At 65.1% G+C, this 56,553-nt stretch carries 55 protein-coding genes (1 of these 55 only partly in view); 26 read left to right on the plus strand and 29 right to left on the minus strand.

The features are described from left to right. The 3 genes from FFS35_RS13190 to FFS35_RS13200 form a co-directional block, all read left to right on the plus strand. Window positions 1–3,186, plus strand: a 3,186-nt coding sequence (locus FFS35_RS13190) for a choice-of-anchor D domain-containing protein (RefSeq protein ID WP_137787563.1), incomplete at its 5' end; no start/stop codon positions are given. A 71-nt stretch (window positions 3,187–3,257) separates the two neighbouring features. After that, a complete protein-coding gene (locus tag FFS35_RS13195; protein WP_171007626.1) occupies window positions 3,258–3,530 on the plus strand; it encodes a hypothetical protein in 273 nt (90 codons plus the stop codon). Beyond that, entirely contained in the window at window positions 3,527–3,814 is a 288-nt protein-coding gene (locus tag FFS35_RS13200) for a hypothetical protein (RefSeq protein WP_137787565.1), read from the plus strand. Before FFS35_RS13195 ends, FFS35_RS13200 begins: the two co-directional genes overlap by 4 nt. Window positions 3,815–4,004: 190 nt before the next feature. Here the strand turns inward: FFS35_RS13200 and FFS35_RS13205 are convergent, their stop codons facing one another. The 4 genes from FFS35_RS13205 to FFS35_RS13220 form a co-directional block, all read right to left on the minus strand. Beyond that, window positions 4,005–5,963 (minus strand): NAD(P)/FAD-dependent oxidoreductase, encoded by a 1,959-nt coding sequence (locus FFS35_RS13205; RefSeq protein WP_137787566.1) that lies wholly within the window; start codon window positions 5,961–5,963, stop codon window positions 4,005–4,007. Window positions 5,964–6,130: 167 nt separating this feature from the next. Continuing rightward, window positions 6,131–7,765, minus strand: coding sequence for an AMP-binding protein (locus tag FFS35_RS13210; protein ID WP_137787567.1), 1,635 nt, complete (start codon window positions 7,763–7,765; stop codon window positions 6,131–6,133). 42 nt (window positions 7,766–7,807) lie between these two features. Further along, window positions 7,808–8,455: a TetR/AcrR family transcriptional regulator gene (locus tag FFS35_RS13215; RefSeq protein WP_137787568.1), complete on the minus strand. Its 648-nt coding sequence runs from the start codon at window positions 8,453–8,455 to the stop codon at window positions 7,808–7,810. Next, window positions 8,452–9,606 (minus strand): iron-containing alcohol dehydrogenase, encoded by a 1,155-nt coding sequence (locus tag FFS35_RS13220; protein WP_249341629.1) that lies wholly within the window; start codon window positions 9,604–9,606, stop codon window positions 8,452–8,454. Before FFS35_RS13220 ends, FFS35_RS13215 begins: the two co-directional genes overlap by 4 nt. Window positions 9,607–9,969: 363 nt before the next feature. Between FFS35_RS13220 and FFS35_RS13225 the strand changes: the two genes are divergently transcribed. Beyond that, the gene (locus tag FFS35_RS13225; RefSeq protein ID WP_137787570.1) at window positions 9,970–11,118 is read left to right on the plus strand and encodes a CaiB/BaiF CoA-transferase family protein; all 1,149 of its coding nucleotides are present in this window, start codon (window positions 9,970–9,972) and stop codon (window positions 11,116–11,118) included. Window positions 11,119–11,139: 21 nt separating this feature from the next. Here FFS35_RS13225 and FFS35_RS13230 read toward each other — a convergent pair whose 3' ends face one another. The 3 genes from FFS35_RS13230 to dcd all read right to left on the minus strand — a co-directional run bounded on the left by FFS35_RS13230 (window position 11,140) and on the right by dcd (window position 15,250). Next, complete coding sequence (locus FFS35_RS13230) at window positions 11,140–12,039, minus strand: MBL fold metallo-hydrolase (RefSeq protein ID WP_137787571.1); 900 nt, start codon at window positions 12,037–12,039, stop codon at window positions 11,140–11,142. Between the two features lie 30 nt (window positions 12,040–12,069). Continuing rightward, on the minus strand, window positions 12,070–14,346 hold the full coding sequence (locus FFS35_RS13235; RefSeq protein ID WP_137787572.1) for a TonB-dependent receptor: 2,277 nt from the start codon (window positions 14,344–14,346) through the stop codon (window positions 12,070–12,072). A 349-nt stretch (window positions 14,347–14,695) separates the two neighbouring features. After that, window positions 14,696–15,250 carry a dCTP deaminase gene (dcd, locus tag FFS35_RS13240; protein WP_137787573.1) on the minus strand — a complete coding sequence of 185 codons (555 nt, stop codon included), beginning with the start codon at window positions 15,248–15,250 and terminating at the stop codon, window positions 14,696–14,698. A gap of 117 nt (window positions 15,251–15,367) precedes the next feature. Here dcd and FFS35_RS13245 point away from each other — a divergent pair, with 117 nt between their 5' ends. Continuing rightward, entirely contained in the window at window positions 15,368–16,123 is a 756-nt protein-coding gene (locus tag FFS35_RS13245; protein WP_137787574.1) for an SDR family NAD(P)-dependent oxidoreductase, read from the plus strand. 39 nt (window positions 16,124–16,162) lie between these two features. On the opposite strand, the gene FFS35_RS13250 is transcribed toward FFS35_RS13245, so the two are convergent. The 3 genes from FFS35_RS13250 to FFS35_RS13260 form a co-directional block, all read right to left on the minus strand. Further along, a complete protein-coding gene (locus FFS35_RS13250) occupies window positions 16,163–16,594 on the minus strand; it encodes an acyl-CoA thioesterase (RefSeq protein WP_137787575.1) in 432 nt (143 codons plus the stop codon). Between the two features lie 113 nt (window positions 16,595–16,707). Further along, window positions 16,708–17,490: an SDR family NAD(P)-dependent oxidoreductase gene (locus FFS35_RS13255; protein ID WP_137787576.1), complete on the minus strand. Its 783-nt coding sequence runs from the start codon at window positions 17,488–17,490 to the stop codon at window positions 16,708–16,710. Window positions 17,491–17,522: 32 nt separating this feature from the next. Further along, window positions 17,523–18,722, minus strand: a complete 1,200-nt coding sequence (locus FFS35_RS13260) for an acetyl-CoA C-acetyltransferase (protein WP_137787577.1) — start codon at window positions 18,720–18,722, stop codon at window positions 17,523–17,525. Window positions 18,723–18,802: 80 nt separating this feature from the next. Between FFS35_RS13260 and FFS35_RS13265 the strand changes: the two genes are divergently transcribed. Next, complete coding sequence (locus FFS35_RS13265) at window positions 18,803–19,468, plus strand: nitroreductase (RefSeq protein ID WP_137787578.1); 666 nt, start codon at window positions 18,803–18,805, stop codon at window positions 19,466–19,468. Between the two features lie 107 nt (window positions 19,469–19,575). Here the strand turns inward: FFS35_RS13265 and FFS35_RS13270 are convergent, their stop codons facing one another. The 4 genes from FFS35_RS13270 to FFS35_RS13285 all read right to left on the minus strand — a co-directional run bounded on the left by FFS35_RS13270 (window position 19,576) and on the right by FFS35_RS13285 (window position 24,403). Then, entirely contained in the window at window positions 19,576–20,952 is a 1,377-nt protein-coding gene (locus tag FFS35_RS13270; RefSeq protein WP_137787579.1) for a DEAD/DEAH box helicase, read from the minus strand. Between the two features lie 243 nt (window positions 20,953–21,195). Next, window positions 21,196–22,065 (minus strand): NAD(+) diphosphatase, encoded by an 870-nt coding sequence (gene nudC / locus FFS35_RS13275; protein WP_137787580.1) that lies wholly within the window; start codon window positions 22,063–22,065, stop codon window positions 21,196–21,198. Further along, the gene (locus FFS35_RS13280; RefSeq protein WP_137787581.1) at window positions 22,062–23,411 is read right to left on the minus strand and encodes a serine hydrolase domain-containing protein; all 1,350 of its coding nucleotides are present in this window, start codon (window positions 23,409–23,411) and stop codon (window positions 22,062–22,064) included. Before FFS35_RS13280 ends, nudC begins: the two co-directional genes overlap by 4 nt. Beyond that, window positions 23,411–24,403 (minus strand): A/G-specific adenine glycosylase, encoded by a 993-nt coding sequence (locus FFS35_RS13285; protein ID WP_137787683.1) that lies wholly within the window; start codon window positions 24,401–24,403, stop codon window positions 23,411–23,413. The genes FFS35_RS13280 and FFS35_RS13285 overlap by 1 nt, the downstream gene beginning before the upstream one ends. Before the next feature lie 56 nt (window positions 24,404–24,459). On the opposite strand from FFS35_RS13285, the gene FFS35_RS13290 reads away from it, so the two are divergent. From FFS35_RS13290 to FFS35_RS13305, 4 genes are read left to right on the plus strand one after another with little or no spacing between them, the layout of a single operon-like run. Next, window positions 24,460–24,969 (plus strand): DciA family protein, encoded by a 510-nt coding sequence (locus FFS35_RS13290; RefSeq protein WP_249341630.1) that lies wholly within the window; start codon window positions 24,460–24,462, stop codon window positions 24,967–24,969. Continuing rightward, window positions 24,969–25,637 carry a thioredoxin domain-containing protein gene (locus FFS35_RS13295; RefSeq protein ID WP_171007627.1) on the plus strand — a complete coding sequence of 223 codons (669 nt, stop codon included), beginning with the start codon at window positions 24,969–24,971 and terminating at the stop codon, window positions 25,635–25,637. Before FFS35_RS13290 ends, FFS35_RS13295 begins: the two co-directional genes overlap by 1 nt. 23 nt (window positions 25,638–25,660) lie before the next feature. Beyond that, window positions 25,661–26,395: a thioredoxin domain-containing protein gene (locus FFS35_RS13300; RefSeq protein ID WP_137787584.1), complete on the plus strand. Its 735-nt coding sequence runs from the start codon at window positions 25,661–25,663 to the stop codon at window positions 26,393–26,395. Between the two features lie 33 nt (window positions 26,396–26,428). Then, a complete protein-coding gene (locus FFS35_RS13305) occupies window positions 26,429–29,824 on the plus strand; it encodes an AAA family ATPase (RefSeq protein WP_137787585.1) in 3,396 nt (1,131 codons plus the stop codon). Here FFS35_RS13305 and FFS35_RS13310 read toward each other — a convergent pair. Beyond that, window positions 29,807–30,586: a GGDEF domain-containing protein gene (locus FFS35_RS13310; RefSeq protein ID WP_137787586.1), complete on the minus strand. Its 780-nt coding sequence runs from the start codon at window positions 30,584–30,586 to the stop codon at window positions 29,807–29,809. The two genes, FFS35_RS13305 and FFS35_RS13310, sit on opposite strands and share 18 nt — an antisense overlap. Before the next feature lie 252 nt (window positions 30,587–30,838). Here FFS35_RS13310 and FFS35_RS13315 point away from each other — a divergent pair, with 252 nt between their 5' ends. After that, on the plus strand, window positions 30,839–31,477 hold the full coding sequence (locus FFS35_RS13315; protein ID WP_137787587.1) for a DedA family protein: 639 nt from the start codon (window positions 30,839–30,841) through the stop codon (window positions 31,475–31,477). Here FFS35_RS13315 and FFS35_RS13320 read toward each other — a convergent pair. The 12 genes from FFS35_RS13320 to FFS35_RS13375 all read right to left on the minus strand — a co-directional run bounded on the left by FFS35_RS13320 (window position 31,468) and on the right by FFS35_RS13375 (window position 40,355). Further along, complete coding sequence (locus FFS35_RS13320) at window positions 31,468–32,151, minus strand: DJ-1/PfpI family protein (protein WP_137787588.1); 684 nt, start codon at window positions 32,149–32,151, stop codon at window positions 31,468–31,470. The two genes, FFS35_RS13315 and FFS35_RS13320, sit on opposite strands and share 10 nt — an antisense overlap. Before the next feature lie 140 nt (window positions 32,152–32,291). Further along, window positions 32,292–32,810 carry a hypothetical protein gene (locus FFS35_RS13325; RefSeq protein ID WP_249341632.1) on the minus strand — a complete coding sequence of 173 codons (519 nt, stop codon included), beginning with the start codon at window positions 32,808–32,810 and terminating at the stop codon, window positions 32,292–32,294. A gap of 20 nt (window positions 32,811–32,830) precedes the next feature. Beyond that, on the minus strand, window positions 32,831–33,364 hold the full coding sequence (locus FFS35_RS13330; RefSeq protein ID WP_137787589.1) for a demethoxyubiquinone hydroxylase family protein: 534 nt from the start codon (window positions 33,362–33,364) through the stop codon (window positions 32,831–32,833). Continuing rightward, window positions 33,361–33,828 carry a disulfide bond formation protein B gene (locus tag FFS35_RS13335; protein ID WP_137787685.1) on the minus strand — a complete coding sequence of 156 codons (468 nt, stop codon included), beginning with the start codon at window positions 33,826–33,828 and terminating at the stop codon, window positions 33,361–33,363. Before FFS35_RS13335 ends, FFS35_RS13330 begins: the two co-directional genes overlap by 4 nt. A gap of 11 nt (window positions 33,829–33,839) precedes the next feature. Beyond that, window positions 33,840–35,207, minus strand: coding sequence for a S41 family peptidase (locus FFS35_RS13340; RefSeq protein WP_137787590.1), 1,368 nt, complete (start codon window positions 35,205–35,207; stop codon window positions 33,840–33,842). 106 nt (window positions 35,208–35,313) lie between these two features. Next, entirely contained in the window at window positions 35,314–36,468 is a 1,155-nt protein-coding gene (locus FFS35_RS13345) for a peptidoglycan DD-metalloendopeptidase family protein (protein ID WP_137787591.1), read from the minus strand. A gap of 4 nt (window positions 36,469–36,472) precedes the next feature. Continuing rightward, window positions 36,473–36,895, minus strand: coding sequence for a 23S rRNA (pseudouridine(1915)-N(3))-methyltransferase RlmH (locus FFS35_RS13350; RefSeq protein ID WP_137787686.1), 423 nt, complete (start codon window positions 36,893–36,895; stop codon window positions 36,473–36,475). 1 nt (window position 36,896) lies between these two features. Then, entirely contained in the window at window positions 36,897–37,283 is a 387-nt protein-coding gene (gene rsfS, locus FFS35_RS13355; RefSeq protein ID WP_137787592.1) for a ribosome silencing factor, read from the minus strand. 2 nt (window positions 37,284–37,285) lie between these two features. Further along, window positions 37,286–37,903, minus strand: a complete 618-nt coding sequence (locus FFS35_RS13360) for a nicotinate-nucleotide adenylyltransferase (protein WP_171007631.1) — start codon at window positions 37,901–37,903, stop codon at window positions 37,286–37,288. A 31-nt stretch (window positions 37,904–37,934) separates the two neighbouring features. Beyond that, window positions 37,935–38,669 (minus strand): aquaporin Z, encoded by a 735-nt coding sequence (gene aqpZ / locus FFS35_RS13365; protein ID WP_137787593.1) that lies wholly within the window; start codon window positions 38,667–38,669, stop codon window positions 37,935–37,937. A gap of 106 nt (window positions 38,670–38,775) precedes the next feature. Next, entirely contained in the window at window positions 38,776–40,038 is a 1,263-nt protein-coding gene (locus tag FFS35_RS13370; protein WP_137787594.1) for a glutamate-5-semialdehyde dehydrogenase, read from the minus strand. Between the two features lie 38 nt (window positions 40,039–40,076). Further along, window positions 40,077–40,355: a hypothetical protein gene (locus FFS35_RS13375; protein WP_137787595.1), complete on the minus strand. Its 279-nt coding sequence runs from the start codon at window positions 40,353–40,355 to the stop codon at window positions 40,077–40,079. A gap of 190 nt (window positions 40,356–40,545) precedes the next feature. On the opposite strand from FFS35_RS13375, the gene msrB reads away from it, so the two are divergent. From msrB to rnhA, 4 genes are all read left to right on the plus strand, one after another. Then, window positions 40,546–40,989: a peptide-methionine (R)-S-oxide reductase MsrB gene (gene msrB / locus FFS35_RS13380; protein ID WP_249341657.1), complete on the plus strand. Its 444-nt coding sequence runs from the start codon at window positions 40,546–40,548 to the stop codon at window positions 40,987–40,989. A 38-nt stretch (window positions 40,990–41,027) separates the two neighbouring features. Beyond that, on the plus strand, window positions 41,028–41,978 hold the full coding sequence (ispH, locus tag FFS35_RS13385; protein ID WP_137787596.1) for a 4-hydroxy-3-methylbut-2-enyl diphosphate reductase: 951 nt from the start codon (window positions 41,028–41,030) through the stop codon (window positions 41,976–41,978). A 90-nt stretch (window positions 41,979–42,068) separates the two neighbouring features. Then, entirely contained in the window at window positions 42,069–43,028 is a 960-nt protein-coding gene (gene thrB / locus FFS35_RS13390; protein ID WP_137787597.1) for a homoserine kinase, read from the plus strand. Next, a complete protein-coding gene (rnhA, locus tag FFS35_RS13395) occupies window positions 43,025–43,480 on the plus strand; it encodes a ribonuclease HI (protein WP_137787598.1) in 456 nt (151 codons plus the stop codon). The genes thrB and rnhA overlap by 4 nt, the downstream gene beginning before the upstream one ends. Window positions 43,481–43,585: 105 nt before the next feature. On the opposite strand, the gene FFS35_RS13400 is transcribed toward rnhA, so the two are convergent. Both FFS35_RS13400 and FFS35_RS13405 read right to left on the minus strand, forming a co-directional pair. Continuing rightward, window positions 43,586–44,671 (minus strand): FAD-binding oxidoreductase, encoded by a 1,086-nt coding sequence (locus tag FFS35_RS13400; RefSeq protein ID WP_137787599.1) that lies wholly within the window; start codon window positions 44,669–44,671, stop codon window positions 43,586–43,588. After that, window positions 44,668–45,600, minus strand: coding sequence for an alpha/beta hydrolase (locus tag FFS35_RS13405; RefSeq protein ID WP_137787600.1), 933 nt, complete (start codon window positions 45,598–45,600; stop codon window positions 44,668–44,670). The genes FFS35_RS13400 and FFS35_RS13405 overlap by 4 nt, the downstream gene beginning before the upstream one ends. A 48-nt stretch (window positions 45,601–45,648) precedes the next feature. Between FFS35_RS13405 and FFS35_RS13410 the strand changes: the two genes are divergently transcribed. The 11 genes from FFS35_RS13410 to FFS35_RS13460 form a co-directional block, all read left to right on the plus strand. Next, entirely contained in the window at window positions 45,649–46,122 is a 474-nt protein-coding gene (locus FFS35_RS13410) for a prepilin peptidase (RefSeq protein ID WP_137787601.1), read from the plus strand. 52 nt (window positions 46,123–46,174) lie between these two features. Continuing rightward, on the plus strand, window positions 46,175–47,194 hold the full coding sequence (cpaB, locus tag FFS35_RS13415; protein WP_137787602.1) for a Flp pilus assembly protein CpaB: 1,020 nt from the start codon (window positions 46,175–46,177) through the stop codon (window positions 47,192–47,194). 1 nt (window position 47,195) lies between these two features. Further along, window positions 47,196–48,845, plus strand: a complete 1,650-nt coding sequence (locus FFS35_RS13420) for a type II and III secretion system protein family protein (RefSeq protein ID WP_137787603.1) — start codon at window positions 47,196–47,198, stop codon at window positions 48,843–48,845. A gap of 23 nt (window positions 48,846–48,868) precedes the next feature. After that, window positions 48,869–49,504 (plus strand): CpaD family pilus assembly protein, encoded by a 636-nt coding sequence (locus FFS35_RS13425; RefSeq protein ID WP_137787604.1) that lies wholly within the window; start codon window positions 48,869–48,871, stop codon window positions 49,502–49,504. Window position 49,505: 1 nt separating this feature from the next. Then, window positions 49,506–50,798: a pilus assembly protein CpaE gene (locus FFS35_RS13430; RefSeq protein WP_137787605.1), complete on the plus strand. Its 1,293-nt coding sequence runs from the start codon at window positions 49,506–49,508 to the stop codon at window positions 50,796–50,798. Between the two features lie 54 nt (window positions 50,799–50,852). Continuing rightward, window positions 50,853–51,827, plus strand: a complete 975-nt coding sequence (locus FFS35_RS13435) for a type II secretion system F family protein (RefSeq protein ID WP_137787606.1) — start codon at window positions 50,853–50,855, stop codon at window positions 51,825–51,827. Between the two features lie 4 nt (window positions 51,828–51,831). Then, window positions 51,832–52,833, plus strand: a complete 1,002-nt coding sequence (locus tag FFS35_RS13440) for a type II secretion system F family protein (RefSeq protein ID WP_171007628.1) — start codon at window positions 51,832–51,834, stop codon at window positions 52,831–52,833. 60 nt (window positions 52,834–52,893) lie between these two features. Next, the gene (locus tag FFS35_RS13445; RefSeq protein WP_212742212.1) at window positions 52,894–53,244 is read left to right on the plus strand and encodes a hypothetical protein; all 351 of its coding nucleotides are present in this window, start codon (window positions 52,894–52,896) and stop codon (window positions 53,242–53,244) included. An 83-nt stretch (window positions 53,245–53,327) separates the two neighbouring features. Continuing rightward, window positions 53,328–53,570, plus strand: a complete 243-nt coding sequence (locus FFS35_RS13450) for an acyl carrier protein (protein WP_137787607.1) — start codon at window positions 53,328–53,330, stop codon at window positions 53,568–53,570. 1 nt (window position 53,571) lies between these two features. Continuing rightward, window positions 53,572–54,831 carry an aminotransferase class I/II-fold pyridoxal phosphate-dependent enzyme gene (locus FFS35_RS13455; RefSeq protein ID WP_137787608.1) on the plus strand — a complete coding sequence of 420 codons (1,260 nt, stop codon included), beginning with the start codon at window positions 53,572–53,574 and terminating at the stop codon, window positions 54,829–54,831. Window positions 54,832–54,883: 52 nt separating this feature from the next. Beyond that, window positions 54,884–56,553 carry the 5' portion of an ATP-binding protein gene (locus FFS35_RS13460; RefSeq protein WP_349290327.1) on the plus strand. Its footprint extends 283 nt past the window's final position, so only the first 1,670 of its 1,953 coding nucleotides appear in the window; the start codon lies at window positions 54,884–54,886; its stop codon lies beyond the right edge, outside the window.

Genomic DNA, 56,553 nt, shown 5'->3' on the forward strand with positions numbered 1-56,553 from the left:
GGATCGATCATCCTTGCCGCCAGCAATGCGGGCAGCGCCTATCTGTATAACTACAACGGCACGCAGATGACGATCGGCTCCGGCCAGTCGATCCGCGGCCTCGGCTATATCGGCCAGGATCAGGGCGTGATCGTCAACAACGGCACGATCACGGCCACCGCCGGCGCAGGCGGTCTGACGCTCGACGCGCAGGGCGGCAGCGGCGGGATCGGCACGGGCAATGGCGTCGGCACCAACACCAATAGCGCGTTCCTCAACAACAATCTGATCCAGGCGACCGGTGGCGGCACGCTCTATCTGAACAATGGCCTCTACGAAAACGCCGCCGGCGGCCAGATACTGGCGGTCGGCAATGGATCGCAGATCGTTCTCAACAACGACGTCCGCATCCTGGGCGGCACGCTGGGCGGCGCGGTCAGCGCGACCAGCGGCAACCAGTATCTTCAGAATGTGACGCTTGCGAACGGCACTGACCTGGCGATCAGCGGGGATGTCGTGCGGATCGATAACACGCTGACAAATAACGGAACGATCACTGTTGGCGCGGGCGCAGTATTGTTCGGCGAAACCACCACCTCGACCATCTCCGGAAACGGCGCGATCGTACTGACCGACCCTTCCTCGGCCTTCTACGACGGCAACGGTACGCAGATGACGATCGGCGCAGGCCAGTTCGTACATGGAACCGGCAGCATCGGGCTTGATCAGGGCCTCATCACCAACGCAGGCAACATACTGGCGGACGGCGCGATCACGATCGACGCGCAGGGCGGCAGCAGCGGTCTTGGTGGCGGCGGCCTGGGCACCGGCGGCAATTCGGGCTTCTACAATGCAGCCGGCGGACAAGTGCAAGCCAACAACGGCGGCGCGACGCTGACGCTCGCAGGCGGTCTTTACGAACAGGCGGCGGGCGCGTCGTTCTCGGTCGGCACCGGCAGCAACTTCGTGATGGGTAACGACAGCAACCTGGCGAACCTGCAGGCGGGCGGCGTGCTCAACAAGGGACTGTATTTCGCCTTCGCCGGCGGCACGATGAGCCTGCGCTCCAACCAGACCGGCGCGATTACGACGATCGGCACCAATACGGCGGGCACCGACACCAGCGTCACGCTCTCCGGCGCGGGATCGGTAATCTCGGTCATGCCGAGCGGGGGCGGCACGGTCACCTCGCTCGATCAGTCGCTCAACACGATCGCGGCATCCGGGGCGCTCTCTCTCTCAGATGGTCGCGCGTTCACCGCATTCAACGGCGCGTTTTCAAATGCCGGGCTGCTGCAGCTGAATAGCGGCGCCAGTTTCACCGCGCCTGCCGGCCTCGCCAACAGCGGTACAATCTCAGGCAACGGCACGATTGGCACGCCGATCACGAACTCCGGTTCGGTGATTGCCGACGGCGGCACGCTCTTTTCGAAAGCGATCACCGGCGCGACTGGGACGATCCAGAGCAACGCTGGCGGAACGCTCGATCTCTCCGGCGCCGCAAGTCCGTCGAGCGCCGGCTTCCTGACGAACAACGGGGCGCTGGCGCTCGGCAACAAAAGCATCACCGTGACCAGCGATTACACCAACGCCAATTTCGGATCGGGCAACGCCTTCAACGCGCATGCGAACGTTACCGGCAGCGGGCTGATCCTCGCCGCGAGCGCTACGCAGGATCTGTCGGGGCCGGGTCTCAACGGCTCGTTGCTCAATGTCGGCAATGTGCGCCTCGGCGGTTCAAGCTCGACCACACTGACGATCACCAACAACGGCACGCTGACCACATTGCGCGGCGCGGTGGAAAGCCCGGTGTCCAATTCGGTGAGTATCTCCAGCAACAATTTCGTGGTTGGGCCGAATGGTGGCAGCACGACCGTAACCTTGTCCTACACCGGGACAGTCGCGGGGTCGTTGGCGGGCAATACAATCACGGTCGCCAGCAATTTCGACAATGTCGCGAACCAGACGCTGTCGATTGTCGGAGCGGCGTATAACCCGGCCGCAGCCTCCCTCCTGCCGACGACGATCGATCTGGGCGCAACCCGCGTCGGCGGCACACTCGCAGGCTCGGTTACGATCGCGAATACCGCGCCGGTGGGCGCGTACAGCGAAAAGCTGGCGGTCACAGGCGCTGTGGGAGCCGGCGGCGCGAGCGGCACAGCGCCGGTCGGTCTCCTCAATCCGGGCGCAAGCGCAACATCGGCCGTATCGCTCGGCACGGCGACGTCCGGTTCGTACAGCGGGACGGTGACCTACGGGCTGGCGACCGATGGCACCGGCACGAGCGGGTTGGCGCGGGCGGCTTTGGCGAGCCAGTCAGTAACGGTAAGCGGGCGGGTCTATCAGGCGGCCAATGCCCAGCTTTCAACCACAAGCGTGGATTTCGGCACAGTTCGGCAAGGATCGGCCGCGCCGACCGCGACGGTGGCGGTCACCAACACCGCCAACGGCGCACTGACAGATCACCTGAACACCTCGATCGGCTCGCTGCCGCAAGGCGTCACCGGAACGGCGCCCGGCGCTCTTGCGGGCGGAGCTTCGGGCAATGCCTCGTTCAGCCAGAGCACGGCCATTGCCGGCCAGTATAACGGGCAGGGCACGCTCAACTTCACCTCGACCAACGCCGAGTTGACGCCCCTGGCGCTGGCATCCCAGAACATCGCGTTCACGGGGACCGTAACCGAGCTTGCGGTCGCCCAGCTTGCGAAGGGAAGCGGCGCGGGCATTTTCGCCGGCGCCGGCCAAAGCTTCACGCTCGATCTCGGCTCGATCGCGGCAGGAGCGGGTTCGCTTACGACGGGCTTTGACATCTTCAACGCCAATTCCGGCAAGTCCTACTCCGAACTGCTCAACGGCATGTTCAATCTGTCGGGCGGCACCGGCTACAGCTTCAGCGGCGGCGTCTCGGGGTTAGCCGGCGGCAATACCGACGCGAACAACTGGCTTACGTTCAACTACAGCGGCCTCGCGGCGGGCAATTACAACGATACGCTGACGTTCCTTGGTTACAGCCATTATGCAGGGCTTGCTGACTACGCACTGACGCCCATCACCGTTAACATTCATGCGACCATCATGGGTGGCGGAGGCGGTATGCCCGGCGGGGTGCCCGAGCCGACGACGTGGACGATGCTCATCCTGGGCTTCGGCGCGGTGGCAAGCGCCCTTCGCCGGCGGCGGCGGGCTGATGCGCGGGTGTCGCTCTGATGCCCGGCCTTCAAGGGGAAAAAGCGGGCACGCCGCCCACGGCCCTTGACCGTATCACAACCCTGGGCGGGGTGGCTGTACTCCTGCTCGTGATCGCCACTGTCGCGTTCGCGTCGCATAATCGCGGCCTGCAAGATACGGTCAGCGCAGGTCAGGCAACGCTCGCCAAGGCGCAGACCGCAGCCAATCTCGACAATACGCTGATCCGCATGCTTACAAGCGCGGCGGTCGAGCATGACGATGCCGATATCAAGGCGCTGCTGGCCGCCAATGGCGTCACTTATCGCCAGACAGCCGCTGCGACGGCACCGGCCGATACAAAAACGACGGAGGACGCGAAGTGAATCTGTTCGATCGCCGCATCGCGTTGCTGCTAACCCAGCTGGCGTTCGCGGTTCTGCTCGTGAACGAGCTTGTCCAGCTCTCCTCCGCCAACGACAAGCTTTCCGCCATGATCGCGCAACAGGGCAACAACGATGCCGTCGTCGCGCGCATCAATACCCAGCTTGACGGGTTGGCACGCGGCACGCAGCAACTGGCGCAGCATGGCAATCCGCAGGCCGCGAAGATCGTCGCTCAACTCGCGCAGAATGGCGTGCGGATCGATGCGAAGGCCAATGGTCGCTGAGGCTGGCGGGGGTTAGATATCTCTTGGCGAAATGTTCGGGTCAGAAAGTGCCGCGCCCAGCATTTTCAACCTCCGGCCAGCCACCGACGCCTCACGCTGGCCGACCTTGAAGAGCCAGCGTAGGCGACGTGGCTGTCAGGCGGTCGCGATCAGCATCTGCGGATTGCAATAAAGCGCGGATCAGGCCGCATCATGCCGTCCGCTCGGCTTTTTCATCGACCTGCTCACGGCCAAGCTCGAGATCGTCGCGGCTCGCCGTGCGCGTCATTCGCCAGAAGCTGTCGTTGCGCCAAGGGGTGATCGCAATCACGCGGCCGCGTGAGTTACGGTACCAGTTCTCGGTGCCCGGATGCGTCCACACAAGTTTCTCGTGTGCCGCATCAAGGCGGGCAACGTAATCATTATAGACTTCCTCGCGAACCTCGACGGAACTGGCGCCCTCCGCGATCAGCATCTCGATGATGCGCATAGCATAATGCGCCTGGCTTTCGATGTTGCGGATCATGCTGCCACCATGACCGGAGCCGACGTTGGGCCCCAGCAGGATGAAGAAGTTCGGGAAGCCCGGGACGAGTGTGCCCAAATATGCTGACGCGTTGTCGCCTTCCCAGAACTCCCGCAGCACGCGGCCCTCCCGGCCGATGACGTCGTACGAGCCAAGCACGTTGGATGCCTGAAAGCCGGTCGCGAGGATGATGACATCCGCCTCGACCTCTTCGCCCGTTCCGGCTATCAGTTTGCCGTCGCGCACTTCGGCGAGCCGATCGGGTATCAACGTGACATGCGGCTTGCGCAAGGTGCGATACCAGCCGTTGTCGAGCAGCATGCGCTTCGCGAATGGCGGATAGTCGGGCAGGACCAGCGGCAGCAGATCCTGGCGATCGCCCAGTTCTTCCTTAACGTAGCGGGTGAAATATTCGCGGTGCCCGTCATTGATCTCGTTGACCGCGCGCTTCGGCTCCGGCCATTCGGGATCGCGGAACAGCGTGCCATGAACACGATCATTGAACGTCCACGACATGCGCTGCTCGACCCAGCCGCGATAAAGCGGAAACACCTGCATCAAATAGCGGACACCTTCGGGCACCGGCTTCCTGAACTGCGGGAACGGGGCGGCCCATTGCTTGGATCGCGCGAAAATCGTCATCGCAGCCACTTCGTCGGCGATTGCGGGAACGACCTGCATCGCGGAGGCACCATTGCCGATCACGGCGACGCGCTTGCCGGCCAGCTCGATATCTTCCGGCCAGTTACTGGTATGCACAACACGGCCGGCGAAGCTGTGGATGCCCGGTATCACCGGTATCTGCGGGATATTGAGCAGCCCTACAGCGCTGATGACGATATCGGCGAGTTGCTCGCTTTTACTGCCGTCAGCCTTCGCAACCGTCACCTTCCAGAGCTTTGAGTCGACGATCCACTCAGCGCGTTCGACCTTGGCGCCAAAGGTGACATTGTCGTACAGCCCCCTCTCGCGCGCTGTATCGAGGAGATATTTTTCGATCTCCGGTTGGCCGGGGAAGTACCGCGTCCAGTCGGTGGGCCGGGAAGCAAACGTATAGGTCAGGTTCGGCGTGTCGACCCCGCATCCCGGATAGCGATTTTCCCACCAGGTGCCGCCAAAGTCGCTGTTCTTCTCGTACAGGTGATAGGCGATGCCTAGGTTGCCCAGCTCCATCGCGGCACAGATCCCCGAAATGCCGCCGCCGATGATGATCGCCCTCAATGGCTTGCCGGGTTTCGCGGGTGGTGCGGCCGGAGGATCGAGCCCGAGCGACGAGGCGACGATGTCGCCATATTCCTCGGGCACCGGCTCGCTCATGGCGACGCTCAGCATCTCGGCGAGCTGCTTGTTGGTCGGGCGCGGCAAAGCTGCGGTGCGACCGTCGATCCACGCTATTACCGCATCATAAGCCGCAACACGGATCGCGCGCTGTAAATCATCGCCAAGGCCCCCTGAATCATTATCGTCGAGGCCCCTGCCACGTCGCGGCATGAATGGGCTTTCGATCCATCGCTTGTCACCAGTCAATTGAACAAGGCACATCAAAAGCGCGGGTATGTTCGCGCGGTCGATACCATCGCGCAGCTTAGCGCGATCAACCTGATCGAGCGCGATGCCGGATGTGGTGATTTTCTGCGCCGTCATTTGCCTCCTCGCGCAGCCACGCAGCCGCTTCTTTCGAATTTGACAGGGTTAATAAACGCATGGGCCAAATAAATTCGCCCGCCCTAAAAAATATCTACCCATCGGTATTTAAAGTCAACCCATCAGTTTTCATTGGCCTGAAGGTCTCACGAAAGGCTGATGAGCAACTAGCTTGCGAAAATCTCGCGTCTCACACGTAACCCCGCTTTTTCGCGATCCCAGGTATCCGAAGTGACGGCCTCAACCCGCAAATCGGTCTTGAGCACTTTGGCGGAAGGCGTTTTGGGCAGTTCGTCCATTATACGAATGTATCGGGGAACCATGAAATAAGGCATGTTCTTCATGAGGAACGCTGCCAGTTCCTCATGAACGATCGCCCGTCCGGGAACTGGTGCTACGACGATCATCACCTCATCCTCGGAAAACTCGCTCGGCACGGCGATCGCAGCGCATTCCCGCACATCGGGATGCGCGCACACCTCTACCTCTACCTCGAACGAGGAGATGTTCTCGCCCCGCCGACGTATTGCGTCTTTCACTCGGTCTACGAAGTAGTAATAGCCGTCATCGTCACGCCGGAAGGCGTCGCCGGTGTGGAACCAGCCGTTCGCCCAGGCTTTCGCGGTCGCTTCCGGATTGCGGTTATAGCCGCTGTTCATCGCCCAGGGACGGTCGGTTCGAACCAGCATCTCGCCGATCGCGCCGACCGGCACTTCGCAGTCCTGCGCGTCCACCAGCCGCACCTCGACGCCGGGCCGAACCTTTCCGCAGGTGCCGCGCTTTGCCGGGTTCGCCTCCGACACGATCGGGGAGGAAATCTCCGTCATGTTGAAGATGGTGTAGATATCGATGCCGAAGCGCTCGGTGAACGCGGCCGCATCGTCCGTCAGCGGCACCATGAAGGCGGCGCGGACGCTGTGATTGCGATCCTCCGGCGACGGCGGGCGCTTCATCAGGAACGTCGCCATCACGCCAAGCAGGAACACCACCGTCGCCTGCGTCCGCCGCGCTATATCCCAGAACTGATCGGTGGAAAAAGATTCGATCAGCGCAACCGACGCGCCGCGCGCCAGCATGACGAACGGCGGCCCCATGCCCCCGATGTGGAAGATCGGCGCGACGCACATGTAGCGATCGTTCTCCCCCACCATCGGCCAGCTTTCCGGCCCGGCATTGGTGAACATGTGCAGATAGGAGGACAGCACGCCCTTTGACGGGCCGGTCGTGCCGGAGGTGTAAATGATCGACTGGATATCCCAGGGCTCGATCGGGCGCTCAGGCGGATCGACCGCATCGCCGGCAAGATCATCGAACCGGGTTACGGGCATGCCAAGATCCGGCACATCGGCCTGCGTGACGACAACGAGCTGCGCGATTTCCGCGCGATCGACCTCCGCCAGCCGCGGCGCCAGATCGGGGTGGACGATCATCAGGCGCGCGCCCGAATTCCTGACGACATGGGCGAGCAGATTACCGCGATAGGCGGTGTTGAACGGCACGAACACCGCGCCAAGATAATTGATCGCATAGAAGGCCAGCAGGCCATCGCGCCCGCTGGGCAGCCAGACGGCGACGAAATCACCCTGCTTCACGCCGAGCCTCTGCAGCCCGGCAGCCTTCGCGATCACGCGACGGCGAAGTTCCGCGAAGCTCCATTCCTCGCCATCCTCGAAGATGACGTGCGTCTTGTCGGGCCGCTCGACGGCCCAGCGATCGACGAGATACCGCAGCACACAGGCATTGCGGTTCGGAATGCGCGGATCGGCGAAATCGCGCGCATCGCTTGCACTGACAATCGACATTTCATCTCCCTCCCCCGTTCAGGGAAGGCCGGACGCAAGGGTTCAGAATATTCCGATCAGCCGCAGACAGGCATGTACCGCCTGATCCACCACCTCTTCGCCCGAACGCTTGCTGCCTGGCCGAAAACAATAGGTTATCCAGCTCAACAGGCCACCGATCCAGATCGACATCGCCGGCGCATCCGCGACGGAGACATAGCCGTCTCGCACGCAATCCTCGATCATCCTGCCGACGCGCAGATCGAATTCATGCCGCTGGCGCAGGATGCGTTGCGCGTCGGTCCGCTCGAGGTTCATCATCTCGCGCTGGTACACGACGAGATATTCGTGCCGCGCGACGATGATCTGCGCAGCTTCGCGCAACGAGGCGACGAGCAGATCGAGCGAATTGAGATCGGTTTCCGCGATCCGATCCAGCGCCGCCAGCGATTCCTTCACCCCCACTTCGCAGATCGCGCTCAGGATGGCGCTCTTGCCCTTGAAATAGGTGTAGAGAAACGGCTTGGTCGCGCTCAGCCGGTCGGCCAGCATCTCCAGCGTTGCCGCCTCATATCCGCGCTCGCAGAACAAGGCGCTCGCCTCTTCGAGGATGCGGGCACGTTTGAAAGCCACGACACTCGGCTTGATCTCCCGGCCGGTGGGCGGGGAAGCAGGCTGGCGCTTGGCGGCGGCGGCGGTTGAGTTGCTCATGCGGCCCTTTTCAGTATCTCCAGGATATCCGCTGGCGATCGGACGGGTCTGGGATTGGTTCTCCCCCATATATCAAGCATGGTATATTCCGCTACCTTTTGGAACTGATCCGCCTCCACGCCGACTTCCTTCAGCGAACGCGGCATGCCGAGCCCGCGAATGAAAGCGTCAAGGCTTTCCGCGGCCGTCCCGTGCGTATTGCCCAGGCAGGCGTTGATGCGGCCCTGGCGGCTGTCGTCATATTCGGCGTTCCATTCGAGCACCGACGGCGACATCACGCACGAACAATAACCATGCGGCACATTGCACGTGCCGCCCAGGATATGGCCGATCGCGTGGCTTGCCCCCATCGGCACCCCGCCGATGATCGAGATCATCGATTGCCACGCACCCACCTGGCACTTGAGCCGCCCCTCCATGTCATGCGGATCAGCCTTCGAGCGTGACAGCCCCTCCACGAGCAGCCGGAGCGCGCTATCCGCGAGGCCGTTGGCAAAATCGTTCGATTTGTCGGATGCCATCGTCTCCACGGCGTGATCGACGGAGCGAACGCCGGTCGACAACCACAGCCATTCCGGGGTGTGGACCGTCAGCGCCGGATCGAGCACGACCATCACCGGCGCCATCATGCGATGCTCGTAACCCTGCTTGTGCATGGTCACTTCGTCGGTGGACCCCGACAGAGCGTTGAATTCGCCGCCGGACAATGTGGTCGGGACGCAGATCACCCGCACATCGGGACCGACCGTGATCGGATTGATGACCTGCCCGTCCTCCGTGACATAGGTGCGAAGCGGCTCGAAATCCTCGATCGTCCGCACATCATGCCTGAGCAGCAACGCGATGATCTTGCCCGCGTCCGTTACCGAGCCGCCGCCGATCGTGACGATCAGATCGGCGCCGGCTGCGCGCGCGGCGTCGGTTGCGGCCAGCACATCCGTGCGCGGGGCGTGCGACTGGATGCCGCTGTGCGTGCCGCCATGACGCGCGCCGAGCGCCGCCTCGATCTTGGTGATCTCGCCGGTGTTGGTGCGCAGCGTTTCCGACACGAGCAGAAAGACCCGGTGCGCGCCCAGCGACTCCGCCTGCTCCACGATCGCTTCATGCGCCGGGCGGCCCATCGTCACCCGCTCGGTCGTGGTAAAAGTCATCTGACTTGCCGTCACGCTGCCCATGACATCTCCTCCATCCCATCGCCACCTTTTCGCCGGTGCCGATCCGCACTGCCACAGCGCTGATCTACCGTCCAGTATAATTGGTAACTTTTGACACGCCGCCCCGGATGCCGGCTTGACCGCCATGCTACCCGTTGGTAGGCCTGGCTGGTGTTCTTGTATGTAGCGGGAAACGAACGGGAACCGGCGATCCGCGACATGACGGGACGAGGGAATGTAACGGCGGCGGCCCCGGGCCCGTGCCGGGGGAGCGGGGACAATGAGCCGTCAAGCAAACCGACTGCGCGCGATGGCGCCTGCCCGCCTGCTGTCTCACGCCTATTCCGCCGGGGCGCCCGCATGAGCGGTCCGCTGGCCGGGGTCCGTATCGTCGAGTTCGCCGGCCTCGGCCCCACGCCCTTCGCCTGCATGATGCTGGCCGACATGGGCGCCGAGGTCCTGCGGATCGACCGGCTGGGCGTCGACAATTTCGGTGGCGGCGACGAGCGCCACAATTATCTCAACCGCAGCCGGGCGTCGATCGCGCTCGATCTGAAGGATCCGGCCGATGTGGCGCTGGTCCGCTATCTGACCGAGCGCGCGGACGTGCTGATCGAAGGCTTTCGCCCCGGCGCGATGGAGCGGCTGGGCCTGGGGCCGGACCTGCTGATGAAGGCCAGCCCGCGGCTGATCTACGCGCGGATGACCGGCTGGGGGCAGACCGGGCCGCAGGCGCACAAGGCGGGGCACGACATCAACTATCTGTCAATGACCGGCGCGCTTTACCTGATGGGGCCGTTCGACGGGCCGCCCGTTCCGCCGATCAATCTCGTCGCCAATTTCGGCGGTGGCGGGATGCTGATGGTGACGGGCGTGCTCGCCGCCCTGGTCGAACGACAGACCAGCGGGCGCGGGCAGCTGGTGGACGCAGCCATGATCGACGGCGCATCGCAACTGATTACCCAGATCTATTCATGGGAGCGGATGGAGCGGTGGCGGCCCGGACGCGGCGACAACCTGCTCGATGGAAGCGCCTATTTCTACCGCTGTTACGAATGCAGCGACGGCGAGTTCATCGCGGTCGGCGCGCTGGAGCCGCAGTTCCACGCCAATTTCCTGACCGGCCTCGGGCTGGATCCGGCCGATTTCGGCGACCATCTCGATCCGTCGAACTGGGTGGAACGGGCGGATATCGTCGCCGCCATCGTGCGCCGCCGCAGCCGCGCCGAATGGCTCGATACCTATGCCGCGCTCGATGCCTGCGTCACGCCGGTGCTGAGCCCGGCGGAGGCGACACGCGACGCGGCCAATATCGCGCGGCACGTGCATGTCGCGGTCGAGGGCGCGATACAACCCGCCCCCGCCCCGCGCTTCAGCCGCACGCCATCAGCGATAGCGTCCGCGCCGCCGCTGCCCGGCGAGCGTGGCGGCGAGCGCTTGCGCGACTGGGGCTTCGACACGGCGCTGATCGACCGGCTGCTTGACCAGAACAAGCTTCGCACCGGCTGAGCGCGTGCGCCCGCTCGCGGTTTAGAATGCCGGGGAGAGGATCGGGCGGAAGCCGCCGTCGTCGCGCACGACGCGCACGACATGATCCCCGCCGAAATGCGCCGGAATCAGCAGCGCCCCGCTGTCGGCGGCTTCATTCAGCACGCGGCGACGGGTTTCGCGTGCCTGGGTCGGATCCTCGCAGAAGATGCTGTTCCAATCCGGCTCATAGATCTGCGCCGGATGATGAACGATATCGCCGCAAAACATCGCGCGCGCCTCGCCGGACGAAACGCGCATGACCATCGACCCGGGCGTGTGGCCGGGATGCGCGCCGAGCGTGATATGCGGCGCGATTTCGAAGCCGTCCCCCGCCCATTCGGCGCGACCGGCCTGCAGAATGGGACGGACGCTATCCTCGAACATGCCGGCATTGACGATCGTGCCGATCTCGCCCGGCCCGGAACCGGCGATCAGCGGATCCCAATAATCGCGATCGCCAACGGGAAGGATATAGCGCGCATTGCGGAACGTCGGCTCCCACCGGCCATCGACCAGCCGGGTGTTCCAGCCGACGTGATCGACATGGATATGCGAACAGACGACGACATCGATATCTTCCGGCTGGAACCCGGCGCGCGCGAGATTGCCGAGAAAATCGGTCTGTAGGCCGCCGAAGATCGGCAGGTTCGGCCGGTCCTTGTCGTTTCCGGCCCCGGTATCGAACAGGATGCGCTGGGAGCCCGTGTCGAGCACCCAGCTCTGCAGAAACGCGAACAGCTTGCCTTCGTCGGGGTTGTAGAAGCCGGGCGTGAATTCCGCTTCATGCGGATCCCAGCCTTCACGGAAGAACCCGGTAAAAAGCTCCCCTGGAGGCGAAAATGTCCCGCGCCATTCCTCGATCCGGTGCACGCGGATCCGGCCGATGTTGAAGCGGTCCATCCTGCCTCCAGGCTAAATCGTCACGCGCCTTCAGAAATTGAAGCCGATCGTGGCGCCATAGGTGCGCGGCGGCATCAGCGAGCCGACGCGCGGATATGCATAGGTGGCAGCCGCGACGATGTTGTTCGCGATCACGAACTTGTCAGTGAGGTTCTTCACCCACGCGCCCACCGTGAGGCGATCGTTCGGCGCGTGCCAGGTGATGCCCGCATTCGCCATCAGATAGGCGTCCTGCTCCGCATCGCGGTTGTTGAACTCACTGAAATAGACCTTCGTCTGCCATTTGGCGTCGCCGTTGATCGTGACCTTGCTTTCACCGAACGGAATATCCCAGGCGAAGCCGCCGCCGATGGTGAACTTCGGCGCATTCGGCAGGCTCTTGCCGCTCAGATCAACGAGGCCGGGATCGGTCGGGCACGGCGCATAGGAAATCCCCGGCCGCGCCGGAAAGGCCGCGCCGTAATATGCGTTACAGAATTTGGTGAACTTCGCGTTCAGATAGGAGGCGTTGGCATTGATCGTGAAGGTTGACGTGACCTTCCCTTCAAGCTCCAGCTCGCCACCATAGTTGCGCGCCGACGCGGCGTTGATCGTCTGCACGATGCTGTTCGCGTTGACGAAGCTGACCTGCAGATCCTTGTAATCGTAATAAAATATCGCGCCGCTGAAGAGGATGCGGTTGTCGAACAGCTTCTGTTTGAATCCGCCCTCGTAGCTCCACACGGTTTCGGGGTTGATCGCCGCATCGGCACTGCCGACGTTGATGACGCCGGACTTGAAGCCCTTGGTGATGCTTGCGTAAAGCATCGTCGTGCTGGTCGGGCGATATTCGAGCAACGCCTTGGGCGTTACCGAGGACCAGCCCTTCGCCTCGTCGGTCGGAATATTGATCCCGATCGCATCGAAGCGGAAATAACCGACACCCTTGCGATGCTCGTAATTGTAGCGCGCGCCGGCGGTGAACTTGAGCACCGGGCTCACGTCGACCGTGCCTTGCAGATAGGCGCCGACGGCATCGATCTTGACCGTGCCGTCCTGACGATAGGCGCCACCGTCGAACGTATCGGCGGGCAGGCCGAACAGCACGCCGAGGTTGGTGGTCGGCACGTCCACCGTGCCATCCAGCTTCTCGTGGAAATACATCGCGCCACCGAGCAGGGTGAAGCCGTTGCCCTGATAGTTGACGGTCACTTCCTGGCTGAAAGAGCGGCTTTTCTCGGTGTAGTTGTTCTGGCCGGCAAGATTGACCTGCGACGAATCGAGATCGTCACGCTGGAAGCGATCGAACGAGCGATAGGCCGTGATCGTCTTTACCGACGCATCGCCGAGATCGAAATCGAGCGTACCCGTTGCGCCATAGCCCTTGCGGCGATTGATCGCTTCCTGATCCGAATAGATGTTGCGAAGATTGGGCTTCTGCCCGAGCGCCTGATAATATTGGATGATCGTCTCGCCGCCGATCAGCGTGTGCGGCATTGCCGTTTCCGGCACGACCGACGGGCCGAAATAGTGAAAAGCGTAATTGTTGTCATTCTCACGGAAGTGATCGACGACCACCGTCGCCTTCACGTTATCGCTTATCTTGCCGATGATCGTACCACGAAGCGAATAGGCATCACGATCATCCACATCCTTTCCGGTGAAAAGGTTCTTCCCATAGCCATCGCGCTTTTCATATTTTCCCGCGATACGCACCAGCAGCCTGTCATCGCCGGTAAGGCTTCCGCCGACTGCGCCTTCGAGAATCTTCGCGTTGTAATTGCCGTAGGTGAAACGCGCATAGCCTTGCAGTTCCTCGCGCGGGCGCGCCGTCACCATGTTGATCGCGCCGGCAGTCGCGCCGCGACCATAGAGGATCGACTGCGGCCCGCGCAGCACCTCGATCTGTTCGAGATCGAAAAAGCCGCTCAGTTGCTGTGCGGGACGCGGCAACAATGCCCCGTTCTGCAGGAATGCGACGGCGCCCTCGCCGCCGATATCGAAATTGTTGAGGCCGACGCCGCGAATGAAGGTCCGGTTGACGCCGAACTGATCGCCGATCGACACGTTGGGCACGACGACCTGGAGATCGCCGATATTCTGGATGCCGCCCGGGCCGATATCGTCCGCGCGGATCGCGGTGACGGCGGCCGCGACGCGGCTGAGCGCGGTATTCTCGCGCGTCGCGGTGACGATGACGTCGGAGGGATCGGCGGTTTCGGTGGATGCCTGAACCGCGCCGGCCGCAGCCTGCGCGTGGGCGGCGGCGGGCGCGAGAAGCAATGCGGCGAGCGAAGCGTGGCAAAGCGTCTGGACACGGATTTTCATCGGCACTCCCCCTTTATACGTACAACCGCTTCTTACCGCGGCTCTCTCTTACATACCCGCTGGTATATCCGAGCCTTGTGTAATTCAAGCTCTATATCGCGATCGCGCGTCCATATCTGGAATCGCGGGCCGGTTTTCGACGTGGAGGCGACAGGCGGCGGGCCAGATCGCGGCCTGCAAATCGTTGCGCCGGAGAATCTCGGCAATGGCGGCCGAAACCGTCATGGCGTTGACGGAACAGAACTTTTAAATACCCGCAAGTAAATAAGCCGGCGCGATCGCGATCAATACGGTGTTCGGCTCACCCGTTCGCGCCCGCCCCGGTGCAGCGGGACGCATCTGCCGCGAGCTACAATCGCGGCAGCGTGACCCCGCGCTGACCCATATATTTGCCTGCGCGATCCGCGTAGCTGATCTCGCACGGCTCGTTCCCTTGCAGGAACAGGAACTGGCAGGCGCCCTCGTTGGCGTAGATCTTCGCCGGCAGCGGCGTTGTGTTAGAGAATTCGAGCGTCACATGCCCTTCCCAGCCCGGCTCCAGCGGGGTGACGTTCACGATGATACCGCAGCGCGCGTAGGTGGACTTTCCAAGACAGATCACCAGCACATCGCGTGGGACGCGGAAATATTCGACCGTCCGCGCCAGCGCGAAGCTGTTCGGAGGAATAATGCACACATCGGTCTTGCGATCGACGAAGCTGTTCGACGCGAAATCCTTGGGATCGACCAGGGCATTGTCGACGTTGGTGAAAATCTTGAACTCGTCAGCCACCCGCGCGTCATAACCGTAAGATGACAGGCCGTAGCTGATGCAGCCGTCGCGCCGCTGCGCCTCGACGAACGGCTCGATCATCGCATCGGCGAGTGCGCGCTCGCGAATCCAGCGGTCGGACAGGACGGACATCGCATGCTTCCCCTTCGCTCCCGCTTTCGCCGCCCGGCGCGCCGGTGGCAAGTGGGTTGACGGGTTGACGGCGCTCGCCGCGCCCCGCAACGCATCGGGCAAAACAGGAGATGGGACATGTCGTTCAGGCTTGACGGGCGGGTTGCGCTGATAACGGGCGCATCATCGGGCTTCGGGGCGCATTTCGCCCGGCTATACGCGAAGGCCGGCGCCAAAGTGGTGCTCGGGGCCCGCCGCGTCGATCGGATCGAGGCGCTGGCGGCGGAGATCGGCGCGGATGCGCTGGCGGTGACACTCGATGTCGGCGATGAAGCATCGACCATCGCGGCTTACGACGCCGCCGAAGCGCGCTTCGGCACCGTCGATACGATCGTGGCCAATGCCGGCATCAGCCACGCGGGCCGCGCCACCGATGTGACGGTCGAAGGATTACGGCAGCTGCTCGACGCGAACTTTCTGGGAGCCTATCTCACCGTGCGCGAGGGCGCAAAGCGGCTGATCGCGGCCGGATCACGGGAAAAAGGCAACGGCCGCGCGATCGTGATCGGCTCGATCACCGCGCATCTCACCGGGCAGGGCGACAGCGCTTATGCCGCGTCGAAAGCCGGGGTCGCGCATCTCGGCCGCAATCTGGCGCGCGAATGGGTGCGCCAGGGCATCAACGTGAACGTGATCCAGCCAGGCTATGTCCAGACCGAGATCGCCGGAGACTGGTTTCAGACCGACGGTGGCGCGCACCAGATCGCCAGTTTCCACCGCAAACGGATGATGACGATCGAGGCGCTCGATCCGATGATGCTTTATTTCGCGTCGGATGCTTCCGCGGCGGTGACGGGCGCGGTGATCGATGTCGATGACGGCCAATCGCTTTAGCAGAAGCCCGAAATACCGCGGTGAACGCGCGGACGGTTGCTACTTCGGGGACGCCCGCAATGCTTCCAGCCGTTCACGCACCGGTGCCGGGATCGGCTCGCCAACCGGCGTGGTCATGACGATCACGGTGTCGCAGGTGGCGATCGGCAGGCCGTTCTGGAACATCGCCGCGAGCATTTCCCAGCTCCGGTTGCCGATCTTGCCGATACCCGTGGCTATCTCGACAGCATCGGGGAAGCGGCCTTCGGCGAGGTAGTTTATCTCATTACGGGCGACGACCGCGCCGAATGCGGGCGACGCCTCGCGGCCGCCGAGCGACTGATTGATGAGAACCCGCGCGGTTTCAAACAATGCGGCGAAGGCCACGTTGTTGAGATGCCCGTTGGGATCGAGATCCTGATAGCGCGTCTGGACCGCCTCGCGGATCGGATAGGCATCAGGCGACAGGCGCCATGCGTCGGGGCGAGGCATTCAGGCTGGCTTTCGCAAGAAAAATAAGGCGCCGGCGCGGGAGAGCGCCGCTCCCGCGCCGGCAGATCACGTGCGGGGGGCAGCCAGATCACCGGCGCCCCTCGCGAAGCCGATCAACGCGGCGCCATGCGGATCGCGCCGTCGAGCCGCACGTCCTCGCCGTTGAAATAGCCGTTCTCGATCATCAGCGTGGCGAGAGCGGCATATTCCGCCGGATCGCCAAGCCGCTTCGGGAACGGCACGGAAGCGGCGAGCGCGTCCTTCACGTTCTGCGGCGCGGCGGCGAGCAGCGGGGTATTGAAAATGCCGGGCAGGATCGTGTTCACCCGGATCCCCTCACCCATCAGATCACGCGCGATCGGAAGCGTCATGCCGACAACGCCGCCCTTCGACGCGGAATAGGCCGCCTGCCCCATCTGACCGTCTTCCGCCGCGACCGACGCGGTGTTGACGATCGCGCCGCGCTCGCCATCTTCCTGCGGCTCCAGCGTCAACATCCCCGCGGCCGACTTGGCAATGCAGCGGAAGGTGCCGACAAGGTTGATCTGGATGATCCAGTTGAACGCATCGAGCGGGAAATGCTTGATCGAGCCATCTTCCTTGCTGCGGCTCGCCGTCTTGATCGCATTGCCGGTGCCGGCGCAATTGACCAGGATGCGCTCCTGACCGATCGCGGCACGCGCCTTGGCGAACCCTTCGTCCACCGACGCTTCGTCAGTGACGTTGACCTTGCAGAATACCCCGCCCAGTTCGGCGGCGAGCGCTTCGCCCTTTTCTTCCTGCAAATCGAACAGCGCTACCTTCACGCCCTTGGACGCAAGCAACCGCGCGGTAGCCGCGCCAAGGCCGGAGGCGCCGCCGGTGATGACGGCGGAAACAGTATTGTCGAGCTTCATTCTACCCTCTTCTCGTAGCAGTGCGTTGTGGCTCAGGCCGCGGCCTTCGCGCCCTCGTCCCAGTCGCAATTCTCGATGATCGTGACGTTGGCGACGCCGCCGCCCTCGCACATCGTCTGCAGGCCATAGCGGCCACCGCGACGGCGCAGTTCATGCACCAGCGTGGCCATCAGCTTCGTGCCGGACGCGCCAAGCGGGTGGCCGAGCGCGATCGCGCCGCCATTGACGTTGAGCTTGTCGGCGTTGGCGCCGGTGTGGTGCAGCCATGCCATCGGCACGCTCGCGAACGCTTCGTTGACCTCGTAAAGATCGATGTCGTCGATCGACAGGCCGGCCTTCTTCAACGCCTTGTCGGTGGCGAACAGCGGCTCTTCGAGCATCACGACCGGATCGCCGGCGGTAACGGTGAGGTTCACGATCTTGGCCAGCGGCTTGAGATTATACTTTTTCAGCGCCTCGCCACTGACGATGAGCACAGCGCTGGCACCATCGCAGATCTGGCTGGAAGACGCGGCAGTCAGGACGCCGGTTTCCGACAGCTTCTTGACGGAGGCCATGCCCTCTGCCGACGCATCGTAGCGGATACCCTCGTCGGATCCGTGCTGTTCCTTGCCCTCGGGCGTCTCAACCTCGAGCGGAACGATCTCGTCCTTGAATTTGCCCGCCTGCGTCGCTGCGACCGCCTTGCGATGGCTGCCGAGCGAGAATTCGTCGAGCGCCTCCCGGGTGAAGCCGTACTTCTTGGCGATCATCTCCGCGCCGGCAAACTGGTTGAAGACGATGCCGGGATATTTTTCTTCGAGGCCCGGTGACTTGTTCTTGCCCAGCCCGGCATCGTGAAACAGTTTGTAGGTGGAGCCCATCGGCACCCGCGTCATGCTCTCCACACCCGCGGCGATCACCACGTCCTGCGTGCCGGACATCACCGCCTGCGCAGCGAACTGCATCGCCTGCTGCGACGAACCGCACTGGCGATCGATCGTAACCGCCGGAACGCTCTGCGGCAGCTTCGAGGCGAGCACCGCATTGCGGCCGACCTGCCCGGCCTGCTCGCCGCCCTGGCTGACGCAGCCCATGATGACGTCCTCCACGGCCTCGCCGGGAATACCCGATCGCTCGACCACCGCGTCCAGCACCTTGGCCGCCAGATCCACCGGGTGCCAGCCGGCGAGCTTGCCACCGCGCCGTCCCCCCGCCGTCCGCACCGCTTCGACGATATACGCCTCAGGCATCTTCCGACTCTCCATAACAGATGTTATCCCGCTGCTGCATGTGGCGCGGATTGACGCGAACGGCAAGAGCGGAGAGGCGAATGAACGTTAGTGAAGCGGTGTTGGCGCGGCGATCAGTGCGCGGTTTCCTCGACAAGCCGGTCGATCCGGCGCTGCTGAAGGAACTGGCGCTGCGCTCCGCCAGAGCGGCGACCGGGGGCAATATACAGCCGTGGCACATCGATATCGTCCACGGCGAATCGATCGCACGCCTGAAGGAGATCATGCAGGGAAAGATCGAGCGACGCGAAACCGAGACGCCCGGTTACGATATCTATCCGCGCGAAATGCCGCCGCAAACGAAGGAGCGCACGTTCCAGATCGGCGAAATGCTGTATGGCCATCTCGGCATCCCGCGAGAGGACAAGAAGGCGCGCGCGATCTGGTTTGCCCGGAATTTCCAGTTTTTTGGAGCGCCCGCCGCCTATTTCGTGACGGTGGATCGCCGCATGGGGCCGCCGCAATGGGCGGATCTTGGCATGTATCTGCAAAACCTGATGCTGCTCGCGGTGGAAGCGGGGCTCGCAACATGCGCGCAGGAATGCTGGGCGGTCTATCCCCAGACAGTTGAGGGTTTTCTGGGGACGCCATCCGAACGCATGTTGTTCTGCGGAATGGCGATCGGATACGAGGATGCGGACGAACCTGCCAATCGTGCGCGCAGCCCGCGCGCACCGGCGGCCGAGTGGCTTACGGAGCTGGCGTAACGCTTCACGCGATACGGGTTACGATCGGCGACACGATAGCCGCCGCCGATCGTTACCAGGGGCCGACGTGTCGCCGTCGGCCCATCATTCAATCGCCTTTCAGGGATTCAGGCGCCAGCCGCCGCGCCGGGGCCACGACCCCGGCCACGGTTCCGACCGCCGCCGCCGCCGCCGCCGCCGCCACGACCGCCAGTGCCCCTGCGACTGGCGTTCGAATAATCACGCGTGGCGACCGGATGATGCGAGGCCTTGGGCCGGGCCGGGCCGCGTTGCGCGCGCGGGCGATCTTCGCGCGGAGCCGGATCGGGACCGGCAACGCGCACGCGCGCCGCCTTCAGCGCCTCCGCGCGCTTCAGGAAATCCGCCGGCAAGGCGCGCATGGGCACACGCTGACGCGTGACCTTTTCGATATCGCGCAGATAGGGCCGCTCGTCATCGGCGCAGAAGGAGATGGCGATGCCGCTCGCCCCGGCGCGCGCAGTGCGGCCGATGCGGTGGACATATTGCTCCGGCACATTGGGCAGCTCAAAATTGAAAACGTGGCTGACACCCGAAATGTCGATGCCGCGCGCGGCGATATCCGTCGCGACGAGGATCGGCACCTCGCCCGACTTGAACGCGACGAGCGCGCGCTCGCGCTGCGGCTGGCTCTTGTTGCCATGGATCGCATTGGCCGCGATGCCATTGCCCGCGAGCAGCCGCACGACGCGATCGGCGCCGTGCTTGGTGCGCGTGAAGACGAGCGCGCGGTCGATATTCTCCTCCGTCAGCAGGATGGTGAGCAGCGCCTGCTTTTCCTGCTGGTTGACGAGAGTGACGTACTGATCGACGCGCTCGGCCGTTGTCGCCGCCGGCACGACCGAAACCGTCTCCGGATCATGCAGGAACTGGCCCGCCAGTTCGCGGATCGACGACGGCATGGTGGCCGAAAAGAACAACGTCTGGCGGCGGCGCGGCACCATCCGCACGATCTTGCGCAGCGCGTGGATGAAGCCCAGGTCAAGCATCTGGTCCGCTTCATCCAGGACGAGGATTTCGAGCATCGAAAGGTTGCAATAACCCTGCTCGACCAGATCGATCAGCCGGCCCGGCGTGGCGACCAGAATGTCGACCCCGCGCATCAGGTCATGCTTGTTCTTGTTGATGCTGGTGCCGCCGAACACCGTCGCGACGGAAAGATTCGAGTTGCGCGCATAGCCGCGCGCATTGTCGGCGATCTGGCTGGCAAGCTCACGCGTCGGCGCGAGAACCAGCATTCGGCAATGCGTGGGCAGCACCTTCTTCGGAACCTCGGCGAGGCGCTGGATCGACGGCAGCACGAACGCCGCGGTCTTGCCGGTGCCGGTCTGCGCGATGCCCAGAAGGTCGCGGCCGGTGAGCACGATCGGGATCGCGTCGCGCTGGATCGGCGTGGGAGTCTCATAGCCCTTGGTATCGAGCGCGCGGACGAGCGCGTCGGTCAGGCCGAGTGCGGAAAAGCTCATGAAGTGAAATACCTGCAAATAGATGCCGGGCCGCGCACCGGCATGGCGCGCAGTCAGGCGGGGAAGATTGACACCCCGCGTGACTAGGGAAGCCCGAACGAAGACCGAGGCGGAGCCGGGGCTCAAAAAAGCCCGATCACGCTGCGTTTTAAACGCCTCGATCAGAGCGGCAAATGGGGGAAAGTGCGCCGAAAGTCAAGCCGCTCCCGGCGTCCGGCGTGCGGCCGTGCCCGCATGATCCGTTCAGCCGCGTGCCCATTCGGTCAGCAACGTATGCGCGATCGCATAGGACGGCGGCGCCAGGAACGGTGCCTCCTCACCCGCCAGCGACGCGCGGACCTGGTCACGTGTGAACCAGCCCGCGGTCTCCAGCTCGTTCGTATCGATCGTCAACGCATCATGCTCCGCGTGGCCGACACAGGCGATCATGAGTTGCGAGGGGAATGGCCACGGCTGGCTCGCGATGTAATGTACCGCGCCGACACGCACGCCGGCCTCCTCGGCAATCTCGCGGCGCACCGCCTCCTCGATCGATTCGCCCGGTTCCAGAAAGCCGGCAAGCGCGGAATAGCGCCCCGCCGGCCAGCCCGGCTGCCGGCCCAGCAGCGCCCGCCCGGCATGCTCGGCGATCATGATGACGACCGGATCGACGCGGGGGAAATGCTCACTCTTGCACGCATCGCACCGCCGACCCCAGCCGGCGCGAAACATCACGGTGGAGGCGCCGCAATTGGCGCAGAAACGGTGCCGCGCATGCCAGTCCAGCACCGAGCGCGCCGCCGCGAAGGTCGCCGCCTCCCCTTCCCGAAGCTGATCCAGCATCCCGAACAGCGCGGGCGAGCGGAAGCCCGGTGCTGGCCCTGCGGCCGGATCGAACGCGGCGAAGCGGGGGCGTCCGTCGTCCAGCCCGAGCAGGACGAATTCGGCGTCCTCGGAGGCTTCGGTGAGCATCCCCCAGCCGAGCCGGCCGTCGTCGCCGATCTCCGGCTCCCAAGCGTTGAGCTTTAGCAGCCGTGCCTGCCAGTTGCCGATCGCTGCCGCGAACGCAGCCTCGTCATGGCGCATATGATCGGCGCGATCCAGCAATCCGCCCGTGAAACCGGGCGCAATCACTGACGAAACCTCGCTACATCCTTGCTCAGCGCGCCGACCACATCCTGGCGCAGCGGCCATTTCTCGGACGGGAAATATTGCACCATCACCGTGCCCCGCACCTTCTTGGCAGGATCGACCCAGGCGATCGTACCGGCGGCACCGCCCCAGCCATACGTGCCTTTCGACGGCACACCGCCAGGCCCGTCCGCAAGATAAACCGAGCCGCCCGCGCCAAAGCCCATTTTGGCGGACATATTGCCGCCGGTGCCATCGCCAAGCCCGGCGAAATAGACGCCCTCCGGCATCAGGTTCGACATCGCAAGCGCCGCCGTCTCGGCCTTCATCACGCGCACGCCATCGAGGATGCCACCATCCTGAAGCATGTGGAGGAAGCGATCATAATCACGCGCCGACGAAACAAGCCCCGCGCCGCCATAAGGGAAGCTCGGCGGGCTGAGGTAAACCGATCCGGCGGCCGGATCGAGCGGCGTACGCTTGTCGCCCACGAACAGATAGTTGGTCGAAAGCCGCCCGACGTCGCTGGCCGGCACATTCCAGTAGGTGGAATTCATTCGCAGCGGATCGAGCAGCCTGGTCTGCACGAAGCGGTCGAACGACATGCCGCTCGCCTTCTCGATCACGGCGCCCATCACATCGAGGCCGATCGAATAGCTCCATTTCGTTCCCGGCTCCGCGATCAGCGGCGCCTGCGCCACACGCTCCGCGAACTCGGCAAGCGTCTTTGGACGAGCCTTGCGCGCCTGCACCTCGATCTGCGCGTTGACCTGGCCGGGAAGGATGCCGAGCCGCTCATATTCGCGCAGCAGCGGGCCCTTGGCGGAAATGTTGTAGCTCAGCCCGGCGGTATGCGTCAGCAGTTCGCGGATCGTGATCTGGCTCTTCGCGGGCACGCTGTCGAGCGACGTGTCCGGGCTGGTCAGCACGCGCATCTTGGCGAAACCGGGGAAATATTTCGCCACCGGATCGTCGAGCTTGAGCTTGCCCTCCTCCACCAGGATCATCGCCGCCATGCCCGTGATCGGCTTGGTCATCGAATAGATACGCCACAGACTGTCAGGCCCTGCCTGCGCTGCGACAGGCTCGTCGCTGATGCGCCCGGCCGACACAAACAGGGTTGGCCGGTCGCCAAAGCCGAACGCGCCGACGATGCCCGGCATCTTGTCATCAGCGACATAGCCGTCGAACAACGCCTGCATATTGGGCAGCAGGGAATTGGCGCGTGCCGCCACGGTCGGCACCGGCGACACGGCACCGGGTGCCGGTTGCGCCTGCCGAGCGAGGCTCGCCCCGGTCGCGATCATCGCCAGCGCGCCGCCGGCGCCGATCAGGTGGATCAGCCGCATCATTCTCCCCTTATCGCCCGTGCGGCCTTGGCAAAGACGCTCGGCAATCCCGCCGAATCGATCTGAGCTATCGGCCACCATTCTCCCGATTCCAGCGATGTGTGCGCGTCCGAACGCGCCTCCGCAAGAGACAGTTCGAGCATGAAATGCGTGAAAACGTGGGAGACGGTGACGTTGCGTAACCGCCATTCGGCCGATACCGGCGCGCCTTCCAGCCCGGGGCGAACTTCGTCCCACGGCCCGGTCGGCAGCGCGCGCATGCCTCCCAGCAGTCCGCGTCCCGGGCGGCGGACGAGCAACACCTCGTCACCTCTTTCAAGCCAGAATATAGTGCCATAGCGTTGCGGGCGCGGCTTCTTGGCGGCCTTCACCGGATAGTTTTCCTGCACGCCATTTTTCAGCCCGTCACAGGCGATCGCGAGCGGGCAGAGCATGCAGCGCGGATTGCGCGGGGCACAGATCGCCGACCCGAGGTCCATCATCGCCTGGGCGAAATCACCCGCCCGTTCGTCCGGCGTGATACTCTCGGCAGCGGCGCGGACCGCCGGTTTCCCGGCCGCCATGAACAACCGCGCCACCACACGTTCGACATTGGCGTCGATCACCACCGCGCGCCGCCCGAAGGCGATCGCGGCAATCGCGGCGGCGGTGTAATCGCCAAGCCCCGGCAACGCACGCAAGGCGGACTCGCGATCAGGCAGCCGCCCGTCGTGTTCGCGCGCCAGCACCCGCGCTGCCTTCACCAGATTTCGCGCGCGGGCATAATATCCCAGCCCCGCCCAGGCGGCCATCACATCCGCCTCGTCAGCGGCGGCCAGACTGGCGATATCCGGCCAGCGCGCCACCCATGCAGCGAAGCGCGGGCCTACGGTCGCCACCGTCGTCTGCTGCAGCATCACCTCGGAAAGCCAGACGCGATAAGGGTCCGCCCGTTCGCCCGGCGCGGCGCGCCACGGCAGATCGCGGCGATGCACGTCATACCAGGTAAGCAGTCGTTCGCTGATCGAGCGCTTGGCGTCCACGCCCCGGCTATGGCATGAGCACCGGAATGAGCAAGCGCCCGCGCACCCCCCAACCAGAACCGGCGCGCCAGAACCGATCAAGACAGGTCGCCGAACTGTTGCCCGCCGTGGGCGGCGCGGCGTTCCGCAAGTTCGGCTTCGTCCAGTCCGCCGTCGTCACGCGCTGGCCGGAGATCGTCGGTGAGAAGCTCGCGCGCGTCAGCAGCCCCGAATCGATCCGCTTCCCGCAGGGGAAGAAGCAGGATGGCGTGCTGACGCTCACGGTCCGCGGCGCCCATGCCGCGATGATGAGCCATATCACGCCGGAGATCATCGAGCGGGTGAACCGCTTCTTCGGCTACGCCGCCGTCGCGCGCGTGGCGATCCGCCAGGGGGATATCGCGCCGCGAGCGCTGCCCCGTCCGCCCGTCGCGCCGCGCCCCGTTCCTGCCGAACTTGGCCAGAGCCTGCGCACGATCGGCGATCCCGAACTCAAGGCGGTGCTGGAGGCGCTCGCCGCCGGCGTCGCGGCACCAAGGCTGCCCACGATCCGATGATGAGAAGACTGTTCCCGATACTGGCGCTCGCGCTCTCCGCCCCGATCGTCGCCGCGCCGCGAGCCTGGACCAGCGTTGCCGCCCCGGCCGCGCAAGGCAGCTACGTCATCGGCAATCCGGCGGCGAGGGTGAAGCTGATCGAATATGCCAGCTACACCTGCCCGCATTGCGCGCATTTCACGCGCGATTCCGCCGCGATACTCAAGGGGAAGATGATTGCGTCCGGCTCGCTTAGCCTGGAGATCCGCAGTTCGATCCATGATCGCTATGATCTCGTCGCGGCGATGCTGGCGCGCTGTTCCGGCACCACGGTTTTTCCACGGCTGCACGAGGCGCTGTTCGCGCGGCAGGATGACTGGCTCAAGAACGCGATGGAATTCGATTCCGCCAACGGCCAGCGACTGGGGCTTTACAGCCCGGCGGCGCAATATCGCGCGATGGCGCAGGGTGCTGGGCTGGATGCGATCGCGCGCGATGCCGGGATGACGCAGGCCGCGATCGACCAGTGCCTCGCCGATCCGGCCGTGGCGCAAGCCGCGATCGAGCGGGCCACTAAATACGGCGAGAAGATCCGCGGCACCCCCGCGTTCGAGCTGAACGGCAAGTTGATCGAAGGCACCGATTGGGCGAAGCTTGAGCCAATGCTTCGCGCCGCCGGCGCCAAGTGAGTATCTTTCGGAGTGAGTAATCCATGACGTTTCGTTTCGCCGTTTCCGTCGCCGCGATCGCGCTGCTCTCCGCCTGTGGCAGCACGGGTGGCGATTCCTCCACGCCGGCCGCGCCGGTTGCCGCCGTCGCCGCGCCGGCCGGCCAGGATTGGACGCAGGTCGTCTCCAAGACACCCGACGGCGGCTATGTGATGGGCAACCCGAATGCGGCGATCAAGCTGGTCGAATATGGCTCACGCACCTGCCCAACCTGTGGCGCGTTCGGCCAGACCGGGATGAAGCCGCTCGAGGAAAAATACGTGAAGACCGGCAAGGTATCGTATGAATTCCGCGATTTCCTCGTCCACGCGCCGGATCTTGGCGTCGCTGCGCTGGGCGAATGCGTGGGCGAGGCGCCGTTCTTCCCGATCCTCGAGCAGATGTATCTCGAACAGCCCGGTTTCCTGGAGAAGCTGGAGAAGATACCGGCCGATTTCCAGGCGAAGCTCCAGGCGATGACCCCGTCACAGCAGGCCACCGCCTGGGTTGACTACCTCGGCTATGTCGATTTCGTGAAGCAGCGCGGCGTGACCGAGCAACAGGCGCGCGCCTGCCTCGCCGACGGCAAGAAGCTGGAGGCGATCGCGAAGATCACCGAAACGGCGACGCAGCAGCACAATGTGACCGGCACGCCCACCTTCATCCTCAATGGCAAGACGCTCGAGGGATCGGTCACGTGGCCGCAGATCGAGTCCGCGCTCAAGAACGCCGGGGCCTGACGGCGGCGGCATCGGCGTCGGGGGGCGCCCACGATGCAGATAAAGCGGCTGAGGCTTACCGGCTTCAAGAGCTTCGTCGACCCGGCCGATCTGCGGATCGAGCCGGGCCTGACCGGCGTCGTCGGCCCGAACGGCTGCGGGAAATCCAACCTGCTCGAGGCGCTGCGCTGGACGATGGGCGAAAACTCACCCAAATCGATGCGCGGCGCCGGCATGGAGGACGTGATCTTCGCGGGCACCGCGACGCGGCCCGCGCGCGACTTCGCCGAAGTATCGATCCTCGCCGAGCTTGATGGCGAGGAGAAGGAAGTCGTCCGCCGGATCGAGCGCGGCGCCGGCTCCGCCTATCGCATCGATGGACGCGACGTGCGCGCGAAGGACGTGGCGCTGCTATTCGCCGACGCCGCCACCGGCGCGCATTCGCCGGCACTCGTGAGCCAGGGCCGGATCAGCGCGGTGATCGCCGCCAAACCGGCCGAGCGACGTGCGATGCTTGAGGAGGCGGCGGGGATCGCCGGCCTTCACGTGCGGCGCAAGGATGCCGAGCAGAAGCTGCGCGCGACCGAAGCGAACCTCCAGCGGCTGGATGAGGTGATCGCCGATCAGGAAGCGCGCGCCGCCGCGCTTCGGCGCCAGGCACGGCAGGCGGAACGCTATCGCGCGCTGTCGGAACAAATTCGCGTTGCCGAGGCGCGGCTGATCTTCAGCCGCTGGCGCGAAGCTGCCGCCGCTGCGGATGCGGCCAAGGCCGAGGCGGCCGCGGCCGAAACGCGCGTCGCGGAAGCGGGCGAGGCGCAGCAGGCCGCAGCCGCGTACCAGGTGCAGGCGACGGATATGCTGGCCGCGGCGCGCACCGCCTCCCTCGCCGCGCGCGACCGGATGACCGAGGCGGCGCACCGACTTGCGACGCTCAACACCGAAAAGGCCGGTATCGAACGCCGCCTCGCCGAGCTTGTGGAGGCGGCGCAGCGCATCCTCGCCGATCGTGAACGCGAAGGACAACTCGCGCACGATGCCGCCGATGCCCTCGCCCGGCTGGCCCGCGAAGGCAAGGCGCTGGATGCGGAGATCGCGGCGGTCGCGGCTGACCTTCCGCTGCTGGACCAGGCGCAGGCGGAGGCGGAACGTGCGGCGCGTGATGTTGAGGTGGCGCTGGCGCAGGCGCTGGCGCAACAGGCGAGCGAGGCCGCCGAGGCGCGCGTCGTCCATGCCGCCGTCGCCGCTGCACGAGCGCGGGCCGATCGCGCCGGACGCGAGGCGCGTGCGGCAGCCGATGCGCTTTCCGCATTGGCCGATACAGCGCCGCTTGAGGCCGGACGGATCGAGGCCGAACAGGCGCTCGCCGCCGCCGCCGCCGATACGACAAGCGCGCGGACCGCTCTGGCGAGCGCGGACGATGAGGAGAATGCAGCGCTCGCCGCGCGCGACGATGCCCAGGCTCGCCGCGCCACCGCCCGCGCGGAACTGGCCGCGCTCGAAAGCGAAGCCGCGACGCTTGTCCGCGCAACGCAGCGTTCCGGGCGCGACCGGTTGCTCGATCACGTCCGCGCGGCTCCCGGCTACGAGCGCGCGCTGGCCGCCGCGCTCGGCGATGACCTGGAGATCGGACTGGATATTGCGGCGGAGGCGCATTGGTCTGGCGCCGCTTCGCTGCCCAGCGATCCCGCGGCGGGCGAGAACACTCTGGCCACCCACATCACCGCGCCTCCGCAGCTTGCACGACGGCTCACGCAGATCATCGCGCTGACCGAAGATGACGGCCGCCCGCTGGCGGTGGGGCAGCGGCTGGTGACGATTGCTGGGCGGCTGCGTCGCTGGGATGGCTTCGTGGCGCGAAGCGGCGGGGCGGCGGCGGCAGAACGGCTGGAGCGCCTGAACCGGCTCGCGACCATCGAGGCAGCGTTGCCGGAAGCGCGTCTTGCAGTTGAGCGCGCCGATTCGGTGCTCGCCATGACCGACGCGCGGATCACCGCTGCGAGGGCAGCAGCGGGCGCGGCGCGTGCCACGCTCACGCGTGCCGACGCCGCCGCGCGCGATGCCCAGCAACGCATCGATCGCGCGACCACGCAGATCGAGCGGCTTGCCGGGCAGCGCACCGACCTTAGCGCCCGCGCCACGCAGACCGCTACCGAGCGGGATGCGGCGGCGGCCGAAGTCTCCCAGGCCGAACGCGCGATCGCCAGCCTGCCCGATACCAGCGTGACGGCGAGTAAGGTCGCGGCGCTCCAGCACGACGCGGAGGGGCGCCGCGCCGCGGTCGCCTATGCCCGCGCCGAACGCTCCGCCCGCGAGCGCGCCGGGGCCACCGCGCAGGAACGGCTTGCAGCATCGCAGATGGAAGCGAAAAGCTGGAAAAGCCGCGCCGGCGACGCTGCGCGCCGCATCGCGGATATGGCGAAGCGCGAAGACGAACTGGGGCGGGACCGCGAAATTCTCGCCCCACGGCCTGCCGCGCTGATGATCGAGATCGCCGACCTTACGGCCCGACACGACGCGGCCCGTAAATCCGCCGATGCGCTGGCTTTTTCCGAACGCGAGGCGGAAGCCGCGCTCCGCCGATGCGAGGAAGCCGCGCGCGTCACGGGCGAGGCGCTCGCAACCGCACGCGAAATGCGCGCCGGGGCGCTTGCACGTGCCGAAAATCAGGAACTGCGCAGAATCGAGTTGGGCCGCCTCGCAGGAGAGCGCTTCGAATGCCCGGCGCCGGTGCTTCCGGCCAAGGTAGGCTTCGACAGCGCGACGGTCCGCTCACCGCGGGAGGAATCGAGCGCGCATGAGAAACTGACGCTTGATCGCGAGCGGATCGGGCCGGTCAATCTCGTGGCCGAGCAGGAACTGGCCGACCTGGAGGCAGGCGCGATCGGCAATGCGACCGAGCGAGACGAGCTTGGTCAGGCGGTCAATCAGCTACGCGGCTCGATCGGCACGCTCAATCGCGAGGGGCGGCAGCGCCTGCTCGCCGCATTCGAGGCGGTGGACGGTCACTTTCGGCGGCTGTTCACCACATTGTTCAATGGCGGGCAGGCCCATCTGGAACTGATCGATTCGGATGATCCGCTGGAGGCGGGGCTGGAGATCATGGCGCAACCGCCGGGCAAGCGGCTGCAATCGCTGACGCTGCTTTCCGGTGGCGAGCAGGCATTGACGGCAGTTGCGCTCATCTTCGGATTGTTTCTCACCAATCCCGCGCCGATCTGCGTCCTCGACGAGGTGGACGCGCCGCTCGACGATGCGAATATCGAACGATTCTGTGATCTGCTCGATCGGATGACGCGCGAGACACGGACGCGATATCTGATCGTCACCCACAATGCCGTCACCATGAGCCGGATGCACCGCCTGTTCGGCGTTACGATGATCGAACGCGGCGTCAGCCGGCTGGTATCGGTCGATCTTCAGGCGGCGGAGACGCTACTCGCCGCAGAATGATCGCGGGCTCGGCGTTTCGATCACGGTTGCGATGATCTCGGGCTCGAGCGTCGCCGCAGTCAGGCTGATGCGGTTACGGCCTTCCTGCTTCGCGCCGTACATCGCGAAATCCGCCTGTCGCAGGCAATCGCGGACAGCCACGGCGCGCTTCGCCTCGGCAAGCCCGATGCTTACCGTCAGCAAGATGCCCTGTGCCGCGAATTCTGCCGCCTTTTCGATGTTGCGTCTTACGCGCTCGGCGATCTGCATCGCCTTTTCGGAACTTGCGCCGGGAAGATAGATGCCGAACTCCTCCCCACCGAGCCGCCCGATGATGTCGTCGGCCCGAAGCGATCCACGCAGAACGCTTGCGACGTGCTGGAGCGCCCGATCGCCCACTTCATGGCCGAACCGATCATTGATCGCCTTGAAGTGATCGATATCGAGCAACAACATCCACCCCTCGGCATGGGCATGGTGCGCCTCGGCGTGCTCAAGGAAGGCGAAGCGATTGAGCACAGCAGTGAGCTGATCGGATTCGGCAGCATATTTCAGCAGAACCTGCGCCTCGCGCAGCTCCTTGTTAATATGGCGCAGCCGCTCACTTTGCGTTGTCAGTCGGAGAACGACGAGGAAGGACACTCCGCCCGACGTTACAATCGCGACGAACCAATTCAGCAACGGAACATTGAGCCCCTGCCAAGCGCACAGGCCGACCAGCGGGACCATCGTCACCGCGAGCGATACAGCCGCCCAGAACAGCGCTTTACGAACAGCCCCCATGATCCCCGCTTTAACTGAGTTGGGTTTGACGCGCGCTAAAAACGATCCAATCCGGATTTGGTCGCACGCCCGCGGCGATTAAAATTCCCAAATTCGCCGGCGACGATCAGCGTGTCGCCAGCATGAGGCTTCAAATCCGATTTATAATATTGATAAATGGTGTTTTTTACTTAACGGAGGATTGTAACAGTTCGTGTCGGGCGGCGCGCGACAATTGACCGCCGTCTGCCCATCGCCCATGCGCGGATCATCATGATTGAAAAGCTGTTGGCCGCGCTCGCGACCTTTGCCGTCACCGTCATCTCCGCCAGCGGCTATTGGGGAATCGCCCTGCTGATGGCCATCGAGAGCGCGTGCATTCCGCTGCCGTCAGAAATCATCATGCCGTTCGCGGGATATCTCGTTTCGACCGGACGGTTCGATCTGTACCTTGCGGCGACCGCGGGGGCGATCGGCTGCAACCTTGGCTCGATCGTCGCTTACGAAATCGGCAAGCGCGGCGGCCGCCCGCTCGCCGAGCGCTGGGGGAAATATGTGCTGATCGGGCCGGGCGAGCTCGACATGGCGGACCGCTTCTTTCAACGCTGGGGGCCGATTGCGATCCTGATCGGCCGGATGCTGCCGATCATCCGCACCTTCATCGCCTTTCCCGCCGGGGTGGCGCGGATGAAGCTGATCCCGTTCCATATCTACACGTTCATCGGCTCCTGGCCGTTCTGCTTCCTGCTGGCGTGGGTCGGCATGAAACTCGGCACCGCATGGAACAGCGACCCGCGCCTGAAGGCATTTTTCCACCAGGCGGATCTGGCGATCGGGCTGGTGATCGTCGCGGTTGGCGGCCTCTATCTCTGGCACCGCCTGCGCGGCCTCAAGAAGCGCCATCAGGGATAATTGCGCAGCGCGGCCAGCCGACGAAGTTCATCATCGCGGCCGGGCGCCAGCTTCGCCACACGTCGCTGATAGGCATCGACCAGCGCAATATCGGCATGCTCCGGCGAACCCGAATCGAACGGCGGATCCGGATCATATTCCAGGCTGAGCTGCACCATGCGCGCGTGCGCCTCGCCCCGGATCAGCGCCATCAGCCGAAATGCAAAATCGATCCCTGCCGTGACGCCGCCGCCTGTCACGCGATTGCGATCGATCACGACGCGCTCGGAAACCGGCGTGGCGCCGAACAATGGCAGCATGTGGCGCTGCCCCCAGTGACACGTCGCGCGATATCCTTCGAGCAGCCCCGCCGCCCCGAGGATCAGCGATCCCGTGCACACGCTCGTTACCCATTCCGCGTTCAGCCCAAGCTGGCGCACCCAGTCGATCGTCCGGTCGTCAGCGATCGCGGCATTCGTGCCAAACCCGCCGGGCACGCACAGTATGTCGGCCTTGGGAACATCCGCGAAGGTCGCTGTCGGCAGTATCGCGAATCCAGCATCGGTTGAGACGGGATCGCGCGTCGCTGCGACCAGATCGAGCCGCGTCCCGTCTCCCATGCGCGATAACACCTGAGCGGGGCCGGTGAGATCGAGTTGCGTCACCTGGGGGAAAAGCAGGAAGGCAATGTGCATCGGGCGCTCCTTTCGTCCTGCGACGATCGCTCAGGCGCGCGGCAGGATGATCTGTCGCGCCGCCTGGTGATGATTCACCTGTGCGCCGGCCACGCGACATCGCGCAAGTCGTGGCACAATCCGCCGGGCCGCCAGAGCGCTCAGTTCGGAAGATCGGGATTCGCTTCCTTCGCACGCGCTTTCGATTCGGCCTTGGCCTGTCGCGCGCTTTGCACGAAGCATCCGGTCGCACCGCCGACGCCAACCGCCGAGCAGCTCCCGATCCCGGCCGCGCCGACATCGGCATTGCCTTTCTCGCGCACTGCCCAGGAGGCGTTTTCCGGCGTTACCTCGAAATTCCGCAATTCCTTCGGGATGCGGAACTGCTCCTCGGCCGACCGTCGGACGCAGACGACGACCTCCGCGCCCTCCTTGTTCGTCGGGCAACGCTCATTGCCATAGAGCGTCAGCACCCCATTTATCGGCGCGTTGCGCGATACTTCGCTGGACACGGTCTGGCGGCTGGCGTGGGGAGCACCGGGCATCGCCACCTCTTTAGACGGCGGCGGAATGATGAGCGGTGGCGGCGCTTCACGGCCGGTGCTGGCCGGCGGGGCCGCCGTCTGGGCGGAAAGCGCGGCGGGGAACAGCGCCAGCGCCACGGTAACAAATCTACGCACAAGCATCCTTCTCTCCCGCGTCAGATGCGTTTCGCTGTCGCAATCGCGACGCGGCAACCCAGCCGGATCACGGCGGACAACAACGGATAGGCCGGCGCATCCTCCGCGCCGCTGGCGAGCGCGGTCTGCTTATGCTCGACCTCCTCCGCCTGGAATTCGCGGATCGCAGCCGCCAGTTCCGGCTCGTCACCGCCGAGCGTCGCCAGTTGCTCGTCATAATGTTTGTCGATCTCGGTCTCCACCGCTGCGGTGCAGGCCATCGCGGCTTCGGGTCCGATCGCCGCCGTCACCGCGCCCAGCGCGAACCCGGCGACATTCCAGAACGGCTGAAACAACGTGGGCCGAACGCCGCGTTCCGCAATCAGCCGATCGAAATAGGCGCGGTGCCGCTCTTCCTGCATCGCCATGCCGCTGATTTTCCGCGCGGCGGCGGAGCGATGGCCCATGATCGCGAGTTGCCCGGCATAGATGCGCGTGGCGCCATATTCGCCCGCCTGATCGACACGGATCATCGACTTCACGAGCTCGCGCCGATCGCCCGGTTTCCAGCTCATCGCCGCCCCCGGATCAGTGCTGCGATCACCATCGCACCGCCAAGCGAGAAGATCGCGTTGAACCCCGCGAGCGAGATGCCGAACAGCCGCCATTGCGCCGCATCGCACCGCACCACCGGCGCAGCGAGGATGCGGCGGAGCATCTCATCAGTGCTGATCCCCACGCCGCTCACGCTGGTCGAGCAGGCGGTTACCCCCTGCCACCAGTGATATTCGACCCCCGCGTGAAAAACGCCGATCATCCCAGACACGGCTATCAGCGCCGCCGCGCCCACGACGAGCGTCAGCCTGATCGAGCGCCCCGGCACGACAAACGCCAGCGCCGCCGCGACGACCGCGGCGTAATGCGGCCACCGCTGCCAATGGCACATCTCGCACGGCTGGAGGCCGCCGATCAGTTGCGAGCCCCATGCGCCTGCGAGCAACGCCAGCGGCAGCAACAGGGCGATCGCCCGCGCACGCATCTGCGAACTGTTCACTTGGCGGGTACTTCCTTGATATCCTTCACGTCTTTCTTCAAAGCGGCCGTGACGGCGGCAACCTGCGCCGGGCCGCCGAGCCGCGCCACTGCCTTGAGCGCATACCAGAGCTGGAAGTCGCCGATGCCCTCTTTCTTGAGTTGATCGGGGGTCATCGAGAAGCGCGGATCCTCCTTCGTGTCCTCCTCCAGCACCTTGTTGTCCGACTTTACCTCGTTGATGAGATGACGGCGCAGATCGGCCTCGCGGAACACCGGGCGTGCCTTGTAATCGGGATCGGAGAGCTGCGGCACGGCGATATCCGGCTCGATCCCCCCCTCCTGCACCGAACGGCCCGAGGGCGTGAAATAACGCGCGGTGGTGAGGCGGAGGGCGGTGGTCGGGCCGAGTGGTAACAGCGTCTGCACCGATCCCTTGCCGAAGGTCCGCTCGCCCATCACCAGCGCGCGATGATGATCCTGGAGCGCGCCCGCGACGATCTCGCTGGCGCTCGCCGTGCCGGAATCGGTGAGGATGATGACAGGCAGGCCATGCGCGTCATCGCCGGGCTTTGCGAAGTAACGCTGGTTCTCGCGCGGGTCGCGGCCGCGCTGCGAGACGATCTCGCCATGATCCAGGAACGCATCGGAAACCTCGATCGCCTGCGTCAGCAATCCACCGCCGTTGGAGCGCAGATCGACGACATAACCGAGCGGGCGATGCCCCAGCGCCTTGTCGATCGCCATCAGCGCCGCACGCGTATCGGCGCCTGTCGTTTCGGAGAACGTGTTGATGTCGATATAGCCGACATCACCCTTGATCTGCCATTTGACCGGTCGCTGGACGATCACCTCGCGCGCCAGCGTGACATCGAACGGCTTGTCGCGGCCGGGGCGGACGATCGTGAGCGTGATCTTCGTTCCGGGCTTGCCACGCATCTGCGCCACCGCCTCGTCCAGCGTGCCGCCGTAAAGCAGCTTGCCATCGATATGGGTGATGTAGTCGTCCGGCTTGATCCCGGCCTTGCCCGCCGGCGTATCCTCCTGCGGCGCGATCACCTTCACCGCGCCGTCCTCCATCGTGACAGACAGGCCGAGGCCGCCGTAATTGCCCTCCGTCTGGATCTTGAGATTGTCGAAATCGCGCCCGTCCACGTATGAAGAATGCGGATCGAGCGAAGCGAGCATCCCGTCGATCGCGCCGCGGATCAGCTGCTCGTCGGTCACCTTGTCGACGTAATCCGCCTTCACCCGGTTATAGACGTCGAGGAACTTGTCCATCTGCCTGTACGTGTCGGTATCGACCGCCGCCATCGCGCCGGTCGCGACCGGAACGAGCGCGATCGTGGCAACAAGAGCAGTGGCCTGGAGCAGCTTGAACTTCATCTGGACGTCCTGACGAGAAAGGCCTCGCGATCCTAGCCCCATATCGTTCACCGAGCAAAGCGCCAGCACGTCTTAACGACGGCTGAGCGACACGGCGCGATTGCGATCAGCCGATCAGTGCGGTGATATCGACCGGCTGATCGCGCCGGCGCAGCTCCACCGTCACGCGCGGCTCCTCGCCCGTGCCTGCGCGGCCGATCGACTGGCCGGCGGCGATCGCCTGCCCCCGCTTCACCGCGATCGCGCCCAGCCCGGTGACGAGCGTGCTCCAGCCGGCGCCATGATCGATGATAACGGTGCCGCCGTAAGCGCGAAACGGCCGCGCATAGATAACATGGCCGGCTGCGGGCGCAGCGAGCGTCGCGCCCGGCGCCACTGCCAGCGTCAGCCCGCGTGCGCGCACGCCATTGTCCGAAATCTCGCCAAGCCCGGTCACCAGACGGCCGATGACCGGCAACCGATAGGGCGGCGGCGCGCCAGCGGGCGCCGGATCGGTCGCCGGCGGCCCCGGCAGACGCGCGAGTTCGGCGCGCGTCTTGTTCTCATCGCCGATCGCCGCCATCCGATCGACCAGATCGCGTGCTTCCTCCCCCATCGCGATCGCGCGATCGGATGCGGCGCGCGCGCCACGATCGAATTGGGCCGCCGCGCTGTCATGGCGGTCGCGCAGCGCGGCCAGCCGCCCACGTTCGGCTACCAGATTCGCCCTGCCTTCGCGCAATTCCCGCGCCGCCGCCGCCGCAGCCGCCTCGAGCCGGCGCGATTCGGCGAGCGAGGCGCGAAGATCGGCGGTGCGCGCATCGATCACCGGCAGCGTCGTTGCGAGCGCCGCGCGCAGATGCACCATGTCCGCAATCGATCCCGGCTGCGCGACCGCGACGATCGCCGGGCGTCCCGCCAACGAAGCAAGCCCGGCGAGCAGCCGCGCGACCGGCTCCTGCCGCTGAGCCAGTTCGTCGCGCTGCTGCTGCTGGAGGCGCGCAACGATCGCTACCCGCGCCTGCGCCGCGGAGAAATCAGCCTCTGCGCGGCGGATGCGGGCGACGACGGCCTGCTCCTCCATCCGATAGCGCGCCGAAGCGTCACGCTCCGCCCCGGCCCGCCGATCGAGATCGGCGGCGTTGCCAGCGGCGACATCCGCGGCGGCACGCGCCTGTTTCAGACGTGCACGAGCGGCGGCAAGCGAATCCACCTCCGCCGGTGCCGGACCGGCGAGCAGCATTGCCGCCAGCGCGATCAGCATTGCCCCCCTGCCCCTCATCGCCTCAACCTTCGCGGTGATAGGGGTGATTTGCAAGGATCGCGGTGGCGCGAAACAATTGTTCGGCCAGCATCGCGCGCGCCAGCATGTGCGGCCAGGTGGCGCGGCCGAACGAAAGGAGCAGATCGGCGTCCGCGCGCGCGGCTTCATCGAACCCGTCCGCGGCGCCGATCATGAAACGCGCCTCGCGCACACCATCATCGCGCCAGCGCCCGATCAGTGTCGCGAAGGCGAGCGACCCCATCACCTCGCCACGCTCGTCCAGCAACACGCGGCGCGTTTGCGGCGCCGCATCCGGTATGCGCCCGCCGCTGTCGGGCAGCTCGGTCACCTTCGTCGGCCACGCGATCCGCTTGAGATAGCGATCGACCAGCTCGGACTCGGGCGAGCGGCCGATCCGGCCGCGCGCGACGATATGCAGCAGCAGCTCAGGCGTTCCCGGGCGGCGGCGCATCCCCGAACGACCACATGCGCTCCAGATTGTAGAAGGTGCGCACCTCCGGGCGGAACAGGTGGACGATCACGTCGCCCGCGTCGATCAGCACCCAGTCAGCGGTCGGCAATCCCTCGATCCGGGGCGACTGGCCGGTCTTGCCCTTGATCTTCTCGGCGAGCTTCGACGCCATCGACGCGACCTGACGGGTCGAGCGACCGGACGCGATGACCATATGATCGGCGATGGAGGATTTCCCGGCGAGCGGGATGGAGACCATATCGACCGCCTGATCGTCATCAAGGCTGTCGAGCACGAGCTTATGGAGCACCGCAACACTGTCTGCGTCGGGCGATCGATAGGCGTTGGCGGATGCGGGCAAGTTTACTCCTGGGCAAAAGGTTTGGCGCGGGCGTCTGCGAATCGACGATGCCAGGACGGGTCGGCAGCACGAAGCTGCGTCGCGGAAGTCGGGTCGGGACGGAAACGCAACAGCACCAGGGCCGGTACACTCCACTCGCTCCAGTTCCTCGCCTGGCTCACGGGCCTCTGGAAGCGCCGTAGCCAGCCCATCGCGGGAGCCGCATGGGCAGGGCCATCATACCCCGGCCGCGCGATTACCGCAATCGGAACCGTGCGCGCGATCCGCCGCCAGTCGCGCCAGCGGTGGAACTGGGCGAGATTGTCGGCCCCCATAACCCAGATGAAGCGCCGTTGCGGATAGCGCCGCACCAGCGCCGCGAGCGTATCGACGGTGTAGCGAGTGCCCAGCCGAGCCTCGATATCGGTCGGCCTGACCGGCGCGTGGCGCGCCATTTTGCGGGCGGAGGCGAGGCGTGCCGCGAGCGGCGCCATCCCCTCCGCCGGCTTCAGCGGATTGCCTGGCGAAACCAGCCACCACATCTCGTCCAGCCCCAGCGCTCGGATCGCCGCGAGGCTGATGCCGCGATGACCCTTGTGTGCCGGGTTGAACGACCCGCCGAGAAGACCGGTGCGGATCAAACGCCGCACCGCAGCCGGTCAACCCGCATCCTCAGAGCGGCTCGCCGACGATCGGCGGCGCGGGCGGCGGATCACCGGCCAGCACGCGATAGCTCAGTCCCGCCAGCACCGCGCCGGCGATCGGCGCGACCCAGAACAGCCAGAGCTGCTGCAACGCCAGCCCGCCGACGAACAGGGCGGGGCCGGTGCTGCGCGCAGGATTGACCGACGTGTTCGTCACCGGAATGCTGATGAGGTGGATCAGCGTGAGCCCCAGGCCGATCGCGATCGGCGCGAAGCCGGATGGTGCGCGCGTATCCGTCGCGCCCATGATGATCGTGAGGAAGCCGAACGTCATCACCACTTCCATGATGAGGCCGGAGTGGAGGCCATAGCCGCCGGGCGATTGATCGCCATAGCCGTTCACCGCAAGCCCGTTGGGCGCCAGCGTATAGCCGGCCTTGCCGCTGGCGATGCACCACAGCAGCGCCGCCGCCACGATCGCGCCGACAAGCTGCGCGATGATATAGGGAAGGATATCACGCGCCGGAAAACGCTTGCCGACCCATAACCCGACCGTAACCGCGGGATTGAGGTGACAACCGGAGATATGCCCGATCGAATAAGCCATCGTCAGAACGGTAAGCCCGAACGCGAGTGATACGCCTGCCAGCCCGATGCCGACGGCAGGGAACGCGGCGGCGAGCACAGCGCTGCCGCAGCCCCCGAACACCAGCCAGAAGGTTCCGAATGTTTCGGCAACGCAACGCTTGTGTAGTGGCACCATATCCCGTCCCCTTCTGGCGATAGCAAGTCCCGCGTTCTTTTATGGCTCGTATCGCATGATAGTGCCGGAACGGCCCTGCTGACAAGCGCGCTATCTACGCCGGGGCTTATCCCCGCACCTGTCCGTTGCCAAAGCCGATCCATTTGTAGGTGGTAAGCCCCTCCAGCGCGACGGGACCGCGCGCGTGCAGTCGCCCGGTGGCGATGCCGATCTCCGCGCCCAAGCCGAACTCGCCACCATCCGCGAATTGCGTGGAAGCGTTCCACAGCACGATCGCCGAATCGACCTCATTCAGAAAGCGGCGGCCGACGCTTTCGTCGGTCGCGACTATCGCATCGGTGTGATGCGATCCGTGCCGGGCGATATGCGCGAGCGCGCCATCGAGCCCATCGACCACCGCGACCGAGGCGATCGCATCGAGATATTCGGTATCCCAATCCTCGTCGTGCGCCGCCACGACGCCCGGCGCGATCGCTACCGCGCGAGCATCGCCGCGCACCTCGCAGCCCGTCGCCACCAGCGCCGCAATCAGTGCCGCCGAGCCAGGGTAACTCGCATCGATCAGGAGCGTTTCCATCGCGCCGCACACCCCGGTGCGCCGCATCTTCGCGTCCAGCACGATCCGCTCGGCCATCGCGGGATCGGCCGAGGCATGGACGAATACGTGATTGATACCGTCAAGATGCGCGAGCACCGGCACGCGAGCTTCGGCCTGCACGCGCGCGACGAGGCTCTTCCCCCCGCGCGGCACGATCAGATCGATCAGCCCGTCCGCCGCCAGCATCGCGCCGACCAGCGCGCGATCGGTTGTCTCGATGCGCTGGACGGCACCGGTCGGCACGCCAGCCGCCGCAAGGCCCGCCAGGAAAGCACGGTGGATCGCCGCGTTACTCTCCACCGCTTCCGATCCGCCACGCAGCAGCACCGCATTCCCTGACATCACGCACAGCGCCGCCGCGTCCGCCGTCACGTTCGGACGGCTTTCGTAGATGATACCGATCACACCGATCGGCACGCGGATCCGGCGCAGCACGAGACCATTGGGACGCACCGTTTCGTCGATCGCCGCGCCGACCGGATCAGCCAGCGTGGCCACCGTCGCGACACCATCAGCCATCGCGGATATGCGCGCTTCATCCAGCCGCAACCGATCGAGCAACGCGGCCGTCAATCCGTTGGCAGCGCCACGTTCGATGTCGATCGCGTTTGCCGCGAGAATATCCGAGGCGGCATCCCGCAAGGCACCGGCAGCCGCACGAAGTCCGGCACGGCGAGCGTCCGTATCAAGCTGGGCGAGGATGGCCGACGCTGCACGCGCCTCGGTAGCCATCGTGGCGATCAACGTGGCGGGCGAAGAACTGTCCTGCATGGCAGGCACGCCTAACACGCGGAAACACCGCTGCCGAGTCAGTTCGGTTTTTCGCCGGCTTCCGCCTGCCCCACGCTATTGTTTCCCGAACAGTCCCCAGCACGCCCCACGGCGGGTGGCCGCGCCCTGCCCATCGTCCAGTTGCCCTGCATGCGAACCTGCGGGTTGGGTGCGCACCAGATTTCTCCGGTGTCGTTGATGGCGGTGACCCAGATGAGGTTATGCTCCTGCCCGTAATCGATGACTGCGATGGCAAAACCAGCGCCCTTATCGATCACATGCAGCGGGATCGGCGGATCGAGTTGCTGGAACGTCATGGCGCTGAAACCCTTCCGCGCGACACTCCGTTCCGGTCAATCGCCCTATCCTCGATCAAGCGCCGCGCGGCGGGGCGATGAAATCGTCCGCAACAAGCGTTATATCCTATCTGCCGGGAACAGTGGAGATGCCCCAATGATGACGCCCGATCGACGTGAGGCGATGTTCGGTCTGTTTGCCATTGGCGCCATGGGCTCGATCGTCGCGGCGTGTCGCGCGACGTCGGCCGATGCCGCGCCGGAACGGTTCGAGGTGAATCTCACCGACGCGCAGTGGAAAGCGCGCCTCTCCCCGGCCGCCTATCAGGTGCTTCGGCGGGAAGGCACCGAGCGACCCTTCACCAGTCCGCTCAATAACGAGCATCGCCCGGGCCAATTCCTGTGCGCCGGCTGCGCGCTGCCCGCTTTCGACGCGCGGACGAAATTTGACAGCGGCACGGGGTGGCCAAGCTTCTGGGCGCCGATCGCAAATGCGGTGCGGACGCGCAACGATACCACGCTTGGCATGAGCCGGACCGAAGTTCATTGCCGGCGCTGTGGCGGGCATCTCGGCCACGTGTTCGACGACGGTCCGAAACCGACCGGCAAGCGCTATTGCATGAACGGCGTCGCACTCACCTTCCGCCCCGCTTGAGGTTGCCGATCGGCGCTCGCCCCCGTAAAGGCCGCCGCATGTCCGAAAAGCCCGTGCTCGACCTGGTGATCGCTGCCCCGCGTGGTTTCTGCGCCGGGGTGGACCGCGCGATCCGCATCGTGGAACTGGCGATCGAGAAGCACGGCGCGCCGGTCTACGTCCGGCATGAGATCGTCCATAACAAGTTCGTCGTCGACAGCCTGAAGCAGCGCGGCGCGGTCTTCGTCGAGGAGCTGACCGAGGTGCCGGACGGCGCACCCGTGGTCTTTTCCGCGCATGGCGTGCCGAAATCGGTGCCCGCCAATGCCGAGGCGCGCGGCCTGGCATATCTGGACGCCACCTGCCCGCTGGTGAGCAAGGTGCATCGTCAGGCCGAGCGGCTGGTGGAGGCCGGGCGGCACATCGTCTTCGTGGGGCACGCCGGCCATCCCGAGGTAATCGGCACGTTCGGCCAGGTGCCCGAGGGGGCGATGACGCTGGTGGAGGACGTCAAGGACGCCGAGGCGCTGTCTCCCGCCGATCCCGATAACCTGGCGTTCCTTACCCAGACGACGCTCTCGGTGGACGATACGGCGGAGATCGTCAGCACGCTCCAGCGTCGTTTCCCGTCGATACAAGGGCCGCGCGGCGAGGATATCTGCTACGCCACCTCCAACCGGCAGGCCGCCGTGAAGGCGATCGCCGCAAAATGCGATGCGATGCTGGTGATCGGCGCGCCAAATTCGTCCAATTCGATGCGGCTCGTGGAAGTGGCGCAGCGCGAAGGTGTGCGCGCCGCGCTGATCCAGCGCGCCGCCGATCTCGACTGGGCGTTTCTGGATGGCATCCGGACGCTCGGGCTGACCGCCGGCGCCTCGGCACCCGAGCTTCTCGTGCGCGAACTGGTCGATCTTCTCGCCACCCGTTTCACCGTCAACGAAAGTGAGGTGGAAACGACGCAGGAATCGATCTCGTTCAAGCTGCCGCGCGGGCTGGAAACGGCGGCCTGAGGCTGGCATTGCCGCGCTGCAGGCGTTGCGAACGAGGGGGAAGAATGACGCGCGTTTTCCACAACGGTCAGCAACGGCGCGCGCGCTGATATGGCGGTGTACACCCAGGTATCCGCCGAAGCGCTGACCGAGTTCCTCAAGCGCTATGACGTAGGCGAACTGGTTTCGGCCAAGGGGATCGCCGAGGGCGTGGAAAATTCCAATTTCCTCGTCGAAACGACCCGCGACCGATTCATCCTGACACTCTACGAAAAGCGCGTCGCGGCACACGATCTGCCGTTCTTCATCGCACTGCTCGATCACCTCGACGCCAAGGGCCTGCCCGTGCCGCCCGCGATCAAGGATCGCGCGGGGGTCGAGATCCAGGAACTGGCGGGGCGCCCGGCTTGCCTGATCCGCTTCATGCCCGGTGTCTCGCTTTCTCATCCCACCCCCGCGCAGGCGCTCGCTGCTGGCAACGCAATGGGCGAGATGCACCGTGCGGTGGCGGACTTCCCGCAAACACGGGAGAATTCGATGGGGGTGGATAGCTGGCGGCCGCTCTTCGAGCGTTGCGGGCGAAGCCTGGATCAGATCGCGCCCGGCATGCACGACGATCTCGCCGCTGCGCTGGACAAGGTGGAAGCGAGATGGCCGCGCGACGGGTTCGATCGGATCGCGATTCACGCCGATCTGTTCCCCGATAACGTGCTGATGCTGGGCGATACCGTTACCAGCCTGATCGACTTCTATTTCGCCTGCACCGACATTCGTGCCTACGATCTTGCCGTGATGCACAGCGCCTGGTGCTTCGATGCGCACGGCCGGAATTACGACGACAAGGTGGGCGATGCGCTGATCGCGGGTTACGGGCGGCACTTTCCGCTGAGCGACGTGGAACGCGCGCAGTTTCCGACGCTCGCGTCGGGCGCATGTGTCCGCTTCGCACTGTCACGCGCGTGGGACTGGCTGAACACCCCGCCCGACGCGCTGGTGATGCGCAAGGATCCGCTCGCTTACATGCGCCGCCTGCACCATTATGATCCCGCGCTGGCGGCACGCGTCGGATGAACGAGATGCCGCAGGTCGAGGCGTTCACCGATGGCGCATGCAAGGGCAATCCCGGCCCCGGCGGATGGGGCGTTGTGCTGCGCATGGGGCCGCGGGAGAAGGAATTGTCGGGCGGCGATCCGGCCACCACCAACAATCGGATGGAACTGACCGCCGCGATCGAGGCGCTCAACGCGCTCACCAAGCCCTGCCATGTCCGCCTCTTCACCGACAGCCGGTACGTCATGGACGGTCTGACCAAATGGATTCACGGCTGGCAGCGCAACGGCTGGCGCACCGCAGACAAGAAGCCGGTCAAGAATGCCGAACTGTGGCAGGCTCTGCTTGCCGCCGCCAAACGCCACCGGATCGACTGGGAATGGGTCAAGGGTCACGCCGGCCATCCCGAAAACGAGCGCGCCGACAAGCTTGCCAGTGATGCGGCGATCGCGGCGGGACGGGGCAGCCGCTAGAGCTTACCCATCCGTCACGCGACTATTCCTCTTCGTCCGTGATGCCAGGCGCGTCGTGGCTGATCGTGCGCCTGTGCCCTGTTTACACCCGTCACAGTCCAATGATCAGGCAAATCTATTCATGAACCGCGCGGGCGAATAGCGGGAGATGTCGATCCCCGCAGGCGGCGCGTCTCCCAGCAACAGCGCCGCGCCGATCTCCGCAGCGGCGGGCGCGGTCTGGATACCGAAACCGCCCTGCCCCGCGAACCAGAAGAAGCCGGGTGCATCGCTAGCGGCCCCATAGAGCGGCAACCGGTCAGGCGCGAAACTGCGCAGACCCGCCCATTTGCGCTCGACCTGAACGACGCGCCAGTCGACCGCCTGCTCCAGCCGGTCGATTGCGATCGCCACGTCCAGTTCCTCCGGCTGGACGTCGCTGGCCGGGACCGGCGTTTCATCGTGCGGGGACAGCCATAGCCGACCGCCCGCCTCCGGCTTGAAATAGAAGTCGCCACCTAGATGCGCGACATGCGGCAGGCGCATCGGCACCGGCGGATCGGTGAGAAGCTGCACGAGGGTGCGGCGATAGGGCTGGATGCCGAGCGGCGCGACGCCGGCGATCCGCGCGACATCATCCGCCCACGCCCCCGCCGCGTTCACCAACACATCGGCTTCAAAGGCGCCGCCGGCGGTTGAGATCTTCCACCGGCCCCCCTCACGGGTGGCGGCATGCAAGGCGCTGTTCAGCGCAAGTATCGTTCCCGCCTTCCGCGCGCGCGCCAGCATGTCGGCGTGCAGCCCGGCCACGTCGATATAGGCGCAGGTCGGCTCCAGCACGCCGATCGTCCAGCCCTTCCGAAGGCCCGGAATATGCGCCGCCGGATCGACCCTTACGAGTTCGACACCGGAATTATCGAAGTCTGCGATAAAGGCATCCGCGCTGGCCGCGTCCCGCGCCTGTCCGATATGCAGCGAGCCGAGCGGCTCCAGAAATCCTCCCGCCGCGAGCGCGGCACCGGACAGCGTCGTCAGCGGCTGGATGCCGGGGCCGCCATAGGTTTCCGACCAGAAGGCAGCCGATCGCCCGGTGGCATGATAGCCCGCCACCGCTTCCGCCTCCAGAATCAGAACCCGCGCGCGATCCCCGATCGCCGCGGCAAGGGAGGCACCGGCGATCCCGGCCCCGACGATCGCGATATCGTATTTCATTGCGCGTGCGAATCGAGGAAACGGTCAATCGCCGCAAGCGCCCGATCGCGGATCGGATCGGCCTCGCGCAGGATCTCGTGCGCGGATTCGGCGCCGAAGCGCATCACCTCGGCAACCGGCAGTTTCGTGGCGATACGCAACGCGGCGCGCGCATCGACCAGCGCATCGGCCTCAGCGACCAGCACCATCGTCGGCGTGGTCATGCGCGGGAGGCGCGGATCGGCCTCCAGCGCGCGCGTGCCCGCAAAGGCCTCGGCCAGCCATGCCCAGCTCGGCGGGCCAAGCTGAATCTCGGGCTTCTGCGCATACCAGAACGCCTCGTCGTCATAACGGGAGGGATCGTGGGTCAACAGTTTCTGCCGGTCGAGCCGCGCGCCGGGCCGCTCATGCCCCTTCCACGCCGCGCGCGCCGGGTTCCCGAGCCGACACATCAGCCGCGCCACCTTTTCGCCAAGCCACGGCCCGACCGGCGCGCTCAGCCCAAGCATCGGCGCGACCAGCACCGCTGCCGCCGGGCTCACCGCCCGCTCCACCAGCGCGCGAAGCACGAGATAGCCGCCCATCGAATGGCCCATGATGACACGCGGGCCGGGCACATTCCAATCTCGCCAGACGGCGGCAAGATCAGCGATCCACGGCGCGAAATCGGTCGCATGGCCGACGCGCGGATCGGGCGAAAGCCTTCCGGAGCCACCCTGCCCGCGCCAGTCGAACGACGCGACCGTCCAGCCTGCCTGGTGCCAGTGCGCGAAGGTTTCCAGATACTTCTCGAACACATCGCCGCGCCCGCCCTGAAACAGGATCGCACCGCGCGGGGCGCCATCCGCCGGCCAGTCGAACCGGCGGATCAGCCACCCATCGCCGGCAGCCCATTGCGTAATCGAGGCGCCGGCCGGAATCTCGCGGCGGATGGGCGATGCGATGGTCATCGGGCATGGTTACGGTTTGGAAAGCCATTCCGTCTAGTGCGTGTCGGCATGGTATCGACCGTTCTTCACTGGGCGCTCCCCGCGCTGCTCCTGATCCTGCTGCTTTCAGCCGGCATCCAGGACGCGCGCACGCGCGAGATCGCCAACTGGAAGAACGCGACGATCGCGTTGCTCGCGCCCTTGTGGTGGATCGCAATCGGGATCCCCGTGTGGCCGGGCATGGCGATCCAGCTGGCCATGGCGCTCGCGGTGTTCGCGCTGTTCTGCGTGGCGTTTTACTTCGGCCAGATGGGCGGCGGCGACGTAAAGCTGATCGGCGCGCTTGCGCTGTGGCTGCCGCTGACGCCGCTGTTGCAGATGCTGCTCGTGATGTCGCTCGCCGGTGGCGCGCTCACGATCATCATGCTGATCGATCACAAGATACGGAAAAGCGGAAAGATTCTTGAGGTCCCGTACGGCGTGGCGATCGTCGTCGGCGCCCTCGTGGTTCTTCGCGAACCCCTTCTTAACCAGTTTGCGTAATCATAGCCGGATAACACCCGGCCTGGCGGACGCTTGAAAGGCACGTTGAATCATGGACACTCGGAAGGTTGTATTGTTGGTGGGCGCGCTGCTCGTCGCCGCCATCACCGCATTCTTCGCGCGCACCCTGATCGCGGGAAGCTCCGCGCCTCAGGCGGCCGCTATGAACGCGCCCGCGCATATTGACGGGCCGAAAGTGCTCGTCGCGGTGCGTGCGCTGCCCATCGGCACGATCATCGATCCTGCCGCGGTAAAATTCCAGCCATGGCCGAAGGAACTGGTCGAAGGCGCCTATTTCCAGGAAGGCGCGGGCTTCGACATGAAGAGCGTCGTCGGCACCGTGGTGCGCAACGCGATCACTGCCGGTCAGCCGATCACGCAGGGCGCGCTGGTGAAGCCTGGCGATCGCGGATTTCTGGCCGCGGCGCTCGGGCCGGGTATGCGCGCAGTGACGGTGCCCGTCTCGACGCAGACGTCGGTTGCCGGCTTCATCTTTCCCGGCGACCGCATCGACCTGTTGCTGACGCAGACCGTGACCGGTGGCGGCGACGGCCCGCCGCTCAGGACATCCGAAACCATCATGCGCAACCTGCGCGTGCTGGCGACCGATCAGCGCACGACCGACGAGAAGGACGAGAAGGGCAACACCATCGTGCATACCTTCTCCACCGTCACGATCGAAGCGACACCGAAAATCGCGGAAGAGATTGCGGTCGCCCAGACGGTCGGCTCGCTATCGCTGTCGCTGCGCTCGATCGCGGACAACCAGGCCCAGCTCGACTCAGCAATCGCATCCGGCGCGGTGAAGGTGCCCGCCAATGGCGATCCGAAGGCGGAAAAGACATTTCTGGTGAAGCTCGCCAGCCAGCCGCAGAGCGGCGATGCGAGCTTCTCCGTCGGCGCGGACGTGTCGCGGTTTCAGCGTCGCACCGTGCCGGGCAAGGCAGCCGAAACCGCACCACAGGGCGCGGCTCCGGCCAATTTTCCGGGAGGGGCGCCGTCAACCGGTCCGATGGTGCGGATCGCGCGCGGCAACACTGTGACCGAAGTACCGGTCGGGGGGAAGAACTGAGATGCGTATTCGCTCCATGCCAATCGGCGCGCCGCTGGCGATCGCCCTGGCAGCCGCGGCAGTCACTGCGACCCCGGTTGCCACGCTGGCACAGTCGGCGCCGTCGACCGGCTCGTCCGTCGTGCAGCTTGCCACAAACCGCGGCCGGCTGGTGACGCTGGCACGACCGATGAGCGATCTGTTCGTGGCCAATTCGGAAATCGCCGACGTCCAGGTTCGCTCGCCGACCCAGCTCTATATCTTCGGCAAGAAGGCCGGTGAAACGACCGTTTCGGCGACCTCGAAGGGCGGCGGTGTCGTCTATTCAGCCACGATCCGTGTCGGCAACAACTATGATTCGCTCGGCCAGATGCTCAAGCTCGCGATGCCGGAGGCCGCGATCACCGCGACGACGATGAATGGTGTCGTCCTGCTGACGGGCACGGTCGCCCAGCCGGACGACAGCGCCGAGGCCGAGCGCCTCGTCACGGCCTTCGTCGGCGAAGGCACGAAGGTTGTCAGCCGCCTGCGCACCGCCACGCCCTTGCAGGTGAACCTGCAGGTGAAATTCGCCGAGGTTAGCCGCAGCTTCATCAAGAATATCGGCTCGAACATCCTGACGCGCGATACGACGTCGGGCTTCGGCTTCGGCGTTCTGTCGGGCCGTTCGCCGGGCACGATCTCGAACTTCAACACCACCGGCCTGCCGATGATCGACGCCTCGTCGAAATTCGGGTTGCCGGCGGGTACGCTGTCGTTGCCGTTCGATCCGCGCACCGGCAATTTCGTCTATCCAAATTCCGGCAGCCAATATTCGTTCACGCAGGGAACGGAGCGCACGACGCTTGGCTTTGCGGGCAAGCTGTTCGGGCTTGACGTGCTTCAGGCGCTCGATCTGGGCGAACGGATCGGGCAGGTATCGACACTCGCCAATCCCAACCTGACGGCGCTCTCTGGCGAAACCGGCACCTTCCTGGCGGGCGGCGAGATTCCGATCCCGATCGCACAGGGCCTCGGCGCCGTTTCGATCGAATACAAGCAATATGGCGTCAGCATCGCCTATACGCCGACGGTGCTCGCCGACGGTCGCATCAGCCTGCGCGTGCGCCCAGAAGTGTCGCAGCTGTCCTCGGACACGGCGATCACCTTCAACGGCACCACGATCCCCGGCATCACGACACGCCGCGCGGAAACGACCGTGGAGCTTGGCTCCGGCCAGAGCTTCATGATCGCCGGCCTGCTCCAGAATTCGCACAACAACTCGATCGACAAGACTCCGGGCATCGGCGACCTGCCGGTGCTGGGCGCGCTGTTCCGCTCGAACGGGTTCCAGCGCAACGAAACCGAGCTCGTGATCGTCATCACGCCCTATCTCGTGAAGCCGGTCAACGCGAACGACATCGTTCTGCCGACCGACGGCTACAAGGCTCCGACCGATCTGGATCGCGTGCTGTTCGGCCAGCTTGGTGGCGGCACTAACGGCGGCCAGCGGCCCAAGCCGACGATGGAGGCCGGCCCGCCCGCGCAGCCATCCGTGGGCGTCGCCGCCCCGGTATCCCCGGTGCCTGCGCCCGAGCCCCGCCGCGACGAGGCTGATCGCAAGGCCGCGACGAAGCCGAAAGACAAGGCCGCACCGGCCGCCACGCCGGCCCCCGGCTTCTCGTTCAATTGACCCGCCAATCCGAGGACACGATCATGGTCAAGCGCACCCTGCTCCTCGCCGTTGTTCCCGCCCTCATGCTCGGCGGATGCAGCGGCACCAAGAACCGCGGGCTCGAATCCGTTCATCAGCCCGTCGTCAGTCGTACGGACTACAGCTTCGATGTCGGCGCCGGCGCCTATGGCCTCGCGCCGGGCGAGGAACAGCGCCTCGCCGGGTGGATGACGTCGCTCCGTCTCGGCTATGGCGATGAGGTTTCCATCGACGATCCGGCCGGTACGGGCCCTGCGGCGCGATCCGCAGTGGCGCGCGCCGCCGCCAGGTTCGGCCTGCTGGTGACCGATGGCGCGCCAGTCACCGGTGCGCCGATCGCGCCTGGCACGATACGCATAGTGGTCAGCCGGGCGCGGGCGCGCGTGCCCAACTGCCCCGATTTCTCGCGTACGCGCCAGCCGGAATTCGAGAGCAACACGTCGTCCAACCAGGGCTGCTCGATCAACTCGAACCTCGCCGCGATGGTTGCCAATCCCACCGATCTGGTGCGCGGCGAACCGGGCACGCAGGTCTATGACGCCGCGACCGGCACGCGCGCGATCACCGAATACCGCAAGGCCGCGCCAACCGGGAACGGCGGCACGACGCTGAAGACCGAAAAAACGGGGAACAAGTAAGATGAACGCTCCGTGGAAACCCGCCGGCGTCGCCCATCGCGAACCGTTCGTCGCCTACGTCTGCGACGACACGACCGCCGAGGCGATTCGCCCGATCGCCACCGAAATGGGCTGGGCGGCAGACAAGGTGAACAAGGGCGGCCTGCGAAATGCGGTCCAGTCCCTTTCCGTGTCCGCCAGTCCGCAGATCCTGTTCGTCGACCTCGCCGAATCGGGTGACCCGCTCAGCGATATCAATTCGCTGGCCGAGGTTTGCGAGCCGGGAACGATCGTGATCGCGTCGGGCCAGGTCAACGACGTGCGGCTGTATCGCGATCTGGTGGCGAGCGGGATTCAGGATTACCTGCTGAAGCCGCTCAGCCCCGATGCGCTGCGGGACGCCTTCACCCACGCGCAGACAATACTCAACGCGCCCAAGGCAACCGATGGCGCGGCCGATCGGCCGCATTACGCGGTTGCCGTGATCGGCACGCGCGGCGGTACTGGCGCATCCACCGTGGCGACATCGCTCGCGTGGCTGATGAGCGAGAAGGAACAGCGGACGACCGCGATGCTCGATCTCGACGTCCATTTCGGCACCGGGGCGCTCGCGCTCGATCTGGAGCCGGGCCGCGGGCTGACCGACGCAATCGAAAATCCGAGCCGCATCGACGGTCTGTTCATCGAGCGCGCCATGGTTCGCGCCTCCGACAAACTGTCCGTGCTGTCCGCAGAGGCGCCGATCAATTCGCCGATCGTCACCGATGGAAGCGCTTTCTATCAGCTGCAGGAAGAGATGCGCGCGGCGTTCGAATGCACGGTGGTCGATCTGCCGCGCAATATGCTGGTCGCGCACCCCCATCTGGTCAGCGATATGCAATGCGCGGTTATCGTCGCCGAACTGACGCTCGCGGCCGCGCGCGATACGATCCGCATCCTTTCCTGGTTGAAATCAAACGCGCCGCACATGAGCACGCTGGTGATCGCAAACCGCGTCCATGCCGGGCAGCAGCTTGAAATCTCGCGCAAGGATTTCGAAGGCTCGATCGAGCGCAAGATCGATTTTGTCGTGCCGTTCGATCAGAAGCTCGCCGCGCAGGCAGCAAAGCTCGGCAAGCCGATCGCGGAGGCGGGCAAGAGCTCCAAGACGATCGCGCCGCTCGTGGAACTCGCCCGCCAGCTTTGCCTGACCGGAGATGCCGGCGCGGCGGAGCCCGTCACCGGCAAGAAGCCCAAGGGCGGATCGCTGATCGGGCGGTTCACCGATTTTAAATCGCTTCTGCCCAAGAAACCGGCCGCAGCGAAAGCGAAGTGAGCGCGGCCGTGCGCAATCCCGCGCGGCACCTGAACACGAACGGATGAAGCCACGATGCCGTTGATGCCGATTGCCATGCTTGCGCTGGGCGCGCTGATCGTGATCGGCATGATCGCGTTCGCCTTCGCCGGGCCATCCGCAGCACGGGCCAGCGGCCGTCGGCTGTCCGCATTGCGCGAACGGCACTCCACCTCGCCGCTGATGGCGGTGGAAGCGCAGATGCGTCGCATCACCGGCAAGAATACGACCAAGGCGGATCAGGCGGCGATGCGCTTCCTGCCCAAGCCCGCCGAACTGAAAAAGCGTCTGCAGCGAACCGGCAAGTCCTGGACGGTCGGCCAATATGGCATGGCGACGCTCGGTATCTTCGCAGTCATCGTCATGCTGCTCACGTTGAAAGGGCTGCCACTGCTGCTTGCGCTGATGGTGGGCATCGGCGTGGGCGCGGGAATTCCACATCTGGTGGTGGGCTTCTTCATCAAACGCCGGCTCAACAAGTTCAATATCAAATTCCCGGATGCCATCGAGCTGCTCGTGCGCGGTCTGCGCTCCGGCCTCCCCATCACGGAGACAATGTCCGTCGTCGCGGCCGAGGTGCCGGGGCCGGTGGGCGAGGAATTCCGCATCGTTTCCGACAAGATGAAAATCGGACGCTCAATGGACGTTGCGCTTCAGGAAACCGCCGATCGAATCGGCACGCCGGAATTCCAGTTCTTCTGCATCACGATCGCGATCCAGCGCGAAACCGGCGGCAATCTGGCGGAAACGCTACAGAACCTCGCCACCGTTTTGCGCCAGCGCGGCCAGATGAAACTGAAGATCAAGGCGATGTCTTCGGAATCGAAGGCTTCCGCCTACATCATCGGTTCCCTCCCCTTCATCGTCTTCGGCCTGATCTGGATGGTAAACCAGTCTTACATGGCGAATTTCTTCATCGACCAACGGCTGATGATCGCCGGTGGCGGCGCCATGGTCTGGATGAGCATCGGCGCATTCATCATGGCCAAGATGATAAATTTCGAGATCTGACGCGATGGAACCTTCAACCAATCCGACGCTGATGGGGGTGGACGTCTATTGGGCGGCAACGATCCTGTCTGGCATCGCCGCGTTTGCGGTGCTGATCGCGATCTACGCCGCGCTCAGCGTGCGCGATCCGATGGCGCGCCGCGTCAAGGCGCTGAACGACCGTCGCGAGCAGTTGAAGGCAGGCATCACGGCCTCCACCGGGAAGCGCCGCGCGCAGCTTGTGAGGCGCAGCGACGGCGCAGATCGCATCCGATCGCTCCTGTCGACGCTGAAGGTGTTGCAGGACAGCCAGCTCAAGGACGCGCAGAGCAAGCTATTGCAGGCAGGCATCCGATCGAAGGAATGGGCGGTCGGCGTGATTTTCGGCCGGATGGTGCTGCCGATCGTGCTCGGCGGGATCATGGTATTCGTGGTCTACGGCACGAACAGTTTCGCCGAATGGTCCTCGCTAAAGCGCTACGGCCTGGTCGCGATCACCTTCATCGTGAGCTACAAGGCCCCCGATATCTTCCTCAAGAACCAGATCAGCAAGCGCTCGGCCGCGATCCGCAAGGGATTGCCCGACGCGCTCGATCTGCTCGTGATCTGCGCCGAGGCGGGGCTTACCGTGGACGCCGCCTTCCATCGCGTCGCAAAGGAATTGGGCAAGGCCTATCCCGAGCTTGGCGACGAATGCGCGCTCACGGCGATCGAACTTGGCTTCCTCACCGATCGCCGCCAGGCATTTGATAACTTCGCGAATCGGATCGCGCTCGAAGAAGTGAAGGGCATCGTCACGACGATGATCCAGACCGAAAAATACGGCACCCCCCTCGCCTCCGCGCTGCGCGTGCTTTCCGCCGAGTTCCGCAACGAGCGCATGATGCGCGCGGAGGAAAAAGCCGCGCGGCTGCCGGCGATCATGACGGTGCCGCTGATCCTGTTCATCCTGCCCGTGCTGTTCGTGGTGATCCTCGGGCCAGCGGCCTGCTCGATCAAGGACGCGTTCATCAACGGCAGGGTCTGATCCGGCGGAGCGACTTTCCGGCCGCATCGCCGCGCCGGAACGTCATTGCGGAATGATTCGTTGGGCTCTCGCAACGAAGAGGTTCCCGCCATGCTGTTCACCACGCCGACGCAATATCTCGCTCTCGCGGTCGCGCTGATCGCCGGTTGGCTGTTCGGGCTCGCCAGCCACCCCGGCGGCCGCAGGTGGCGCGACCGCTACGCCACCGAGCGCGATGCCCATGCGGCCACGCGCACCGATGCCGATCGAAAACTATCTGAAGCAAACGCCCGGATATCGGAACTGGAGCGGGAGAACCGCCGCCTCGAAAGCGTTGCTCCGCCCGCTGCGTCCACGATCGCGCCTAGCCCGCATGATGAAAATCAGCTCGGGTTGCGCCGGGATATCGACCGGATCGGTCCGAACGGCTGAACCTCGCCCCGCGGCTCCCTTTGGGTCAAGCTTCCGCCGCAATCGCTTGGCAAGGTTGATGCCAAGCGATTAAGGGCCGGGACATGAGCGACCGCGATACCATCCTCACCGCCATCAAGGCGCAGATCGAACCTTTCAACAAGAAGGGCGTCGTGGTGACCGACGCGACAACATTTCAGGGCGACCTGGAGTGGGACAGTCTCACGGTCATGGATTTTGTCGCCGCGATCGAGGACGAGTTCGACATCATCATCACGATGAACATGCAGGCCGAGATCGAAACAGTCGGCCAGCTCGCCGACACCGTTGCCAAACTGAAGGCGTAAGATGAGCGAGAGCGGCCTGCAGCCCGACGCGCCCGCGCCCGTTTCCGCGGCGCCCGCCGAACGCGATCTGTTCGACAAGTTCGCGCCGCTGATCGCTGAGCGGGAGGCACTGCTGTCCAGCGGCATGCGCGATCCTTTCGGCATCGTGATGGAGGAGGTGAAATCCCCCACCGTTGCGGTCATCAAGGGCCGCGAGACGATCCTGCTCGGCACCTACAATTATATGGGGATGACGTTCGATCCAGACGTGATCGCCGCGGGCAAGGCCGCTTTCGACAAGTTCGGCACCGGCACTAACGGCAGCCGCGCGCTGAACGGCACTTTCCACGATCATATGGAGGTGGAGCAGGCGCTGCGCGAATTCTACGGCACCACCGGAGCGATCGTTTTCTCGACCGGCTATCAGGCGAATCTCGGCGTCATCTCGGCGATCGCAGGTAAAGGCGAATACATCATCCTCGACGCGGACAGCCATGCGTCGATCTACGATGGCTGCGCGATGGGCAATGCGGATATCGTCCGCTTCCGCCATAATTCGGTCGAGGATCTCGACAAGCGCCTTGGCCGCCTGCCGAGGGAACCGGGCAAGCTTGTCGTGCTCGAGGGCGTCTATTCGATGCTCGGCGACGTCGCGCCGCTCCGCGAGATGGTTGCCGTCGCCAAGAAGCACGGCGCGATGGTGCTGGTGGACGAGGCGCATTCGATGGGCTTCTTCGGCCCCAACGGGCGCGGCGTCTATGAGGAACAGGGGCTGGAAGACCAGGTCGATTTCGTGATCGGCACCTTTTCCAAATCGGTCGGCACGGTCGGCGGCTTCTGCGTCTCGAACCATCCGAAGTTCGACATCCTGCGCTTCGTGTGCCGCCCCTATATCTTCACCGCCAGCCTGCCGCCGGCCGTGATGGCGAGCGCTGCCGTTTCGATCCGCAAGCTGATGCACGCGCACGACAAACGCGCCCGCCTGTGGGACAATACGCGCGCGCTGCACGGGGGATTGCAGCGTCTTGGTTTTCGCCTGCCGACAGACGAGCCGCAATCCGCCGTCGTCGCCGTCCTGCTGGACGATCAGGATCAGGCCGTCGCGATGTGGCACGCGCTGCTGGAAGCTGGCCTCTATGTGAACGTTGCGCGCCCGCCCGCAACGCCTGCCGGCACATATCTTCTGCGATGCTCGGTCTGCGCCGAGCATACCAGCGAGCAGATCTCGCGAGTGATCGCCATGTTCGAGGCCGCCGGCCGCGCGACGGCCGCAATCGGCTGACCATCGCGGGCGCGCTTTTCGCGCGCGTCCGGGTCTGATACCAATCCTGGTTGTGAGCGGGTTACTCGGGGGCACGATACCGGAAACCGTGGTATCGAAACTGCGCATCGTCATGCTGGCCGTGATGGGGGTGCTTGGCGTCGCCGTGCTCCTGGGGCTGATCGTGACGCTCGGCGAGGCGAATCGCCAGCGCGATCGCGCAATCCGGCTACAGTCACACAGTTACGACATCATGGTGCTGGCGCGATCGCTTGGCGGGACGATCGCGGAATCCGAGGCGTCGCTCGGCCGATTCGTCATCTCCGGCGACAAGCAGCTGGGCCGCCTTTACTACGACGAGTGGCAACTCGCCGGAAAGCAGATTGACCGGCTGACCGAACTGTCGCGTCAAAGCGATGGTCAGATTTCGCGCCTTGCGCGGCTGCGCGGCGCATATCAGCAACGCGGCAAGGAATTGTCGCTGATCGCGCTCAGCACCAATTACGGCAAGAACAACCAGGCGCTGTCGCTCTACTACGAGGCGCGGGAGTCGCCCTCGCTGGTATCCATCGACCGGCTGGTGGACGAGGTGACGCGCAGTGAGCGCGACCTGCTTGATCTGCGCACCCGAGAGACGCGCGACGCGATCGAGCGATCGACAAGGCTGGCGCGTATCCTCTCCGCGTTTGGCATCCTTATACTCATCGGCGCGATCGCACTCGGCACGCTCACGGTGCGCGTGCTGACCGAACGCGGCATCGCGCGGGCCGATGCTGACGCGGAGCGTGAACGCGCAGACAAGTTCGCCGCCGCCGTGACGGTCGCCACCGCCGAACTTCGGCAACAGGAAGCGCGATTGCGCCAGGTGCAGAAGATGGAGGCGGTGGGCCAGTTGACTGGTGGAATCGCGCACGATTTCAATAATATGCTGGCAGTCGTCATGGGCGGACTGGAGCTCGCCCAGCGCGGCCTTTCCGGCAAAGGCGCGCGCGCGGAAGTCGGTCGCCATATCGACAGCGCCATGGAGGGGGCAAGGCGCGCCGCCGCGCTGACCGGCCAGCTCCTGACCTTCGCGCGCGAAACCGCGATCAATCCGGAAGTCATCGGCGCAAGTGAATTGCTGCTCAGCATGTCCGACCTTCTCGATCGCACGCTGGGTGACGCGATCACGATCGCGATTCGGGATGAGAGCGACGGCTGGAAACTGCGGGCCGATCGTGTCCAGCTCGAGAACAGCCTCCTCAATCTCGCTGTGAACGCCCGCGACGCGATGGGTGGTCGCGGTACACTGACGATCGCGGCCGGCACCGTTTCTTTGGGCGACGGCGAGCGGGAATGCCCGGCGGGCGAGTATCTGACGATCGCCGTCAGCGATACGGGCTGCGGCATGACGCCGGAAGTCGCCGAGCGCGTGTTCGAACCGTTCTTCACGACCAAGCCGGTCGGCAAAGGCACCGGGCTCGGGCTCAGCCAGATCTTCGCGTTCGTCCGGCAGCAGCGCGGCGCGATCGCGCTCGATACCGCGCTCGGCGAAGGGACGACGATCACGCTCTACCTGCCACGCGAGGCAGCCGGCGAGGTGGCGCCGGCAACGGCGAACAAGCCGGTGGCGGACGTACTGCCCGCCTCCTCCTCGCTCGACGTGCTGGTGGTCGAAGATGATCCACGCGTACTCGCCGCCACGGTAAGCGCATTGAACGAATTGGGGCATCGGCCGATCGCGTGCGATGATCCGCTCGCGGC

Source organism: Sphingomonas sp. 3P27F8, from assembly GCF_005502745.1.
GTDB lineage: Bacteria > Pseudomonadota > Alphaproteobacteria > Sphingomonadales > Sphingomonadaceae > Sphingomonas.

What these genes read in the sequence shown, in the direction of transcription:
- FFS35_RS13245 (WP_137787574.1), top strand. Translation starts at nt 15,368, where the DNA reads ATGTCGTTCAGGCTTGACGGGCGGGTTGCGCTGATAACGGGCGCATCA.
- FFS35_RS13345 (WP_137787591.1), bottom strand. Translation starts at nt 36,468, where the DNA reads ATGAGGGGCAGGGGGGCAATGCTGATCGCGCTGGCGGCAATGCTGCTC.
- thrB (WP_137787597.1), top strand. Translation starts at nt 42,069, where the DNA reads ATGGCGGTGTACACCCAGGTATCCGCCGAAGCGCTGACCGAGTTCCTC.
- FFS35_RS13335 (WP_137787685.1), bottom strand. Translation starts at nt 33,828, where the DNA reads ATGCGTGCGCGGGCGATCGCCCTGTTGCTGCCGCTGGCGTTGCTCGCA.
- FFS35_RS13425 (WP_137787604.1), top strand. Translation starts at nt 48,869, where the DNA reads ATGGTCAAGCGCACCCTGCTCCTCGCCGTTGTTCCCGCCCTCATGCTC.
- FFS35_RS13400 (WP_137787599.1), bottom strand. Translation starts at nt 44,671, where the DNA reads ATGAAATACGATATCGCGATCGTCGGGGCCGGGATCGCCGGTGCCTCC.
- FFS35_RS13305 (WP_137787585.1), top strand. Translation starts at nt 26,429, where the DNA reads ATGCAGATAAAGCGGCTGAGGCTTACCGGCTTCAAGAGCTTCGTCGAC.
- FFS35_RS13235 (WP_137787572.1), bottom strand. Translation starts at nt 14,346, where the DNA reads ATGAAAATCCGTGTCCAGACGCTTTGCCACGCTTCGCTCGCCGCATTG.
- FFS35_RS13265 (WP_137787578.1), top strand. Translation starts at nt 18,803, where the DNA reads ATGAACGTTAGTGAAGCGGTGTTGGCGCGGCGATCAGTGCGCGGTTTC.
- FFS35_RS13435 (WP_137787606.1), top strand. Translation starts at nt 50,853, where the DNA reads ATGCCGTTGATGCCGATTGCCATGCTTGCGCTGGGCGCGCTGATCGTG.
- FFS35_RS13340 (WP_137787590.1), bottom strand. Translation starts at nt 35,207, where the DNA reads ATGAAGTTCAAGCTGCTCCAGGCCACTGCTCTTGTTGCCACGATCGCG.
- dcd (WP_137787573.1), bottom strand. Translation starts at nt 15,250, where the DNA reads ATGTCCGTCCTGTCCGACCGCTGGATTCGCGAGCGCGCACTCGCCGAT.
- FFS35_RS13370 (WP_137787594.1), bottom strand. Translation starts at nt 40,038, where the DNA reads ATGCAGGACAGTTCTTCGCCCGCCACGTTGATCGCCACGATGGCTACC.
- FFS35_RS13430 (WP_137787605.1), top strand. Translation starts at nt 49,506, where the DNA reads ATGAACGCTCCGTGGAAACCCGCCGGCGTCGCCCATCGCGAACCGTTC.
- FFS35_RS13220 (WP_249341629.1), bottom strand. Translation starts at nt 9,606, where the DNA reads ATGACTTTTACCACGACCGAGCGGGTGACGATGGGCCGCCCGGCGCAT.
- FFS35_RS13420 (WP_137787603.1), top strand. Translation starts at nt 47,196, where the DNA reads ATGCGTATTCGCTCCATGCCAATCGGCGCGCCGCTGGCGATCGCCCTG.
- FFS35_RS13280 (WP_137787581.1), bottom strand. Translation starts at nt 23,411, where the DNA reads ATGCGGCTGATCCACCTGATCGGCGCCGGCGGCGCGCTGGCGATGATC.
- FFS35_RS13205 (WP_137787566.1), bottom strand. Translation starts at nt 5,963, where the DNA reads ATGACGGCGCAGAAAATCACCACATCCGGCATCGCGCTCGATCAGGTT.
- FFS35_RS13330 (WP_137787589.1), bottom strand. Translation starts at nt 33,364, where the DNA reads ATGAGCTGGAAACCGGGCGATCGGCGCGAGCTCGTGAAGTCGATGATC.
- FFS35_RS13405 (WP_137787600.1), bottom strand. Translation starts at nt 45,600, where the DNA reads ATGACCATCGCATCGCCCATCCGCCGCGAGATTCCGGCCGGCGCCTCG.
- FFS35_RS13410 (WP_137787601.1), top strand. Translation starts at nt 45,649, where the DNA reads ATGGTATCGACCGTTCTTCACTGGGCGCTCCCCGCGCTGCTCCTGATC.
- FFS35_RS13230 (WP_137787571.1), bottom strand. Translation starts at nt 12,039, where the DNA reads ATGGACCGCTTCAACATCGGCCGGATCCGCGTGCACCGGATCGAGGAA.
- FFS35_RS13210 (WP_137787567.1), bottom strand. Translation starts at nt 7,765, where the DNA reads ATGTCGATTGTCAGTGCAAGCGATGCGCGCGATTTCGCCGATCCGCGC.
- FFS35_RS13450 (WP_137787607.1), top strand. Translation starts at nt 53,328, where the DNA reads ATGAGCGACCGCGATACCATCCTCACCGCCATCAAGGCGCAGATCGAA.
- FFS35_RS13250 (WP_137787575.1), bottom strand. Translation starts at nt 16,594, where the DNA reads ATGCCTCGCCCCGACGCATGGCGCCTGTCGCCTGATGCCTATCCGATC.
- FFS35_RS13215 (WP_137787568.1), bottom strand. Translation starts at nt 8,455, where the DNA reads ATGAGCAACTCAACCGCCGCCGCCGCCAAGCGCCAGCCTGCTTCCCCG.
- FFS35_RS13225 (WP_137787570.1), top strand. Translation starts at nt 9,970, where the DNA reads ATGAGCGGTCCGCTGGCCGGGGTCCGTATCGTCGAGTTCGCCGGCCTC.
- FFS35_RS13315 (WP_137787587.1), top strand. Translation starts at nt 30,839, where the DNA reads ATGATTGAAAAGCTGTTGGCCGCGCTCGCGACCTTTGCCGTCACCGTC.
- FFS35_RS13255 (WP_137787576.1), bottom strand. Translation starts at nt 17,490, where the DNA reads ATGAAGCTCGACAATACTGTTTCCGCCGTCATCACCGGCGGCGCCTCC.
- FFS35_RS13295 (WP_171007627.1), top strand. Translation starts at nt 24,969, where the DNA reads ATGAGAAGACTGTTCCCGATACTGGCGCTCGCGCTCTCCGCCCCGATC.
- ispH (WP_137787596.1), top strand. Translation starts at nt 41,028, where the DNA reads ATGTCCGAAAAGCCCGTGCTCGACCTGGTGATCGCTGCCCCGCGTGGT.
- FFS35_RS13300 (WP_137787584.1), top strand. Translation starts at nt 25,661, where the DNA reads ATGACGTTTCGTTTCGCCGTTTCCGTCGCCGCGATCGCGCTGCTCTCC.
- FFS35_RS13310 (WP_137787586.1), bottom strand. Translation starts at nt 30,586, where the DNA reads ATGGGGGCTGTTCGTAAAGCGCTGTTCTGGGCGGCTGTATCGCTCGCG.
- FFS35_RS13455 (WP_137787608.1), top strand. Translation starts at nt 53,572, where the DNA reads ATGAGCGAGAGCGGCCTGCAGCCCGACGCGCCCGCGCCCGTTTCCGCG.
- FFS35_RS13260 (WP_137787577.1), bottom strand. Translation starts at nt 18,722, where the DNA reads ATGCCTGAGGCGTATATCGTCGAAGCGGTGCGGACGGCGGGGGGACGG.
- FFS35_RS13375 (WP_137787595.1), bottom strand. Translation starts at nt 40,355, where the DNA reads ATGACGTTCCAGCAACTCGATCCGCCGATCCCGCTGCATGTGATCGAT.
- cpaB (WP_137787602.1), top strand. Translation starts at nt 46,175, where the DNA reads ATGGACACTCGGAAGGTTGTATTGTTGGTGGGCGCGCTGCTCGTCGCC.
- aqpZ (WP_137787593.1), bottom strand. Translation starts at nt 38,669, where the DNA reads ATGGTGCCACTACACAAGCGTTGCGTTGCCGAAACATTCGGAACCTTC.
- FFS35_RS13320 (WP_137787588.1), bottom strand. Translation starts at nt 32,151, where the DNA reads ATGCACATTGCCTTCCTGCTTTTCCCCCAGGTGACGCAACTCGATCTC.
- rnhA (WP_137787598.1), top strand. Translation starts at nt 43,025, where the DNA reads ATGAACGAGATGCCGCAGGTCGAGGCGTTCACCGATGGCGCATGCAAG.
- FFS35_RS13270 (WP_137787579.1), bottom strand. Translation starts at nt 20,952, where the DNA reads ATGAGCTTTTCCGCACTCGGCCTGACCGACGCGCTCGTCCGCGCGCTC.
- msrB (WP_249341657.1), top strand. Translation starts at nt 40,546, where the DNA reads ATGGGCTCGATCGTCGCGGCGTGTCGCGCGACGTCGGCCGATGCCGCG.
- FFS35_RS13440 (WP_171007628.1), top strand. Translation starts at nt 51,832, where the DNA reads ATGGAACCTTCAACCAATCCGACGCTGATGGGGGTGGACGTCTATTGG.
- FFS35_RS13290 (WP_249341630.1), top strand. Translation starts at nt 24,460, where the DNA reads ATGAGCAAGCGCCCGCGCACCCCCCAACCAGAACCGGCGCGCCAGAAC.